General features: G+C 52.8%; 55 protein-coding genes (2 of these 55 cut by a window edge). 26 read left to right on the top strand and 29 right to left on the bottom strand.

Annotation, left to right across the window (positions count from 1 at the left end; genetic code table 11):
• Positions 1-88, top strand: partial view of a glycosyltransferase gene (locus tag Q0721_RS01000; RefSeq protein ID WP_299024390.1) — the 3' portion only. Its footprint begins 1,196 nt before the window's first position; 88 of the gene's 1,284 nt are visible here — the last part of the coding sequence; its start codon lies off the left edge, out of view; its stop codon occupies positions 86-88.
• On the opposite strand, the gene Q0721_RS01005 is transcribed toward Q0721_RS01000, so the two are convergent.
• Positions 85-720 carry a hypothetical protein gene (locus Q0721_RS01005; protein ID WP_299024392.1) on the bottom strand — a complete coding sequence of 212 codons (636 nt, stop codon included), beginning with the start codon at positions 718-720 and terminating at the stop codon, positions 85-87. The two genes, Q0721_RS01000 and Q0721_RS01005, sit on opposite strands and share 4 nt — an antisense overlap.
• 341 nt (positions 721-1,061) lie before the next feature.
• Positions 1,062-1,736 carry an FHA domain-containing protein gene (locus tag Q0721_RS01010; RefSeq protein ID WP_299024394.1) on the bottom strand — a complete coding sequence of 225 codons (675 nt, stop codon included), beginning with the start codon at positions 1,734-1,736 and terminating at the stop codon, positions 1,062-1,064.
• A gap of 166 nt (positions 1,737-1,902) precedes the next feature.
• On the opposite strand from Q0721_RS01010, the gene Q0721_RS01015 reads away from it, so the two are divergent.
• On the top strand, positions 1,903-2,892 hold the full coding sequence (locus Q0721_RS01015; RefSeq protein WP_299024396.1) for a serine/threonine-protein kinase: 990 nt from the start codon (positions 1,903-1,905) through the stop codon (positions 2,890-2,892).
• Here Q0721_RS01015 and Q0721_RS01020 read toward each other — a convergent pair.
• The 3 genes from Q0721_RS01020 to Q0721_RS01030 form a co-directional block, all read right to left on the bottom strand.
• Positions 2,876-5,641: a glycoside hydrolase family 3 N-terminal domain-containing protein gene (locus tag Q0721_RS01020; RefSeq protein WP_299024398.1), complete on the bottom strand. Its 2,766-nt coding sequence runs from the start codon at positions 5,639-5,641 to the stop codon at positions 2,876-2,878. The genes Q0721_RS01015 and Q0721_RS01020 overlap by 17 nt on opposite strands.
• A 110-nt stretch (positions 5,642-5,751) precedes the next feature.
• Positions 5,752-6,546: a glycerophosphodiester phosphodiesterase family protein gene (locus Q0721_RS01025; protein WP_299024400.1), complete on the bottom strand. Its 795-nt coding sequence runs from the start codon at positions 6,544-6,546 to the stop codon at positions 5,752-5,754.
• A gap of 2 nt (positions 6,547-6,548) precedes the next feature.
• Positions 6,549-7,895, bottom strand: a complete 1,347-nt coding sequence (locus Q0721_RS01030) for an AAA family ATPase (protein ID WP_299024402.1) — start codon at positions 7,893-7,895, stop codon at positions 6,549-6,551.
• Positions 7,896-7,996: 101 nt separating this feature from the next.
• Between Q0721_RS01030 and Q0721_RS01035 the strand changes: the two genes are divergently transcribed.
• On the top strand, positions 7,997-8,683 hold the full coding sequence (locus Q0721_RS01035) for a glycosyltransferase family 2 protein (RefSeq protein ID WP_299024404.1): 687 nt from the start codon (positions 7,997-7,999) through the stop codon (positions 8,681-8,683).
• Between the two features lie 2 nt (positions 8,684-8,685).
• Here the strand turns inward: Q0721_RS01035 and recJ are convergent, their stop codons facing one another.
• Positions 8,686-10,380 carry a single-stranded-DNA-specific exonuclease RecJ gene (gene recJ, locus Q0721_RS01040; RefSeq protein ID WP_299024405.1) on the bottom strand — a complete coding sequence of 565 codons (1,695 nt, stop codon included), beginning with the start codon at positions 10,378-10,380 and terminating at the stop codon, positions 8,686-8,688.
• Between the two features lies 1 nt (position 10,381).
• Positions 10,382-11,512 carry an alanine racemase gene (gene alr / locus Q0721_RS01045; protein WP_299024407.1) on the bottom strand — a complete coding sequence of 377 codons (1,131 nt, stop codon included), beginning with the start codon at positions 11,510-11,512 and terminating at the stop codon, positions 10,382-10,384.
• Between the two features lie 274 nt (positions 11,513-11,786).
• Between alr and ablA the strand changes: the two genes are divergently transcribed.
• Together ablA and Q0721_RS01055 are read left to right on the top strand one after the other, a co-directional pair.
• A complete protein-coding gene (ablA, locus tag Q0721_RS01050; protein ID WP_299024409.1) occupies positions 11,787-13,130 on the top strand; it encodes a lysine 2,3-aminomutase in 1,344 nt (447 codons plus the stop codon).
• 33 nt (positions 13,131-13,163) lie between these two features.
• A complete protein-coding gene (locus Q0721_RS01055) occupies positions 13,164-14,129 on the top strand; it encodes an aldo/keto reductase (RefSeq protein ID WP_299024411.1) in 966 nt (321 codons plus the stop codon).
• A 93-nt stretch (positions 14,130-14,222) separates the two neighbouring features.
• On the opposite strand, the gene Q0721_RS01060 is transcribed toward Q0721_RS01055, so the two are convergent.
• Positions 14,223-14,636 (bottom strand): hypothetical protein, encoded by a 414-nt coding sequence (locus tag Q0721_RS01060; protein ID WP_299024413.1) that lies wholly within the window; start codon positions 14,634-14,636, stop codon positions 14,223-14,225.
• 365 nt (positions 14,637-15,001) lie between these two features.
• Here Q0721_RS01060 and Q0721_RS01065 point away from each other — a divergent pair, with 365 nt between their 5' ends.
• The 6 genes from Q0721_RS01065 to Q0721_RS01090 all read left to right on the top strand — a co-directional run bounded on the left by Q0721_RS01065 (position 15,002) and on the right by Q0721_RS01090 (position 21,195).
• The gene (locus tag Q0721_RS01065; RefSeq protein WP_299024415.1) at positions 15,002-16,171 is read left to right on the top strand and encodes an ABC transporter substrate-binding protein; all 1,170 of its coding nucleotides are present in this window, start codon (positions 15,002-15,004) and stop codon (positions 16,169-16,171) included.
• 94 nt (positions 16,172-16,265) lie between these two features.
• Complete coding sequence (locus Q0721_RS01070; RefSeq protein ID WP_299024417.1) at positions 16,266-17,387, top strand: branched-chain amino acid ABC transporter permease; 1,122 nt, start codon at positions 16,266-16,268, stop codon at positions 17,385-17,387.
• A gap of 12 nt (positions 17,388-17,399) precedes the next feature.
• Entirely contained in the window at positions 17,400-18,758 is a 1,359-nt protein-coding gene (locus Q0721_RS01075; RefSeq protein ID WP_299024419.1) for a branched-chain amino acid ABC transporter permease, read from the top strand.
• 12 nt (positions 18,759-18,770) lie between these two features.
• Entirely contained in the window at positions 18,771-19,574 is an 804-nt protein-coding gene (locus Q0721_RS01080) for an ABC transporter ATP-binding protein (protein WP_299024421.1), read from the top strand.
• Positions 19,567-20,271, top strand: a complete 705-nt coding sequence (locus Q0721_RS01085; protein ID WP_366519155.1) for an ABC transporter ATP-binding protein — start codon at positions 19,567-19,569, stop codon at positions 20,269-20,271. Before Q0721_RS01080 ends, Q0721_RS01085 begins: the two co-directional genes overlap by 8 nt.
• A 15-nt stretch (positions 20,272-20,286) precedes the next feature.
• Positions 20,287-21,195: a radical SAM protein gene (locus tag Q0721_RS01090; RefSeq protein WP_299024427.1), complete on the top strand. Its 909-nt coding sequence runs from the start codon at positions 20,287-20,289 to the stop codon at positions 21,193-21,195.
• 7 nt (positions 21,196-21,202) lie between these two features.
• On the opposite strand, the gene glgX is transcribed toward Q0721_RS01090, so the two are convergent.
• Positions 21,203-23,287, bottom strand: coding sequence for a glycogen debranching protein GlgX (gene glgX, locus Q0721_RS01095; protein WP_299024429.1), 2,085 nt, complete (start codon positions 23,285-23,287; stop codon positions 21,203-21,205).
• 71 nt (positions 23,288-23,358) lie between these two features.
• On the opposite strand from glgX, the gene Q0721_RS01100 reads away from it, so the two are divergent.
• The 9 genes from Q0721_RS01100 (at position 23,359) to Q0721_RS01140 (ending at position 32,763) form a co-directional block, all read left to right on the top strand.
• Positions 23,359-24,351 carry an aldo/keto reductase gene (locus Q0721_RS01100; protein WP_299024431.1) on the top strand — a complete coding sequence of 331 codons (993 nt, stop codon included), beginning with the start codon at positions 23,359-23,361 and terminating at the stop codon, positions 24,349-24,351.
• A gap of 89 nt (positions 24,352-24,440) precedes the next feature.
• The gene (locus Q0721_RS01105; RefSeq protein ID WP_299024432.1) at positions 24,441-26,303 is read left to right on the top strand and encodes an HD domain-containing protein; all 1,863 of its coding nucleotides are present in this window, start codon (positions 24,441-24,443) and stop codon (positions 26,301-26,303) included.
• Between the two features lie 64 nt (positions 26,304-26,367).
• The gene (locus Q0721_RS01110; protein WP_299024434.1) at positions 26,368-26,901 is read left to right on the top strand and encodes a peptidylprolyl isomerase; all 534 of its coding nucleotides are present in this window, start codon (positions 26,368-26,370) and stop codon (positions 26,899-26,901) included.
• Between the two features lie 132 nt (positions 26,902-27,033).
• Positions 27,034-27,582 (top strand): dTDP-4-dehydrorhamnose 3,5-epimerase, encoded by a 549-nt coding sequence (gene rfbC / locus Q0721_RS01115; protein WP_299024436.1) that lies wholly within the window; start codon positions 27,034-27,036, stop codon positions 27,580-27,582.
• Positions 27,583-27,597: 15 nt separating this feature from the next.
• The gene (gene rfbB, locus Q0721_RS01120; RefSeq protein ID WP_299024438.1) at positions 27,598-28,683 is read left to right on the top strand and encodes a dTDP-glucose 4,6-dehydratase; all 1,086 of its coding nucleotides are present in this window, start codon (positions 27,598-27,600) and stop codon (positions 28,681-28,683) included.
• Positions 28,680-29,555 (top strand): glucose-1-phosphate thymidylyltransferase RfbA, encoded by an 876-nt coding sequence (rfbA, locus tag Q0721_RS01125; RefSeq protein ID WP_299024439.1) that lies wholly within the window; start codon positions 28,680-28,682, stop codon positions 29,553-29,555. Before rfbB ends, rfbA begins: the two co-directional genes overlap by 4 nt.
• Positions 29,556-29,557: 2 nt before the next feature.
• On the top strand, positions 29,558-30,436 hold the full coding sequence (gene rfbD / locus Q0721_RS01130; RefSeq protein ID WP_299024441.1) for a dTDP-4-dehydrorhamnose reductase: 879 nt from the start codon (positions 29,558-29,560) through the stop codon (positions 30,434-30,436).
• Positions 30,437-30,446: 10 nt separating this feature from the next.
• Entirely contained in the window at positions 30,447-31,262 is an 816-nt protein-coding gene (locus Q0721_RS01135) for a hypothetical protein (RefSeq protein WP_299024443.1), read from the top strand.
• Between the two features lie 40 nt (positions 31,263-31,302).
• Positions 31,303-32,763 carry an O-antigen ligase family protein gene (locus Q0721_RS01140; protein ID WP_299024445.1) on the top strand — a complete coding sequence of 487 codons (1,461 nt, stop codon included), beginning with the start codon at positions 31,303-31,305 and terminating at the stop codon, positions 32,761-32,763.
• Here the strand turns inward: Q0721_RS01140 and Q0721_RS01145 are convergent.
• Genes Q0721_RS01145 through Q0721_RS01195 form a run of 11 tightly spaced genes read right to left on the bottom strand, consistent with a single transcriptional unit; the run spans position 32,658 to position 42,838 of the window.
• Positions 32,658-34,283, bottom strand: a complete 1,626-nt coding sequence (locus tag Q0721_RS01145; RefSeq protein WP_299024447.1) for a hypothetical protein — start codon at positions 34,281-34,283, stop codon at positions 32,658-32,660. The two genes, Q0721_RS01140 and Q0721_RS01145, sit on opposite strands and share 106 nt — an antisense overlap.
• On the bottom strand, positions 34,280-35,440 hold the full coding sequence (locus Q0721_RS01150) for a glycosyltransferase family 4 protein (RefSeq protein WP_299024449.1): 1,161 nt from the start codon (positions 35,438-35,440) through the stop codon (positions 34,280-34,282). The genes Q0721_RS01145 and Q0721_RS01150 overlap by 4 nt, the downstream gene beginning before the upstream one ends.
• Positions 35,421-36,788 carry an oligosaccharide flippase family protein gene (locus Q0721_RS01155; RefSeq protein ID WP_299024451.1) on the bottom strand — a complete coding sequence of 456 codons (1,368 nt, stop codon included), beginning with the start codon at positions 36,786-36,788 and terminating at the stop codon, positions 35,421-35,423. Before Q0721_RS01155 ends, Q0721_RS01150 begins: the two co-directional genes overlap by 20 nt.
• Positions 36,785-37,762 carry a GDP-mannose 4,6-dehydratase gene (locus Q0721_RS01160; protein ID WP_299024455.1) on the bottom strand — a complete coding sequence of 326 codons (978 nt, stop codon included), beginning with the start codon at positions 37,760-37,762 and terminating at the stop codon, positions 36,785-36,787. The genes Q0721_RS01155 and Q0721_RS01160 overlap by 4 nt, the downstream gene beginning before the upstream one ends.
• Entirely contained in the window at positions 37,759-39,081 is a 1,323-nt protein-coding gene (locus Q0721_RS01165; protein ID WP_299024457.1) for a nucleotide sugar dehydrogenase, read from the bottom strand. The genes Q0721_RS01160 and Q0721_RS01165 overlap by 4 nt, the downstream gene beginning before the upstream one ends.
• Before the next feature lie 14 nt (positions 39,082-39,095).
• Positions 39,096-39,749 (bottom strand): uracil-DNA glycosylase, encoded by a 654-nt coding sequence (locus Q0721_RS01170; RefSeq protein WP_299024459.1) that lies wholly within the window; start codon positions 39,747-39,749, stop codon positions 39,096-39,098.
• Complete coding sequence (rimI, locus tag Q0721_RS01175; protein ID WP_299024461.1) at positions 39,746-40,300, bottom strand: ribosomal protein S18-alanine N-acetyltransferase; 555 nt, start codon at positions 40,298-40,300, stop codon at positions 39,746-39,748. The genes Q0721_RS01170 and rimI overlap by 4 nt, the downstream gene beginning before the upstream one ends.
• Positions 40,297-40,962: a tRNA (adenosine(37)-N6)-threonylcarbamoyltransferase complex dimerization subunit type 1 TsaB gene (gene tsaB / locus Q0721_RS01180; RefSeq protein ID WP_299024464.1), complete on the bottom strand. Its 666-nt coding sequence runs from the start codon at positions 40,960-40,962 to the stop codon at positions 40,297-40,299. The genes rimI and tsaB overlap by 4 nt, the downstream gene beginning before the upstream one ends.
• On the bottom strand, positions 40,946-41,458 hold the full coding sequence (tsaE, locus tag Q0721_RS01185) for a tRNA (adenosine(37)-N6)-threonylcarbamoyltransferase complex ATPase subunit type 1 TsaE (RefSeq protein WP_299024466.1): 513 nt from the start codon (positions 41,456-41,458) through the stop codon (positions 40,946-40,948). The genes tsaB and tsaE overlap by 17 nt, the downstream gene beginning before the upstream one ends.
• Before the next feature lie 8 nt (positions 41,459-41,466).
• Complete coding sequence (locus Q0721_RS01190; protein ID WP_299024468.1) at positions 41,467-42,627, bottom strand: glycosyltransferase; 1,161 nt, start codon at positions 42,625-42,627, stop codon at positions 41,467-41,469.
• Positions 42,611-42,838: a DUF951 domain-containing protein gene (locus Q0721_RS01195; protein ID WP_299024470.1), complete on the bottom strand. Its 228-nt coding sequence runs from the start codon at positions 42,836-42,838 to the stop codon at positions 42,611-42,613. Before Q0721_RS01195 ends, Q0721_RS01190 begins: the two co-directional genes overlap by 17 nt.
• A 50-nt stretch (positions 42,839-42,888) precedes the next feature.
• Between Q0721_RS01195 and Q0721_RS01200 the strand changes: the two genes are divergently transcribed.
• Both Q0721_RS01200 and Q0721_RS01205 read left to right on the top strand, forming a co-directional pair.
• Complete coding sequence (locus Q0721_RS01200) at positions 42,889-43,542, top strand: site-2 protease family protein (RefSeq protein WP_299024472.1); 654 nt, start codon at positions 42,889-42,891, stop codon at positions 43,540-43,542.
• Entirely contained in the window at positions 43,539-44,522 is a 984-nt protein-coding gene (locus Q0721_RS01205; RefSeq protein WP_299024474.1) for a prephenate dehydrogenase, read from the top strand. Before Q0721_RS01200 ends, Q0721_RS01205 begins: the two co-directional genes overlap by 4 nt.
• A 10-nt stretch (positions 44,523-44,532) precedes the next feature.
• Here Q0721_RS01205 and Q0721_RS01210 read toward each other — a convergent pair whose 3' ends face one another.
• The 4 genes from Q0721_RS01210 to Q0721_RS01225 all read right to left on the bottom strand — a co-directional run bounded on the left by Q0721_RS01210 (position 44,533) and on the right by Q0721_RS01225 (position 46,762).
• Positions 44,533-44,724, bottom strand: a complete 192-nt coding sequence (locus Q0721_RS01210; RefSeq protein WP_299024476.1) for a ferredoxin — start codon at positions 44,722-44,724, stop codon at positions 44,533-44,535.
• A gap of 66 nt (positions 44,725-44,790) precedes the next feature.
• The gene (gene galK, locus Q0721_RS01215; RefSeq protein WP_299024479.1) at positions 44,791-45,927 is read right to left on the bottom strand and encodes a galactokinase; all 1,137 of its coding nucleotides are present in this window, start codon (positions 45,925-45,927) and stop codon (positions 44,791-44,793) included.
• Positions 45,928-45,947: 20 nt separating this feature from the next.
• Positions 45,948-46,502 (bottom strand): phosphoribosyltransferase family protein, encoded by a 555-nt coding sequence (locus tag Q0721_RS01220; protein WP_299024481.1) that lies wholly within the window; start codon positions 46,500-46,502, stop codon positions 45,948-45,950.
• Between the two features lie 26 nt (positions 46,503-46,528).
• Entirely contained in the window at positions 46,529-46,762 is a 234-nt protein-coding gene (locus Q0721_RS01225; protein ID WP_299024483.1) for a DUF2905 domain-containing protein, read from the bottom strand.
• A gap of 168 nt (positions 46,763-46,930) precedes the next feature.
• On the opposite strand from Q0721_RS01225, the gene Q0721_RS01230 reads away from it, so the two are divergent.
• On the top strand, positions 46,931-48,274 hold the full coding sequence (locus Q0721_RS01230) for a nicotinate phosphoribosyltransferase (RefSeq protein ID WP_299024484.1): 1,344 nt from the start codon (positions 46,931-46,933) through the stop codon (positions 48,272-48,274).
• A gap of 9 nt (positions 48,275-48,283) precedes the next feature.
• Here Q0721_RS01230 and prmA read toward each other — a convergent pair whose 3' ends face one another.
• From prmA to hrcA, 5 genes are all read right to left on the bottom strand, one after another.
• Positions 48,284-49,207: a 50S ribosomal protein L11 methyltransferase gene (gene prmA / locus Q0721_RS01235; protein WP_299024486.1), complete on the bottom strand. Its 924-nt coding sequence runs from the start codon at positions 49,205-49,207 to the stop codon at positions 48,284-48,286.
• On the bottom strand, positions 49,200-50,318 hold the full coding sequence (gene dnaJ, locus Q0721_RS01240; protein WP_299024488.1) for a molecular chaperone DnaJ: 1,119 nt from the start codon (positions 50,316-50,318) through the stop codon (positions 49,200-49,202). Before dnaJ ends, prmA begins: the two co-directional genes overlap by 8 nt.
• Before the next feature lie 83 nt (positions 50,319-50,401).
• Positions 50,402-52,288: a molecular chaperone DnaK gene (gene dnaK / locus Q0721_RS01245; protein ID WP_299024489.1), complete on the bottom strand. Its 1,887-nt coding sequence runs from the start codon at positions 52,286-52,288 to the stop codon at positions 50,402-50,404.
• A gap of 15 nt (positions 52,289-52,303) precedes the next feature.
• Positions 52,304-52,972 (bottom strand): nucleotide exchange factor GrpE, encoded by a 669-nt coding sequence (locus Q0721_RS01250; protein WP_299024491.1) that lies wholly within the window; start codon positions 52,970-52,972, stop codon positions 52,304-52,306.
• Positions 52,959-54,038, bottom strand: coding sequence for a heat-inducible transcriptional repressor HrcA (hrcA, locus tag Q0721_RS01255; protein WP_299024493.1), 1,080 nt, complete (start codon positions 54,036-54,038; stop codon positions 52,959-52,961). The genes Q0721_RS01250 and hrcA overlap by 14 nt, the downstream gene beginning before the upstream one ends.
• A gap of 188 nt (positions 54,039-54,226) precedes the next feature.
• Between hrcA and Q0721_RS01260 the strand changes: the two genes are divergently transcribed.
• The 3 genes in view from Q0721_RS01260 to uppP are tightly spaced (at most 10 nt apart) and all read left to right on the top strand, a layout consistent with a single transcriptional unit that may run on beyond the window.
• Positions 54,227-56,023, top strand: a complete 1,797-nt coding sequence (locus tag Q0721_RS01260; RefSeq protein WP_299024495.1) for an SLC13 family permease — start codon at positions 54,227-54,229, stop codon at positions 56,021-56,023.
• A gap of 7 nt (positions 56,024-56,030) precedes the next feature.
• Positions 56,031-57,149 (top strand): tRNA guanosine(34) transglycosylase Tgt, encoded by a 1,119-nt coding sequence (gene tgt / locus Q0721_RS01265; protein WP_299024497.1) that lies wholly within the window; start codon positions 56,031-56,033, stop codon positions 57,147-57,149.
• Positions 57,150-57,159: 10 nt separating this feature from the next.
• Positions 57,160-57,671, top strand: the 5' portion of a protein-coding gene (uppP, locus tag Q0721_RS01270; protein ID WP_299024499.1) for an undecaprenyl-diphosphatase UppP. Its footprint extends 304 nt past the window's final position; only the first 512 of its 816 coding nucleotides appear in the window; the start codon lies at positions 57,160-57,162; its stop codon lies off the right edge, out of view.

Genomic DNA, 57,671 nt, shown 5'->3' on the forward strand with positions numbered 1-57,671 from the left:
AATTGTCCGGCAAATCGTCCGGCTTTACGAGCGCTTGCTCACCCTTCAGACCGCCCCACCAGGCCTCGTGGCAGCGACTCCCCTCTAAAGGGGTCTACCCAGAAACACCGAGAGCGCTTGCAAGGCCCAGAACCACCCCCACAGCGCAGCCCATAGGCGCTGGGTACGCTCCTTGCTCAGCGTAATCATCCACACCAGAATGAGCACCAACGCTGCCAGGGCCACGTAACCCGAAACTACCAAGGTCGAGTTAAGCAGCGGCCATGCCGGGGCCAGCAGCTGCTGTGAAGTGATCCAAAGCCGCGCAACGGCGGCCAGGAACATGCTGAGAACAAAGAACTTAATCCCGATGGGAAACACCGATTTCCACAGAATAGCGCTGACCAAACCAATGACAACCAAGAGCAAGAGAACAGTAGGTCCCGGTATTTGTGCCCCCCCAATTTTTTCACTAAGTAATATCACAAACCACATCACACTCCCGCCGGCCAGCCCTAGCCAGCCTCGTGCGATTTCCGAGTGGGTCTGCAAGATGGCATGATTAAGCAACACTACTCCCAAACCCAGCAGAGAAACCAAGTAAACCAGCAAGCCTGACATTCCCCAGAATCCTTGTATGGGAGCGGCAAGCATGTGCATCAACAATGTTAGCAACACGAGCGCCGCCATTGGGATCAGGCCATCCCAGAACTTGCTAGAAAGGTCACGAGTTATACCCATCTGGCTTATTCTTAATATCCTGGGTAGGGGCCTTAAGTTTGGGTACACTGTTTGCGCTGAAATTCCAGTGGTAATTGAAGTGGATTCGGCCAGATCAGCAGTAGCCGCTACTCCTTCTCTTTGTTGCTTGGATTTGGGAGTGGCTTTCGCACCTTCTTCGAGAGTTGAGCCTGTGATCTGTGTACTGGACTTTCGATTCTTTCGTTTCACGTTACTCCCACCCCGTATCCCAACATTCGGCAGTTTTGGCAACAACGAACATTCAAATCTCTGTGCTTTATCTTAATCCCCACCGCCTCTCTCGTCAATTCTGCACGCCTAACAGTTACTTTTCAAATTTTTCATGGGTAAGATGGATTGTCCAAGCGGAAACCATAGCCCCGTACGGTTACCAAATAGGGGTACTCATCACTGGCCGCTAAACGATCTCTCAACCGTCGTACCAGGGCATCTAAGGCTTGATCGGATACGCCCAGCGCCTGCTCATTGCCCCACACTGCAGAAATGATCTGCTGTCGTGATACCGCCTCTCCTTGATGCTCATAGAGAAGTTCTAAAAGGCGAAATTGAGGAACAGACAGAGGGGGTAGAACTTCCCGCCCCGCAACCCAAACCCGATGCGACTGCCTGTCTAAAAACAGACGCCGCCGCCAAGGTTCAGGTTCTCTCTCCGCAGGCGTAGGCAACGGCTCTAATAACGGAAGGGTGGCATCGGACGCCAAGAACACAAAGTGTTGCACCAACGCGATTTGGATCAAATCCCCATCCTCTAACCACACCTCTTCTTCAATGCGCTGACCATTGCGAAAGGTTCCGTTCTTGCTCCCCAAGTCCTCAAGAAGCACGCCCTCCTTATCTGGTACCAGACGCGCATGGTAACGCGAAACCTGACGATCTGGGATTACCACTTCACACTGCGCATCACGGCCAATGGTCAATACCCGATCAACAGCCCAGCGCTGCCCATTCAGTGGGCCGGTCTGACCAACAAGTAATGGGAACTCTTTATCTTGCATGTTCCTTAAATTTAGCCTCCCTGGCTCAAAAGTTGCTCCAAACAGTCCGCCGACCCTCAGTTATAATATAACAGAAAATGACTGTGGAAGGTACGCTCTTTTCGGCTGGCATTTACGCCGTTATTCAGATGCCAGCCCCTGTTAGTCATGCCAGGCAATTGTTCCTATGCCCTTGCCCTTAAGATCTGGGAGCATTCTGCGGAATCGTTACCGCATTCGCCGCATCATTGGCCATGGTGGAATGGGGAATATTTACCTGGCCGATGATCTGCGCCTGGAAGGACGTCAATGCGCGCTTAAGGAAGTCGAATACGACCGTTCTCTGCCTCCAGAGTTACTCAAAGAAGCCCGAGAGCAATTCTTCCGTGAGGCTACCGTTCTGGCTCGGCTAGATCACCCCAACCTGCCTAAGGTTTCAGACTTTTTTTCGATTGAAGAGCGCGACTATCTCGTCATGGACTACATTCCAGGCAAGGATCTGCGCACTTTGATGCTGGAAGCCAAAGCCCGGCGCGAGTTCTTGCCTGAAAGCGATGTTTTGAACTGGGCCAATCAACTGGCTGATGCCCTGATTTATTTGCACAGCCAGACTCCTCCCATTCTGCATCGGGATATCAAGCCCAGTAACCTCAAAATCACACCCAGCGGATTACTCAAGTTGGTGGATTTTGGCCTGGTCAAGATGCTAGCTCCTGGGGAGGTCACTATCACGATCTTACAGGGCCAGGGCACTGCCCTCTATACTCCCCTTGAACAATACGGAGGCGATGGCGGGCATACGGATGTGCGCAGTGATATTTATGCTTTTGGCGCTACACTCTACCACTTGCTCACTAACACCCCACCGGCGGATGCCAAAGAACGTTTTCTCAATCCAGATGCCTTGATCCCCCCTCGTCAGATTAATCCTAGCATCAGCCCCCGTACCGAACGAGCCATTCTGTGGGCCATGGGATTACATCCTAGTGAGCGCCCAGAGAGCGTAGAACTATTCCGCCAGAGTCTAATCGGTGAGCGACCAACTTACCCGCGCCCCCTCCCCAAGCAACCCCGATACCCCAAGTGGTACTTTCTGGCGCTCCCTACCGAGCGTTTTCTGCTCTACACTGCCATTGCAATGTCTCTATTGGGACTGATTATCACTCTGATTCGTTGATGCCAAGCCAGTGTTCCAACCAGGTACGCATATGGCCGCCCGCTACCTGCCATAAACGCCCCAGCGCCCAGCCAATACCACACCCAAATAAAATGGCCACTAGAATCCCTGGCAATCCTGCTCGCAAATACCCGTTCCGAGGATCAGGGAGCAAGAGCACTACTATATAGGCAATCATCCCTCCAATAACCGTGAACATGGCTTGCTGGTAGGCCAAACGCATCGCCAGGGCTCTGGCCGCAATTCCTCCAACCCCCAGACCAAGGCCCCAAACCAATACCAACACAATCACCCACAAACCCAAAGGTGGGGAGGCGTGCCGGGGGGCCGCGGGTTCCAATGTAGGAGTCGGGGTGACCTCGACAGGCGTTACGGTCACTTCCGGGGTTTCAGTGGGAATCAAGGTCGGTAGGACAGCCGTGACAGCCGCTTCTTGTCCATCGGTTATATTGATCGTAATAATTTGTGACAACAACGCCGGATCGCTAACAGCACGGATCTCTACTGGACTGGCCTCAGTAATCTTATAGGTGGTCTGCGCTATCCCTCGATTGGTGACCGTCTCGACTTGCTGCTGAATGCGTTTATCCCCAATCCCTGTAGTGATTATAAAGCGCACCACTGTTCCGTCCGGAACAGGATTACGATTATGGTCATAAATCAATCCAGTGCGTATAGAAATGACATCCCCCAATTTAAACGAGGGAGATTCAGTCGTTTGAGGAGCACTTGGGACAACGGTGGCACCTTCACTCCCAAGCGGCTCCACGATAATAGGGATCACCTGTGCTGGGTCTGGTGAGGTTATCGTGATGAGATCGTAGCCTATACCGGGCACAGACACTGGCGATGCCCCCACTGGTACAACCTCCTGGAAAAGCACACGAGCCGCCATATCCAGAAAAGGAGCCGTTTTACTGTACACCGCATAATAAGCAGTCAGCTTACTGATATCAGTGGCATCCAAATAATAGGGGGCATTGAAAGCAAAGACAATAACCCGCTTATTACGGATCAGGTCAGGACGTTCAGCCAGTAAGCGCCGCAAGGCATTGGCTTCTGGGTGCCCGCGACGCGGATTTAGGATGGAGAAAATCACCCATTCGGCTTGGCGAAGGTTGTTATCCAGTGCAACCAATTCCTGAGCCCCGTTAAGATAGGCCGTAAGATCCTGAAACGAATAGGCGGAAAGATAGGCCTCGTTAATCTGACCCCCCGCTTGAGGACCGTAAAGACGCACAATGGCTTTTTTCAACCCATCCACCGTGAAAACCGATTGCTCTGGACAGGTGCTGCACTGGCGAGCGCTCTCCACATCCGTGAAGAAGATCATTCCCTCCCGAGGCGCAGGTGGGCGAGGCAATACCTCGCTCAAATCCGCTGCATCCGGGCTAAGCAAGGTAATGGATTGGCGGGCAACTTCAAAGACTGTGGATTGAGAACGCCCCACTTCATTCAAGGCGATCGCCTCAGGAATGACATCCTCTAGTGCAAACGAGGGGTATAGACGATATTTGAGAGTCAGGATGCGTAACACAGAAGCATCTACTCGTTCAGCAAACGCGGGGTCTTCTAAGTATTTCTGAACAAAAGCATCCAGTGTTTTGGCCATCGAGTCGAATGCATCTGTATCGCCGGATCCCACAAAATTGTTCAGGTACAGCAAGTCATTACCTGCCAGAAAGGCAGTGCGTGCGACCAAACGCGGGTCAAAGTTCTGACCCGTCGGATCAAAAAAGCGTTTGACCGCATTACTACCTAGGTTGTCGCTGATAATCAACCCACCCCCCTGATACCAGGTACCAATCGGTTCTAGTTTGAGCAACTGCTCCAGCGCCGCAGCGTCCAATGAAATCGGCCGTGTGCTAGCACGGATGTTTCCTTGAAATCCCTGATACCGTATGTGCGAGACGAGCACCCCATCGGGCGAAACGGGATCGCCGGGAAGGGTTTGGGTCACCGCAAAGAAAGGCGCCAGTTCAACCTGCTTGAGTTGCTCCAACGATTTCCTGACCGTAGCCACTTCCTCCTCAGGCGAACGATCTGAACTACCCTGCCCAGGAAAATGCTTCGCAATGACCGCAATTCGCCCGTTACTCCCGGCATGCACCCCCCGAATGAACGCCTTTCCCATCTCTCCGACCCAGTACGGATCACCGCCAAACGTGCGCGTTCCCAAATCCTCGCCGCTGATCCCCAGATTCGGTACGTCCAATACATCCAACGAGGGGCCCAGATAGAGATTAAATCCTAGAGCATAGAGTTCCTTCCCCAGAACCTGCCCGACCTGTTCGGCCAGTGCGGGCTTCCAGGTTGCACCAATTGCCATGGCACTGGGCAAAGGGGTCATCCCGTTGAAAATCTGATCATTGGGATATAAATCCCCTTCCTGTGAAATTCCCACAAACAACGGGATATACGTCAAAGCAAGAGGTTGCCCACTTCGGGCATCCACTGAGGGAGACTGAGTGGCATCCCATGCTACCTGCTGGAGATTGCGAATCAAGGCAGCGGTTTGAGCCACCGTGCCTTCGGGTCCAGTGAAATTATCGTTTGCCGCGCTGAGGATCACACCCCCCACATGGTAGCGGGTAATAAGTCTGTAAATGGGCGTATTCGAACCCACCTCACGGCCTTGAAAACTCACCAAAAACAACTGTCCCACCCTTTCCTCGGGCGAAAGGCGAGCCAAAAGCTCGCGGGCGCGTTCCTCAGCATTATTTGAGGGCGTCTGAGCAAAGCTCCGCACAGGTCCCCTCCCCAGAAGAGCAACCAGAATAAGGCCTAACAACCAGAGACGCCCTCCCCTAAAATACCAGACCCAAGATCCGCCTTTAGATGTGATTCGCTTTTTTCGGCTCATGATCTCACAATGGCCTTGTCAGACGGATTAGCCTCAACTTTGACCATTCGAGAACGGATCTGCATAGCCAGGACTGGATCATCCGTGAAAACCCCATCCACCCCCCAACGGAAAAGGGACTCCAAGTCTTCGGCACGGTTGACCGTCCATACGTGAACACGTCGCCCCCGCCGATGCTCATACACAATCCAATCAGGAGTGACATCCACAAGATACGGATGAATAATGCGCGGAGAAATCCAGCGCATCAGATTAGAACGCGCCAACCAGCCCGCACGCCCTTCCAAAGCCAGCAAAGCCACCGGGCATTCTGGAAGCAAGCGGCGTATTCGAATGAGATTCCACGGATTGAATGATGAGAAGAGTACGCGTTGTTCTAAATGATATTCACGTACCAGTTGCGCAACTTTGATGGGCAGCGAATCCAAGGGGGCATTATAGTTGGTCAACTCCACATTGATGAACAAGTTTTGCCCCAATTCTTGGAACACTTCACGTAAAAGCGGGATTTTCTCACCCCGATAAGTTTCTGAAAAGAAGGCCCCTGCATCTAACCTTCTAATTTCATCAAGGCGTAAACAGCGGACTTCGCCATGACCGTTGGTGGTGCGATCCACAGTCATATCGTGGATTACCACCACCTCGCCATCAGCGGTTAATTTAGCATCCAGCTCAATGGCTTCTACCCCTTGCTCAGCAGCCAGGCGAAAGGCTGACATAGTGTTTTCCGGAGCGTATGCCGAGGCTCCACGATGTGCAAAAATGACAGGCTGAGGCAACTTCTCTAGCATGATCACAACTCGACAAAATAGGACTCTGCTGCTCGATCAATTAGTTCGGTACTCATCTCGGGTTCAATGCCCAAGTAACGCGAGATGTCTAGAATCTGATCACACAAATCTCGCGGATGCGAAGCGCGTAACTTGCGGTTGCGTTTGATATAGTGTTCTTGCAACAAATAAGCCAGCCCCTGATCGCTGTATTTAACCCCTTTTTGAGCAGCCACACGGCGGAAGATTTCGCGATACTCCTCATAAGAGGGGTCAGGAATCTCAATCTTGTGGCGTAAGCGCCTCAGGAAAGCTTCATCCACTAAATCTTTCGGGGGAATATTGGTGGAGAAAATGACCAGCACATCAAACGGAATCTCGAACTTTCGTCCAGTGTGCAAGGCCATGTAATCAATGCGATTTTCGAGCGGTACAATCCAGCGGTTCAACAAGTCACGCGGACGTACTAACTGACGCCCAAAATCGTCAATCAACAAAATACCGCCATTCGCCTTAACCTGGAAGGGCGCCTCGTAATACTTTAGTGTATCATCAAAGACCAGATCCAAGCCGGCCAACGTGAGCTCTCCGCCAGTCACAATGAATGGACGACGTATCAGCACCCAGCGAGGGTCACGCCGTGCGCCGGGGCGCAACGCACCAGTGCCCTGAGCGACATTTTCCTCGGATACACGCTGGTGGTTGACCGAGTCGTAGAGCTTGATGACCTGACCATCCACGTAAAGTGCGTACGGAATGTACATGCTCTGCACCTGGATCAGCTCACCAATGGCCCGAGCCACTGAAGTCTTACCGTTACCGGGTGGTCCGTAAAGGAAGATCGAGGTCCCCGAATTGACTGCCGGGCCAATCCGCTGGTAAGTACTTTCAGAGAGAACAAGGTGAGAGAGTACCTGGCGCAAGAGACGGCTGGTCACCTGAAGACGTCCACGGCTTTGCTTGCGGATTGCCTCGTTGTAGGCATTCAAGGGTACCGGCGCGGGACCAGCATATTGACTGCGTTCCAAGGCTTCGCGTGCACGCGCAATGCCAACCCCCGTAATCCCATAAACATAAGCGCCTTCCCCCAATCCCATCTGCGAGGTACGCACCTCGATGCACTTTTCGCGCTTCAACGCATCCAGAATCTGGTCCACTACCCCCGTGAAAGGTAAAGCAATTTCTTCGGCCACCTTAAAGCCACTCATGTAACCTTGAAAATAGAAGATCTTAAGCACCAGGTCCTGGAGCCACAATGGCGAGAGACCGGTCTCTTCAATTCGGCTGATTGGAGGGGGGACAAAGGATGGGGGTTCGAATGGAGGCGTAGAGGGATTATTGGGAATGCCTGTTTTGGGGAAAGTGCTCATCCTTTACAAAACCTCCATAGTGGACAGAATTTCTTTGCCTATGGCTTGATTATAGCACGGGGCGACTTGCACAAATGGCCCGCCTCTTATATAATGCCACCATGATGAAGGTCAGTGTCGTTATTCCGGTTTATAACGAGCGCCAAACCATTCAGCAAATTGTTCAGCGTGTTCTTGATACGGGTCTGGTTGATGAGGTCATCATTGTGGACGATGGATCCACCGATGGAACGCGTGAGATTTTGAAAGAACTGGAAAATCAGCCTTCCATCCGCCTCATCCTGCACCCGGCAAATGCCGGCAAGGGGGCCGCTGTTCGTACCGGTATCCAGAACGCGCGTGGCGATGTCATCATCATCCAGGATGCAGATTTAGAGTATGACCCGCGGGAATATCCAAAACTCCTCCGTCCCATTGAAGAAGGAATCGCGGAAGTGGTTTATGGCTCGCGCTTTTTAGGAGGCGCGCGTCGCCCCATTCTCTTCTGGAATATGGTCGCTAACCGCTTATTGACTTTTATCACCAATGTGCTCTATAACAATATCCTGAGCGACATGGAGACTGGATACAAGGTCTTCAAACGAGAGGTCATCCAAAATATACCCCTGCGCGCACAACGATTTGACTTTGAACCCGAGTTCACCGCCAAGATCCTCAAGCGCCACATTCGGATTTACGAGGTCCCCATTGACTTCAACCCCCGTGATTACTCTGAGGGGAAGAAGATCAAGGCCTGGGATGCTTTTGAAGCCCTCTGGGCACTGATTAAGTATCGCTTTGTAGATTGAATCTACGCCGATGGCCTAAAATCTCGCAGGGTCAGTTGCAAGGTTTCCTGTCCATTATAGCGGTTGACCCCCAGGCTATATACGATGTCTATCCACGGAGTTACCTCATCCAGCCGATTGCCCTGACCAAACGCAATAGCATCATAGATAAAACGCCCATCGCTGAGTTTTAATGAGAGATGCCGTCCTTCAGCCCCTACCTGACGGGCTGAGCGCACCTCCACCCCGCGTGAGATAAACGTGGCCTCTGGGTTACCCAGCCCAAAAGGCTCAAATTGCTGTAAATAACCCAGAAGATCGGGGCGCATTTCTGAAAGTGAGATTTCCAAATCCGCTCGCAATACAGGTAAAAGCTCGCGCTCGCGCAGCGTTTGATCAGCCACTTCCTCCAAACGCCCGATCAACTGCGAGAGCCTTTCGGTGCGCACCGTGAAACCGGCTGCCAGCGCATGCCCGCCGTGCCGATCCAGCAAGTCCGCACATTGGTCTAGGGCCTCGGTGATGTGAAACTCGGGGATACTGCGACACGACGCTTTTGAAAACACTTCTCCCCGCACTCCAACCACCGCTGGGCGATAATAAGCCTCAACCAAGCGCGAAGCCACCAACCCTACCACTCCCTCATTAAAGTTCTCCTCAAAAACTACCAGAAGGGTGCGTGAATGCGGATCGAGGATCATCTCCTCAGCGCGGCGCTGCATTTCCAAGGTTAGACGTTGCCGTTCTCGATTACGGTTATCCAACACCTGAGCCAAGTTCATGCACACCTCAGGTTGCTGGGCAACCAGCAGTTGATAGGCGTCTATAGCGGTCTCCAGACGCCCTGAAGCATTCAAGCGCGGCCCTAGAATAAAACCAATCGCCTCAGCGTTCACACGCGTCAGATCATAACCAGCAGTGCGCGCCAGAGCTACTAGTCCCTTGCGCTTCGCCTGGCGCATTTGAACGATCCCTCGTCGGACCAGGACTCGATTCTCACCCACTAGTGGAACCATATCTGCCACCGTGCCTAGCGCCACTAGATCAAGCCAATTGGCAGGATCAATTCCCGGAACTGGACGCCGCTCCAAAAGCGCTTGCACCAGTTTATACACTAGACCTACCCCTGCCAGGTTTTTTTCGGGATAAGGATCTGCGGAGCGTTTAGGAGATACCACGACTCGCGCGGGGGGCAACTCACTCTTAGGATGATGATGATCGGTCACAATGACGTCTAAACCATGGCGATTAGCATAAGCCACTTCATCAATCGAACGGATCCCACAATCAACGGTCACAATCAAATTGGCCCCATTATTCGCCAGTTCCTTAATAGCGGCAAAATTTAAGCCATATCCTTCATCAAAACGGCTGGGAATATATACCTGGACATCGTTGGCGCCCAAAAATTGAAGCACTTCGTACAAAAGAGCGCTTGCCGTGACGCCATCTACGTCATAATCCCCGTAAATAATGATTCGCTCGTCATGGTCAATTCCCCACAACAATCGTTCAACCGCATCGCCCATATCGCTCAGTAACCAGGGAGTGTGCAACGGCACTTCTCCGCTCAGAAACGCCACGGCTTGTTCGTGGGTCTCGATTCCCCGGTTGTAAAGCAACTGGCGCACTGGGAAAGGATAGGCACTCAGCGCCGCATCAACAGCTAAGGGAAGCCTAGGAAAGAGTTCCCAACGTTTTTCCAATCGAGAGAGCATATTATTCATTCTCCTCGCCATGAGATTCGCTGTAAATGCGCGGCAACCGAGCCATCATGCTGGTCACAACTTCGTAGTTAATTGTCCCCCAACGCTGGGCCACCTCTTCTACGGGAATACACGCTTCTCCCTGGCGTCCAAAAATAACCACCTCGTCCCCTGGTTTGGCCTGAGCCACCCCATCTAGTTGAATCATAATCTGATCCATGCAGGGGGTTCCTAGAACCGGTACTCTTCGCCCACGGACCAAAACCTCATTTCCCAAGACCCGACGTATTCCATCCGCATACCCGGCGGCAACAACACCAATTCGTTCATAGCCGCTGGTTACATAACGATGCCCGTAACCCACCCCACTGCCCGGAGGTAAGGTCTTAAGAGAAACCAGACGGGCCTTCAAGGCCATGGCAGGGCGAAACGAGGCTGGAAGAGGGGTCTCAGGAGAGGGATGTAATCCATACAACGCGATACCTGCCCGTACCAGATCATAGCGTGCCTGGGGAAAATTGAAAATGGCAGCTGAATTACTGGCATGCACCCAACGCGGCCGTAATCCTAAAGCACTCAGAGCTCCCACTACCCCGTCAAAGCGCCGCACTTGCTCCAGGGTTGGGGTGGGGTCGCTTTCATCAGCCCGAGCAAAATGGGTATACAGCCCATCTACTTCTAACCCCCGCAGATCCATCAACCAACGAACAAACTCCACCGCTTCCCCGGAGAGCACGCCTAGTCGGCCCATGCCAGTGTCCACTTTGATATGCACGCGCAATGCCCTCCCCAAGGCTCGTGCACGCGTTGCGTAGGCCTCAGCGGTGATGGGGTCAAACACCGTTAGACAAATGCCTTGGGCAATAGCTTCATCCACCCAGTACGGATTTGTATACCCCAAAACCAAAATCTGGATATCTGGGTCAAATTGACGCACATCGAGCGCTTCCTCAATGCGCGCCACCCCGCACCATGGCGCTCCAACGTGGATCAAGGCAGGAACAACTCCGCTAATGCCATGGCCATAGGCATTCGCCTTGATCACCGCCATCACCGGTCGCTGGCTAATCGTCCTCAGAAGACGATAATTATGCTGAATAGCCCCCAAATCCACTTCCAACCAGGTGGTGAGTACGTCTTCCATAGGGGTATAGTATAAGCATCTCTCACCCACTCGGCAAGACATCGGCTTATGAATAACCCGCTGGGGCAAGTTGTAAATCATCCAGCGCACTGGTTGACCCAGTCTTCTATCGCTCTTAAAATAAAAACCGAGAGATATATGGCATTTTTGCCTGCTGGCTTCTTTCGCCCAGACCATGATCCACCCTCGAGCGGGGGGTGAGATCATTGTGCTGGAGGAAAGTTTTTTATTGCTGTACCCGACCTGGATTTAGAAAGCCCAAGGAGAGTCTCCTATGTTCAATAATCCCTTCCCGTCCAAGCGTGCCCCCGTTTATGCGGATGTACCTGATGAAAAATGGTACGATTGGCGTTGGCAACTCAGCAACCGCCTGAATACGGTTGAGGAGTTTGAACGGGTCCTGAATCTAACCGAAAGCGAACGCAAAGCCCTTAGTCAAAAAGGGCTCTTCCGTGTAGATGTCACCCCTTATTTTGTCTCGCTGATTGACCCCGATGATCCCGAGGATCCCATTCGCAAGCAGGTGATCCCACGTGAGGAAGAGATTGTACCGTTCACCGGCATGATGGAGGACTCGCTGGCTGAGGATCAGCACTCCCCTGTGCCTGGCTTGGTCCACCGCTACCCAGATCGGGTGCTCATGCTCGTCACAACCCAATGCGCTTCTTATTGCCGTTACTGCACCCGCTCGCGTATTGTGGGTGACCCTAGCGCGACCTTTTCTCGCAGTGAATTTGAAATGCAATTAGATTACCTGCGCCATACCCCCCAGGTGCGCGATGTTCTCCTTTCGGGGGGCGACCCTCTGACCCTAGCACCTCGGCTGCTGGAAGAACTGCTCCAAAAACTGCGGGAAATTCCTCACATTGAAATCATTCGCATTGGGACACGCGTGCCGGTTTTCCTGCCTATGCGCATCACCGACGACTTATGTGCCATGCTAGAAAAATATCATCCATTGTGGATGAACATCCACGTCAACCACCCCAATGAAATCACTAAAGAACTGGCCGAGGCATGCGACCGCCTATCCCGGGCTGGCATCCCGCTGGGCAATCAATCGGTACTCCTGGCAGGCATCAATGATTGCGTGCATATCCAGCGCAAACTGGTACAAGACCTAGTTCGCATCCGTGTGCGCCCCTACTACCTGTACCAGTGTGACTTGGTAGAGGGCGCCGGCCATTTCCGCACCCCCGTGGCAAAGGGAATTGAGATTATAGAGGGTTTGCGCGGACACACCTCCGGGTATGCCGTGCCCACCTATGTGGTTGACGCACCGGGGGGCGGGGGTAAAATTCCAGTCATGCCTAATTACCTGATCAGTATGTCCGATCACAAAATTGTGCTGCGCAACTATGAGGGCTACATTACCACCTACGAAGAACCCATCGAGTACAAACCGCACAATCCCAAAACATGCCCTTACTGCCAGAACAAACGCCCAGAACCAGGACAAAAAGGCATTACCGCCTTGCTGGATGGCGAGGAGATGTTTATAAAACCAGAAGGATTTGATCTGCTTCATCGGCGTGGCGGTGGTGTACATCGCCTACGCACCGACCCCTCGAAGTGGAAACCCTTGGGAATCGGCAACGAGGATACAGATCATGCCTAAACCCTTATCTTTTGTACTAACGAGGAGGTAACCATGCATTACCGACGTTTGGGACGCTCTGGATTAAAGGTCAGCGAAATTTCGCTGGGAGCGTGGGTGACCTTTGGCAACCAGATTGATGAAAAAACCGCCATTGACTTGATCCATGCCGCTTATGACCACGGGATCAACTACTTTGACAATGCCGACGTCTATGCGAATGGGCAGGCCGAGATTGTGATGGGTAAGGCCATCAAGGATCTGCCTCGTGAAGCGTTAGTGATCTCCACCAAGGTTTTCTGGCCCACCATGCCCGGGCCGAACGGGCGCGGCCTCTCTCGCAAGCATGTTATGGAATCCATTCATGCATCGTTGCGACGCCTGGGCACCGATTACGTTGACCTGTACTTTTGCCATCGTTACGATCCCGATACGCCACTTGAAGAGGTCGCGCGGGTTATGGACGATCTGGTGCACCAGGGCAAGGTGCTCTATTGGGGCACCTCAGAATGGCGCGGGGCGCAGATCACTCAGGTGTATGGGATCTGCCGGCAATACGGGCTGGTGCCGCCAACAATGGAACAACCTCAATACAACCTGTTGCATCGCCGTCGGGTGGAAGAGGAATTGGCACCAGTATGTCATGAACTGGGTATCGGGCTGACCACCTGGAGTCCACTTGCTTTTGGTATCCTTACTGGCAAATACAACGAGGGCATCCCTGCCGGCAGTCGGGCCTCGCTTCCCGACATGGCCTGGATACGAGACATGCTCACCCCTGACCGTATTGCGAAGGTGCGCCAGCTGACTGACCTAGCAAAGGAACTCGGCATCACGCCAGCACAGCTTGCTATAGCCTGGGTATTACGCCGCAAGGAAGTTTCCAGCGTTATTACGGGGGCTACTCGTCTAGAGCAATTGGATGAAAACCTAGGGGCTGCCGAGGCAGTGGACAAACTTACAGATGACGTGCTAGAACGCATTGACCGCATTGTTGGGGTGCCCAGCGACAACGATTAACCCCCCTATGAACTGTACATTAAAAACGCGGTGAGGCAAATCACCGCGTTTTTAATTGTCATGGCAAGTCCAAGTATTTACTTTCAAGAACACTCAGGCCTCTTTTCGGGCCAAACCGCCCAAAATGACCATCCGCACCTCAGGCAAATCGGTGTACCAGATCAAAAAGGCCGAAAACCCCATCGCAACCACCGTCATCAAGACGTAAGGGACATTGAATACCTGGCTCCCGTCTACATTAACAGTGACACGGGATAGCACTAGCATTAGTCGGCTGATAATATTAAACCCCTGAGAGAACGAAATCAGATACCATGGCCACGCCGCCAAACTGCGCCGCAAGATTTGAATTGCTCCGACCAAAGCCAGCACCGCCAGTACTACCGGCAACCACCATTCCTGCGAGGCGGGATTAAACGAGGTCGGTGGGTATAAGAGCAACGGAATCACCTGAAGAATCAAGAAGGTCGCAATTACACCCGGCTGAAAGAAAACCCTGGGCAACATGCTATCTCTCCTTGAACGATACTCAAAAATTCGGGGGGATCACCGTGCCACGATAATAGTGCACAACCTTGCCTTTGTCAAGCAAAAGCGCTAAAATTTATTTGCTACACTTGATAAATGTCTTCAAACTCTTGACAAAACCCAAAGGCTCACCTATTATTGTGCGCAATTAATCAGAGGCAATTCTCACCCCCTGGTGCGCATCCTCTCATCTCAGCCCTCTTGACGCTCCTAGTTGAAATAGGCGTTGCACCCACACTTCAACCAAAGGAGGTGATAGCATTCAATTCTAGCCCAATCTGATTTTAAACCCCTTTTCCCACTCATTTTGTTTTCCACAACTCTAAAGCCAATAGGAGGAGAATATGCGCTCGGTTAAGTTCCTGTATGTGGTTCTTGCTATGGCAATGATCCTAGCGGCGTGTGCACCCACTGGCGGAGGTGGTGCAGCCCAACCTAAAGAGTTAAAAGTCGCCATTCTCGCACCTCTCTCGGGCCCGGTTCCAACCTTCGGTGTCTCCACCCGCGATGGCGCCCTCATGGCCATTGATGAATGGAACGCCAAGGGCGGTGTTCTGGGCATGAAGATTGTGCCCATCGTTGAGGACAGCCAATGCACTCCTGACCCGGCCGTCAACGCTGCGAATAAAGTCATTGACCAAGATGGCGTGAAGTTCATCATTGGCGAGGTCTGCTCCAAGGCTTCCATCCCGGTGTCGGAGATCGCCAACGCTAAAGGCGTCATCCAAATCAGTCCAACTTCCACCAACGTCAACGTGACGGTCGACAGCCAGGGCAAAGTGAAGCCCTACATCTTCCGCGCCTGCTTCATCGATCCTTTCCAGGGACAGGTTGGAGCAAAATTCGCTTGGGAGAAGCTTGGGGCTAAGAAGGCTTTCATCATGCTAGATCAGGCCAACGACTACGTGAAGGGTCTAGCCGAAGAGTTTGAAAAAGCCTTTACAGCTCTGGGTGGCGAAGTTGTGGGCAAAGCTACTTACACGGCAAAAGATACCGACTTCTCCGCCATTCTAGCCCAGGTGGCCGAAGCCAAACCTGATGTCGTTTACTTGCCCGACTACTATAATGTGGTCAATCTGGTCACCAAACAAGCCAAGGAGAAAGGGATCAACGTGCCCTTTGTCGGCGGCGATGGTTGGGACTCGGCCGATCTTGATCTGGCAGCGGCCGATGGTGGGTACTTCACCAACCACTACTCGCCGGATGATCCTCGCCCCGAAGTACAGAACTTCCGCAAGGCATACGGTGAGAAATATAAAGATGAGAACGGCAACCCCAAAGTACCCGATGCCCTCGCCGCATTGGCTTATGACGCCACCAACTTGCTCTTTGAAGCCATCACGCAGGCCGGCACAACCGATACCGCTAAAGTGAAAGATGCCCTGGAGAAAATCAAGTTTAGCGGCGTCTCGGGTCAGATCACTTTCGATGCGAACCACAACCCGATCAAATCTGCCGTAATCCTTGCCGTCAAGGACGGCGCAGTCAAGTTTGAAACGGTAGTCAATCCGTGAGTCGCACGTCTTGAAACTGTAGCAAAGCAGGGGGGCGCCATTTCCGGGCTGCCCCCCCGCATGCTGCAAGATCGGCATTGGGAGCCCAGAGCCTATGCAAACTGTACAAGTGCCCTCAACTCCGGTTGTTTATCACCGCCAACAACCCTTACTATGGGTTGGTAGGGGTTTCTTTGCCATTTTAGGTCTATTGGTCCTCTACATTCTTGGCACCAACTTGATTAAGAACCCCACTCTTTTCGCCCAAATTTTTATCAGCGGATTGCAATTGGGCTTCGTCTATGCAATGATCGCCCTTGGCTATACCATGGTGTACGGTATTGTCAAATTGATCAATTTTGCCCATGGCGATGTCTTCATGGTCGGAGCTTTCACCAGTTTTTACGCAGTTTCCAAATACCGACTGCATCAGTGGCCCAATACTGTCTTCCCTAACCTAGATCCTGGGATAGGGGTTATTATTGGCGCCATCACTGTCATCTTGCTTTCCATGCTGGTGTGTATGATTTTAGCCATTACCATCGAACGCGTGGCTTATAAGCCACTGCGCGATGCACCCCGGATTTCAGCCCTTATTACCGCCATTGGCGTATCTTTCTTCTTGGAATTTTATGGCGCGTTGAACTTTGTCTTCTCGCCCCGTTTTATCCCCTACGAACGCCCTTTTGAAGTCGTGGCTTGGTATATCAAAGATGGAATTCACCGTGTGCTACCCGGACAACAAGCGCCCGAGAATAGCATCACGTTTTCCAATATTTTTCTCATCATTATTGGCGTTTCCATTCTTATCCAACTCCTTTTGCAATATTTGGTTCGCCGCACCAAAATTGGTATTGCCATGCGTGCCTGTTCCTATGACCGACAAGCCGCACGACTGATGGGCATTGATGTAGACCGTGTTATCTCATTCACCTTTGCCGTAGGAGCCGCCTTTGCTGGGGCCGGTGGTGTCCTTTATGCCATTGCTTACAGCCTTATATGGACCCAACTGGGCATCTTACCCGGCTTGAAAGCCTTCGTTGCTGCTGTGTTGGGAGGGATCGGCAGCATTCCAGGTGCTTTCGTCGGGGCTCTGATCATGGGGCAGGCTGAGGCAATGACCATGGGCTATATTTCTACCCCTATGCGCGACGCGGTGGCCTTCACCATTCTCATCATTGTGCTATTGCTTCGTCCAACTGGCATTTTCGGCGAACCCGAAAAAGAAAAAGCCTAAGGAGAGCCCATCATGGAATTGGGATTTCTACTCGGTTCCTTGCTCAAAATCATTGCCATCATTGCCTATATCTACGGGCTGATGTGGGTGCTTGGCCGTCCCTCGATCTGGGCAAAAATTGCCGGCCTGGTGGGGGCATTTGCAGTGGTACAACTAGCGCTCACCGATATTAATGGTTTTCGTCTTCTCAACAACTTTGACAACGGGTTGCTTTTTCAGGCCTGTGCCATGACCATGGTCGCACTGGGGTTAAACCTGATCTATGGTTTCAACGGCCAATTCAGTTTGGGACAATGGGGCTTCTATGGCATTGGCGCCTATGCTGCGGCTGATATCACTTACCGCTGGATTAATGGCGATGCGCGTGGGCTTTTGGTATTGGGTCTGGGCACTTTACTAGGAACCTTGGTCTTAATAGGCATCAACACATGGTTACAGCGTTTTCGGGGTATCCCAGTGCTTTCCTCATTCACCCTCTACCTGATTGGTGCTCTCATTGCCGGAACTGTAGCCGTCTATCTGGGTAATCAATTAAACCCTCTTATCACCCCATTATTAGGGACAGCGGGCGAGCCCGGTCCCCTCAATACGCCTGCAGTCCAACAGATTATTTACTTCCTCTCAGTTATCCTGGCCGGGATTTTTGCTGCCCAGATCTCATTCCTCTTTGGCTTGCCCGTGCTAACACTAGGGAGCGATTACTTCGGCATCGCCACATTGGGGTTCACCATCGTAGTTAATACCCTCATGGTCAACTCCGATACGATCTTGCCTTTCCCCGAGATGAAAGGGGGACGAGGCATGATTGGCATCCCCAAACTGACCACGTGGTTCTCGGCTTTCTTCTTCATGATGCTGGTTATCATCATTATGCGCAATCTCATTCATTCCAGTACCGGGCGCTCTCTGGTTGCCGTGCGCGAGGACGAGGTTGCGGCTAAAGCCATGGGGATTGACGTCGCTGGAGCAAAGTTATTTGCCTTCGTGGTCGGGAGCTTTTTCGCCGGCTTGGGCGGTGCCGTTTATGCACACTACATTGGCTTCCTCAGTCCAGGAACGTTTGATTTCTTGGCCGGGTTCAACCCCTTGATCATTGTGGTCTTCGGTGGCCTGGGAAGCATGACTGGCACCATCACAGCCACGTTTGGATGGATCTTCTTCCTCGAAGGTATGCTACGTGTGCTCCTTAGCCAAATGGGCACCGAAGCCCCCACCTGGCGCTTTGTGCTTTACCCAATCACCCTACTTCTGCTTATGTTGATCCGCCCTCAGGGGCTGCTCGGTTCTGTGGAATGGGGCTTCCTTAAGGGCCCGCAATTCACCCCTGCCCCACGCTCTCGCCCCGAACCGGCGCACGAGAGTGTTGCTTGAAAGGAGTAGCCCATGGAGATGAAATCCAACGGAAACAAACCCACTGTCCTTGAGATACGCGGTCTCACGAAGTTTTTTGGCGGTTTGGCGGCGGTGCGCAATTTCGACCTGACCCTGAAACAGGGGGAACTGGTTGGGTTGATCGGTCCGAACGGTGCCGGCAAAACTACCGTTTTTAATATGATCACTGGGTTATATGTGCCCACCAGTGGAGAAATTTACTTCAATGGGACAAACGTTGTCGGATTGGAACCCCATGAGATTACCCGCATGGGTATTGCGCGCACCTTCCAGAACATCCGCCTCTTCCCCAACTTAACCGTGCTGGATAATGTGCGTATTGCTTACCATCCCCACTGCGGCTACACCCTGACCGACGGTCTCTTGCGAACCCCGCGCTTCAGCGCGAAGGAAAAGGAACTGACTGAGCAGGCACTTAATTTTTTGAGCATCTTCCAGCTGGATCGCATCTACAACGAAGTCGCCAAGAACCTCCCCTACGGCGAACAGCGCCGGGTTGAAATTGCCCGTGCCTTGGCCTGCAACCCCCAACTTTTGCTCCTAGACGAGCCCGCCGCTGGTATGAACCCGCGCGAGATTATCGAGCTCATGGACCTGATCCACTTCATCCGCGAGCGATTCGATCTGACCATCTTGCTCATCGAACATCAGATGCGCGTGGTCATGGGAATTTGCGAGTGGATCACAGTTATGGATTTTGGACAGGTTATTGCCCGTGGCACCCCCAAGGAAATCCAGGAAAACCCGTTGGTCATCGAGGCCTACTTGGGAAAAGGAGTGACCCATGTTGCTTGAAGTCCATAATCTCAACGTTTACTACGGGGCCATTCACGCCCTCCAGGGCATCTCCTTCCACGTAGAGGAGGGTGAAATCGTTACCCTCATTGGCGCCAATGGCGCTGGTAAATCCACTACCCTGCGCACCATATCCGGTCTTTTGCGCACCCGCACGGGTTATATTCGCTATAAGGGGCGTGACATAACCAACACCCCGGCTCAGGAAATCGTTAAGATGGGGATCAGCCACGTGCCTGAGGGGCGAAAGATCTTTGCTCCTCTTACCGTGCGCGAGAATCTGCTTATGGGTGCCTACACTCGCAACGACCCTAACGAAATTCAACGCACTATGGAGCGGGTCTTTATCTCTTTTCCACGTCTTAAGGAACGCATCAACCAGTTAGGGGGTACCCTTTCAGGCGGCGAGCAGCAAATGCTGGCCATGGGACGAGGTTTAATGAGCCGACCCACCCTGCTGCTCCTCGACGAACCCTCCATGGGGCTAAGCCCTATTCTAGTAGAAGAAATCTTTCGCATCATTCAAGAGATCAACCAACAAGGCACTAGTATTCTCTTGGTAGAACAAAACGCCCACATGGCGCTTTCCATCGCGCACCGGGCTTACGTGCTGGAAACAGGGCGAATTGTGCTTTCAGGCACAGCCAAAGAAGTTGCAGAAAATCCAATGGTCAAAGCCGCTTATCTCGGCGTATGAAACGCTCTTTTGTCTATGGAGTTCCAACCCGCTTATATTAAACTATTGGAGAGCGGCGAACTCAAACGGCGCGTTGAAATTGCTTACACTCATTTAGAAACCTGCGATCTATGTGCTTGGAAATGCGGAGTTAATCGTCGCGCAGGGCAACTAGGTGTCTGCCGCACGGGGGAAAAGGCCAAGGTTAGCAGTTACGGTCCCCATTTTGGAGAGGAGGCCCCCCTACGCGGCTGGCGGGGTTCGGGCACCATCTTCTTCACCCGGTGTAATCTGCGCTGCCAATACTGCCAAAATTACGAAATTAGTCAGACGGATGAAGGGCACGAGGTCGAGCCAGAAGAACTGGCTGAGATCATGCTCCGCTTGCAACGTTTAGGTTGCCATAATATCAACCTAGTCTCACCCAGCCACGTAGTCGCCCAAATCCTAGCCGCCGTGCTGATCGCGGCTCAGGCGGGTTTGCGCCTACCATTAGTTTATAACACGGGCGGCTACGACTCCATGGAAAGCCTGCAACTGCTCGATAGTGTGATTGACATTTACATGCCAGATATGAAATACGCCGATCCCGATATTGCTAAGCGCTTCTCACGCATCCCGAACTACCCTCAAGTCAATCGGGACGCTGTGCGCGAGATGCATCGGCAGGTTGGTGATTTACAAGTGGATGAGAACGGAATTGCTGTGCGCGGTTTGTTGGTACGTCACCTGGTTTTACCCAATAATCTGGCCGGCACCGAGACAATTGTCCAATTCTTGGCCCAGGAAATTTCCCCTCACACGTACCTTAACATCATGGACCAATACTACCCAACCTACCGTGCCCACTTGTATCCCGAAATTAACCGCCGCATTACAGCGGAAGAATTCCGAAAGGCAGTAGAGGCAGCCCATCGTGCGGGATTATACCGACTAGACAAATAAGTTGTCCTTAAGATCCCCCTCGCCGCTGAGGCAGGGCCACTAAGACAAGGCTACTACGCCCCTCCAGAGTGTAGGTCGAAGATAAAATCGGCGGCGCCTGATTGAGTTCACTAATGTCATCAGGGCTTAGCAGACTGGTATCCACCAACCGATGCCAACGTTGACCAGCAGACAACCAGGGAAGTTCAAACGTCAATACCTCCCAATAAGCATTGAAGGCCACATAAACATGCTCTCCCGCTTCGGGCAAGCAGAGTTCCAGCGCTAAAGAACGCGAAATATCACGCCAATCCGGTTGATTACACTTCACCCCATGCCAGGCAATGCGCGGGGTATTTTCGCCCGGTTTACGCGCCCAGAATGACTCCTCACGAAATACATGATAAGACTGCGTAAAAGCCACTAGCATTTGCACAAAACGCCATAATCCACGTTCCTGTTCCAGAAGTTGCCAATCCAACCAGGAGATCTCATTGTTTTGGCAATAAGCATTATTATTTCCGCGCTGAGAGCGTCGCATCTCATCTCCCATCAAAAGCATCGGCGTCCCTTGAGCAATAAGCAACGCGACTAAGAAGTTGCGCATCTGACGCTGGCGCAATTGCTCTACTTGCGGATCGTTACTGGGTCCCTCAACTCCACAATTCCAGGAAAAATTCTCGTTGATGCCATCCAGATTGTCCTGCAAATTGGCCTCGTTGTGTTTTTGGTTATACGAAACTAAATCGTTCAGGGTAAATCCATCATGACAGGTCACAAAGTTAATGCTGCGGTTAGGTTCGCGATCGGGCTGGTGGAATAGATCAGGACTACCAATGAGACGGTTGGCAAAATCCCAAACTGTTCGCTCATCGCCACGCATAAAGCGACGCACGTCATCGCGGAAGCGCGCATTCCACTCCGCCCAGCGGTGTCCAATAAACGTTCCCACCTGATAAAGTCCGGCTGCATCCCAGGCCTCAGCAATGATTTTGGTTCCGGCTAATACGGGGTCAGTCTCGATTTCCCACAAAATTGGTGGATTTCTAAGCAATTGGCCATCTTCATCCCGTGCCATGACCGAAGCCAAGTCAAATCGAAACCCATCCACGTGCATAACCTGCACCCAATAACGCAGAGCATCCAGAATTAACCGTCGCACAATTGAATTGTTAGTATTTAGCGTGTTTCCACAACCACTAAAATTCAGATACCGCGATGGATCGCGAGGATCAAGCATATAGTAAACACTATTCTCCAATCCCTTGAAGCCAAGCACCGGCCCACGATGATCCCCTTCAGCGGTATGATTAAAGACCACATCCAGAATAACCTCAATGCCAGCACGATGCAGCGCCTTGACCATATCCCGGAATTCATCCACTGGGCCAAGGACATCTGTGCGCGAACTATAACCGCGGTGCGGTGCAAAAAACGCTACTGGGCTATAGCCCCAGTAGTTAGTCAACCCCGGAGGGGCGTCTTGTTCGTCAAACTGCTGCACCGGCATTAACTCCACCGCGGTGATCCCTAGTGATCTAAGATAAGGAATTTTTTCGATCAGCCCCGCATACGTTCCGCGTTTCTCTGGCACTACCCCTGAGGATGGGTGGCGGGTAAAACCCCCCACGTGAAGTTCATAGATCACCGTTTGGGCGTAAGGCAATCGCAGGTGTTGGTCCCCCTCCCAATTGTAACCACGCGGGTCCATGACTGCACACTTTAACATATGCCCCCAATCCCCCCCAGGTTGTAATGCGGCCTCACGCCGATAGTTTTCGGTGTTGACAATGACTCGGGCATAAGGATCTATTAGCAGTTTACTCGAGTCAAAGCGATGACCGCGCTCAGGTGCATGGGGGCCAAACACCCGATAAGCATAAATCTGTCCGGAGCCTATTCCATGAACATAAACGTGCCAATAGGCAAACGTGCGATGTTCCTGCGGATCCAATCGAATCACATGGGAGGGCTCAGAGTCCTCAGGATTCTCAAAGAGCAATAACTCAACCGCAGTACTATTCATCGAAAAAAGCGAAAAATTAACCCCGCCATCATGAATGGTAGCCCCCAGGGGATAACTCTGTCCGCGGTGAACTTTGATCTCAGCCATTACCACTCTCCTACTAGAATAAAGAAGGTTAAAATGAAGCAACTATCTACTTGCACATGGGAGTAAAAATCATGGAATATCGCTTTCTGGGCAAAACCGGTATCAAGGTTTCACAGTTGTGTTTCGGTACCATGTCGTTTGGTCACGAAGCCGATGAAGCAACCGCGACCGCCATGTACCACCGTTGTCGAGACGCAGGCATCAACTTTTTCGATTCAGCAAACATTTACGCGGGTGGTCAATCCGAGATTATCCTTGGACGCTTAGTTGCCGGTCATCGCGATGAAGTGATTATAACCAGTAAAGCCTTCTTCCCAGTGGGCAGCGACGTTAACGCCCGCGGTGCTTCCCGCCGTCACTTGAAACTCTCAGTAGAAGCCAGCCTTAGGCGACTTAACACAGATTATATTGACATTTTCTATGTTCATCATTTTGACGATTTCACCGATCTAGAGGAGACCCTGCGCGGCTTAGAAGATCTAGTGCGTCAGGGCAAAATTCTTTACCCTGCTGTCAGCAACTTTGCTGCCTGGCAAATTGAGAAAGCCCTGGGTATCGCCTGGCGCCATGGCTGGACACCCCTTGCCTGCATTCAACCCATGTACAATCTGGTCAAGCGCCAGGCGGAAGTTGAAATTCTCCCCATGGCGCAAGCGGAAGGGCTGGGAGTTGTGCCCTATAGCCCACTCGGTGGTGGCCTGTTGAGCGGGAAATACGGCGTCAATCGCCAACCTGAAAAAGGTCGGCTGGTTGAGAACACCATGTATCGAACCCGCTATGGCGAGCCCTGGATGTACGAGGTGGCCGAACGATTTACTCGGTTCGCCCAAGAACACGGTTATGAACCAACCCCTTTGGCCATTGCGTGGGTCGCTAGCCACCCAGCCGTGACCGCCCCAATTATCGGCGCTCGAAACCCAGAGCAACTGGAAGGGGCTCTGAAAGCTCTGGAAATCCACATGACTCCCGATTTGCGCGAAAAGATTTCATTGCTCTCCCCAACACCGCCCCCAGCAACTGACCGTTCGGAGGAACGCACCCCCTATAGCATGGTATCGCGTTAGCCTACGGAGCCGCTGATTGGATCCTAGCATAATGGTTTCAAAAGCATTAAAATAAACTAACTTTGTTAAGAAAGCGTGCAAAGTAAAGAATGGCAAAAGTAACTGTAACACTGGTTAGAGAAGTGCGTCCTCGCCTGGAAGATGAGTTCAATCCGGGCGAATTCATCCCCCGTACCCCGGCAATTACTGAGGCCTACGAATGGGGACGTGAATTACATAAGGGGCAATATCGCCTAAATGGGGAACCCTACTTTGAAACCCACTGCGTGTGGGTCGGGGCATTTCTGGATAAACTCATTGGCCGCGAAGCCTGGACCATCGCCGGCTTGCTTCATGATGCGGTTGAAGACCAAGGCGAAACCCTAGAAGCCATTCGAGCTCGCTTCCCCGGCCCACTTGGCGAGGAAGTCGCTTACATTGTTGACGGGGTCACGAAGATCAGTTCTCCGCGCGATGGACGAACTCGCGAAATTGAAACGTTGCGCAAATTGGCTCAATTTCGTGATCCCGGCGTCTATCTGGTCAAACTGGCGGACAAAAGCCATAATTTGCTAACCCTCCAGTATATGCCGGAGCACAAGCGCCAGCAAAAGGCCCTGGAAGTCATCCGTGCTTACGGCAAACTAGCAGGCATATTGAACTGCTACCGTTGGCGACGCTGGCTTGAAGATCTGGCTTTTCCCTACGCGGATCCGGAAACTTACGCCTTCGTCAAAGAAAAAATAGACGCTGACCCCCGCCTTGATCTTTCTTTCATCCATCCCATGATGGAGCAATTAGGTAATCTGATGGAAGAGAGTGGGATCAGTGGCAGCGTGGAGCTTACCGTCAATGGCTATTGGCAAACCTGGCAGAAATTGCGCCGTCTGGCACGTGCGCGCCGCGCCTCGATGGATTCTTTTGCGGCAGTCAATGACTTGGTTTCTTTTCGGATGGTAGTGGACAGCGAGGACGAAACCCAGTGCTACGCCCTGCTCCCTAAGGTCAATCGGTTCCTTGGCCCTTACTTAGACCAGAATCGTTTCGATGACTACATCGCCTGCCCTCAGAACGGCTATCGTGCCCTACAGGTTACCGCCTGGCTGCCAGATTTAGGGGCTATTGAGGTTGCGATCGCCACGCGTGAAATGGAAGGCGAAAATCACTGGGGAGTCGTTTACGCGCTAAAGCAAGGGAAGGATATCAGTCACTACCGCCCAATCGAAATCTTTACCCCTAGCGGGAGTGCTCGCTTCCTGCCTGAGGGTTCTACCGTCTTGGACGCCATTGCCTCCATTCAGCAAGAGTTCCTTCTAGATAAAATTAGTGCCGTGAGGGTAAACGGCAACCTAGCACGGCTATCCGACCATATTCAACCCGGTGATATCGTGGAGGTGATTACGGGAAATAACCGCCTGGCGCCCTCAGAGGAATGGTTGGCATTCAGCAACCCATCAACAGCGCGCTTGCTACGAGGGGTCTTAGTCACAGAAGCGCTCAAGCGTAGCGCCGAGAAAGGGCGTCAGATTGCCAAGCAATTGCTCAAAGAGCGGGGGTTGCTGGCACTTGAAGACGTTCAGGCCCTAGAACCCACGCGAGTAGATAACCTTCTAGAGCAACTAGCCTGCGCAAGCCTGGAAGATTTTTATGCGGCTTTAGGCAGTGGTGCCATCCGCCAGCAGGAAGTTTCTCAAACCCTGGATAGGGTCGGTATTACCAATGAAACCCTCCGCTGGACAACCATTCAGATGCTAGGCAGTGCCCGCGCCAACCGTCCTGGGACGCTGGCCCGCCTGGCAAGTCTGGTTTCACAAGCCGGCGGGAATATCCTGCGTTCGGTCAACAACACTTTGTCAGACGGTCGCTTTTCGCTACGGTTGGTAGTAAGCAACCTATCGCCTGAGCAACGCGAATCTCTCTATCAGGCATATATCCACTGCGGGGTTGAATTAGAATTCATTGAGATTACCTAGGTTATGGTATAATTTGTAAAATTCGTGCCCCATAAATGCATGAAATCTAGAACGGAGTAAAAAGTTGAATCCTTTAGCAAAACCCACCCAAATTGCCGACGACGTTGTGGTATCACTGGCGTATACGCTCAGCGTCAACGGTACTGTTGTAGACTCTTCCGACGAGTCAAACCCGGTTGTCTTCCTACAGGGTTACGGCAATATCATCCCCGGCCTTGAACGCGAACTTTACGGTTTGCACATCGGCGATGAGAAACACATTGTTATCCAACCCCGCGATGGGTATGGTGAAATTGATCCCGACGCCGTCATGCGCATCCCCAAAGAGGAATTTCCTCCCCAGATCCCATTGGTCACAGGCGTGGAACTAGAAGTGCGCGATATGGAAGGGAACATCCTGCATGCTACCATCGTAGGAGTTGATGAAGAGGCCGTCACTCTTGACTTCAACCATCCCCTGGCTGGTCAGGAACTGGTCTTTGATGTCAAGGTTGTTGATCTGCGTCAAGCCACCGAAGACGAGCTGCGCCATGGACACGTTCACGAAGAGGGCATGGAAGAAGAGGAAGAGTTCCTCCCCGGCGACGAGGAGGAATAATCCCCACCTGCTTGCCAACCCAGGCTGCTGCGGCATACCCGCAGCAGTTTTTAATTTTGTTACCCCGAGTCCCTATGGGGGGTTCTGGTATAATCCAATCGCAGAGAATCTCAGTCTCACGAATCCCATCATATGCGCTTCTTGCCCACTTCAATCCCCGATGTCATTCTAATCGAACCCCAGGTGTTCAGTGACTCGCGTGGTTTCTTTATGGAGGTCTTCCAGGCCCGCAAGTTTGCCGAGGCAGGCTTGCCCGTCCATTTTGTCCAGGATAATCACTCTGGTTCTCACCGTGGTATTCTGCGCGGCCTGCATTATCAGATTCAGAACCCACAAGGCAAACTGGTGAGAGCCATTTTTGGGGCCATTTTTGATGTAGCAGTGGACTTGCGAAGAAGTTCTCCCACTTTTGGAAGGTGGGTAGGCGTGATCCTTTCAGCAGAAAACCACCTTCAACTCTGGATCCCCCCAGGTTTTGCACATGGGTTTTATGTGCTGAGTGAGTGGGCTGAGGTTCACTACAAGACAACTGACTTTTATAATCCCCGTGGAGAACGTACTCTCCGCTGGGATGATCCTCAAATCGGGATTGAGTGGCCTCTGGTTAACCACCAGCCTCCTCTGCTTTCCGAGAAAGACGCCCAGGGCAAGTGCCTTTTTGAAGCCGATTTATTTGATTAAATCTGTGGAGCGCCTATGCAACGCGTATTGATCACAGGTGGTGCAGGGTTCATCGGGTCCAATTTTGTGCGCTATCTCCTCCAGCGTGAGCCTGAAGTACTGGTCATTAACCTCGACCTCCTTACTTACGCGGGTAGCTTAGAAAATCTACGTCATTTACCTGATGAACACAGACACATCTTCATCCGTGGCGATATCTGTGATGGCGATTTGGTCTATCGTCTGTTTGTTCAGTATGAAATTGACACAGTGGTGCATTTTGCAGCCGAGTCCCATGTAGATCGTTCCATCATTGGCCCTGCCCAATTTATCCAGACCAATATTGTGGGCACGTTCACTCTGCTTGAAGCGGCACGAAAGGCCTGGATAGAGGATAAGATGGTGCCCCTTGAGCAATGCCATTTTCATCATGTCTCCACGGATGAAGTGTTTGGCTCACTTAAACCTCATGAACCGCCCTTTCGCGAAACCAATCCCTACGCGCCAAACTCCCCATATGCGGCCTCCAAAGCAGCTAGCGATCACTTGGTACGCGCCTATGCCCATACCTACGGATTACCAATAACTATCACCAACTGCTCCAACAATTACGGGCCTTACCAATTTCCTGAAAAACTTATCCCTCTAGTGATTTTAAACGCGCTACAAGGGAAACCCCTGCCCATCTACGGAGATGGACAGCAGATTCGGGATTGGTTGTATGTGGAAGATCACTGTGAGGCGATCCTGCGGGTTTTAAAGCAGGGCCGCTTGGGTGAAACCTATAATATAGGCGGTAACAACCAACCCACCAACCTCTACATCGTACATACCCTCTGCGATCTACTTGATGAGTTCCGCTCCGAATCACCTCACCGCCCGCATCGCAACCTGATTCGCTTTGTCGCCGATCGGCCTGGACATGACCGGCGCTACGCGATGGATATCAGCAAGATTCGAGAGGAACTCGGATGGCAACCACGTGAGACCCTGGAAAGCGGCCTGCGCAAGACTGTTCTATGGTACCTGAATAATTTGGAGTGGGTGTCGTCTATCCTAAAACGCCCTGACTTCCAAGCCTGGCTGGAAAATAACTACGCCTCAAGAGGAGTTCAATCATGAAAGGAATTATCCTGGCAGGCGGCAAGGGCACCCGCCTCTACCCAATCACTCGGGCGATCAGCAAACAAATTCTGCCTGTTTACAACAAGCCAATGATTTACTATCCTCTCTCCATGCTGATGCTAGCCGGGATTCGTGATATTCTCATCATCAGCACCCCTCAGGACCTTCCCCTCTTCGAGCGGTTGCTTGGTAAAGGCCATCAATGGGGGCTGCACTTTCAATACGCAGAGCAACCTGAGCCCCGCGGTCTGGCCGAGGCGTTTCTTATCGGGCGCCAGTTTATTGCGGGGGAACCTTGCGCGCTCATCCTTGGCGATAACATCTTCTACGGGCGCGGGTTGGCGCGCCTGCTTCAGAACGCGGCCCAGGTGCAAGAGGGGGCTGTCATCTTTGCTTACCCGGTCAACGATCCTACCCGTTATGGGGTCGTTGAAATTGGCCCCGATGGACGTGCTCTAAGCATTGAAGAAAAGCCCAAGAAACCCCGTTCAAACCTCGCCGTTCCAGGCATTTACTTCTACGATCATCATGTGGTTGATTACGCGGAGACGTTAAGCCCCTCTCAACGGGGGGAACTGGAAATCACGGATTTGAACCGGATTTACCTTGAGAAAGGCCAACTTAAGGTTGAGATCCTGGGGCGCGGGATCGCCTGGCTGGATGCAGGCACCCATGAAGCCCTCCTCCAGGCCAGCAACTTCGTTCAGACCGTTGAAGAGCGACAAGGCTTGATGATCTCTTGCCCCGAAGAGATCGCCTATCGGATGGGATATATTACTGCTGAACAACTCCGTGAGCAGGCCCTCAGCATGGCAAACAACGGGTACGGGGCCTATCTGCTTCGACTGCTTGAGGAAACCCCCTGGTAAACATGCGTATCTTACTCCTTGGTCACCTCGGGCAATTGGGTTGGGAAGCCCGGCGTTCCCTGGCTTGCCTGGGTGAGATTATTGCTTTGGATTACCCTCAGATTGATTTGAGTCAGCCTCAAACCCTGCCACCGCTCATCCGCGAGATAAGACCTCATATCATTTATAACGCTACGGCTTACACCGCGGTTGATAAAGCCGAACAGGAGCGTCACTTGGCTGAGCAAATCAATGCTGTGGCACCTGGCGTGCTTGCCGAGTGCGCTCGCGAGATCCGCGCCGTCCTGATTCATTTTTCTACAGATTACGTCTTCGACGGTAACAAAGGCACTCCCTACACCGAAACTGACCCACCCAATCCCCTCAACGTTTATGGAAAAACAAAATGGCAGGGTGAGCAAGCCGTTCAGGCAGTAGATGACGTTTATCTAATCTTCCGAACGAGCTGGGTTTACAGCCTACGCCGGGATAGTTTTGTCACAAAGGTGCTGGAATGGAGTCGCAAACAAGAAGTGCTGCGCGTGGTGGATGATCAGATTGGAAACCCCACCTGGGCGCGGATGTTAGCCGAGGTGACAGCCAACCTCTTATCTTGCCATCGTGATGACCCTTATACCCAATTGCACGAAAAACGCGGGCTTTATCATCTGGCCGGCAAGGGCTGGGCCAGCCGGTTCGAGTGGGCGCAGGCAATCCTGGCTTTGGATTCAGAACACGAACAACAAGCCACCCGGCAACTTTTGCCCGCTCGCACGAAGGAGTTCCCGACCCCTGCCCGACGGCCTCTCTTTTCTGCCCTAGATTGTACCCGCTTTGAACAGACCTTCAACCTAAGCCTGCCACCTTGGCGCGAGGCGCTTGCTCTGGCCATGCAACGTTGAGGTATTGGGAATGCATGTAACCCCCGACCCCACCCCTGTTCTTTCCACTCAGGCTGAACTCCAGCGCGTACTTCGCTGGTGGTGGGTGATTGTGCTGGCTGCCCTTCTGGGAGCCTTTGGCGGCTGGTTGGCCCACGCTATTAAGCCTCCCATCTACGAAGCCCAAGCCGTTTTCAGTGCCACCATTGATTACACACGCACCGGACTGATGACCCAATTTGAGCAGGATCAAGCCCTCAACGCCGTAGGCCATCTTATTGCCTCCAATGAAGTGATTGAACGAGTCATTAACCAATTACAAGGGGAAGGATCCACACTAACCATAGCGGACCTCCGGCGCATGGGCACTGTAGAGCGCCAGGTAGATGCCTTTGTTCTTCGGTTGCGCACCTCAGACCCACAGGAAGCAGCCCGCCTGGCCAATCTATGGGCGGGTGAAGCAGATGCAGTTCTTGCCGATGCTCAAACCCACGCATTGAAGGCTGCCAGTCTTGCCCAATATATGCGGTCGATTGAAACGTGCCTCCAACGCGCTGTGATGGTGGCACCTGCCACGGCACTTTGCCCCCAACAATCTCTCGAGGACCTGCAGGCTCTTCTGGCCACCGTTGGCCAGCAATTCCAAACTGAGCGCCAGGCCAGCCGTAATCTTTTCCCGGGGTTGTCCATTCAATGGGTTGAGTCGGCTTCTCCCCCGACCCAACCCGTTCAGTACGGGCGCAATGATCTGATGCTGGTTGGTGCATTGATTGGCTGGGTACTCGGTCTGGTATTGGTGGAGACCCTGCCTTTTTTCCGTCGTTTCAATTATAAAGATGCAAATTAAGCGCTGGTATCGAGATCTCCAATATATACTCTGGGGAGGCGTGGGACTTCTGCTACCCCTCACCAGTTTTCCCCTGATTGCTCAGCGCTTCAACATCCACTCAGTTGCCCCAGCCGCTGCTCTCCCACTGGTTGGTTTGCTCTTACTGTGGTATCTGCCTTATCTCATCTCGTCAGTAGGATACTTGCCACATCAGGCAATTCCATTATTTGTCTTTGCCACAATCGCCGTACTGTCTTCACTACTATCTTTCTTTATCCCCTTCCCGCCTTTCCGCTCGCCCGACATATGGAGCAACATCCGTGAAGGTCTGCTGACCCTGGGAATAGGGGGAGCCTTCTATATGTTGACTGCCACCTGGATCCAGTCATCCAAGCGCCTTGAGTTTGTTCTACGCCTCCTACACCTCGGCGGGATTATTGTCATCTTCTGGTCATTCTGGCAAGCCTTTGTCTGGTACACTCGCCAGGGGTATCCGACCTGGATGTTCGTCCTTCAATCCCATCTCACTTCTAATGGACGTCTCTTTGATCAACGTGTCACTGGATTGGCTTTTGAACCCTCATGGCTGGCCCATCAATTAAATTTGCTTTACCTACCCCTCTGGCTAGCCGCAACCCTCCAACGCGCTTCAGTTTTTCGCTTTCGCGTCCTTGGTCTCAGCCTAGAAAATCTCTGCCTTCTGGGGGGCGGAGCCGTGTTGTTCCTCTCCTTTTCTCGGGTGGGATGGCTGGCCTTTCTGTGCACACTGGCTTACCTGATTTTGCGGGCCAACCTGGCCCTAATCCGCTGGTTGCAAGCTCAGATTCAGAAGCGCTTGCGGTTGAGTTTGGCCCGTTGGATGATAAAGCTTGCCGTTCCATCAGGATTGGCTTTGGCCTTGGTCACGGCTTATGCAAGCCTTTTCTTGGGCGCCGGCTTTGTCCTCAGTCGCCTGGATCCGCGTATGCGCGATCTCTTCCGCTTCGAATTTGTACGTACAGAAGGGTGGGTCGGATACGCCAACCGTCTGGTCTTTGCCGAACGATTGGTTTACTGGCAAACCGGCTACCGCATCTTTGCGGATTACCCATGGCTGGGCGTTGGACTAGGTAATGCGGGTTACTTCTTCCCCCAAAAGATGGTGGCCTTCGGCTGGGCACTCACTGAAGTTCAGGACTTGATGTTCCGCAATTCTTTTATTCCCAATACCAAAAGCTTGTGGGTACGCCTGCTGACCGAGACTGGAATCCTCGGTTTTGTTACCTTCCTAACTTGGCTCTACGTGCTTTGGGCAACAGCACGCTCACTAGAACACGCCCCTGACCCCCACCAGCGAACCATCGGTTGGGCTACCTCATTGGGGTTGATTGCATTGCTGGTTGAGGGATTCAGTGTAGATACTTTCGCATTGCCTTATTTCTGGACTCTCTTCGGGCTGGCTACCGCTTCCACGTCCTTGCCACTTTCACCCATACATGCGCCCGCCCCGTTGGAACGAAAGACGCCGCGGGAAGCTTGATGCCGATCCCACAGCCATCCGCCCATCAGAATCAGCCCTGCTCCTACTACGATCCCTCCAATCATAATCCAGAAGGGCAAGCGGGGAAGGATGCGATAAGTGCGGCTAACGTACCACTCTGTAAAGAAAGCCAATCCCACTCCCTCCACAGCGAACCAGCGCCATAACCAAGGATCACGTGCCTCACGGGCCAGGTGGTAAGCCCAGGCAACCAATAGAGCCAGCACAGGGAGCAACATTGTGCGGTAGCGCGGATTGTCCCATAAATCCCCTCCTGCCCGGAGGGAGGCCAGGATCATCCACCCCCAAGCCACCCCGATCAACCAGAGCAGCATCAACCGCCAGGAGCGTTCTCGCGGATGCCGTAATGCCCAGGGTGCATAAAAAAGCACAGGTAAAATTGCATACCAACCCAAAGCCCTCAAAGTGCTAATGGCGTTCCAAATTGGTAATGAAGGATCAAAGACGGCAGCGGGCAAAACTGGTTGAAACAAGCCATAGGTGACAATGAAGGGCAATTCAAGCGAGGAAGGCAGTTCTCCAAGCAGTTTCTGAACCCAACCAGAACCTCGTTGGGTGAGATAAGCATCCCATGCGGCCACACGTTGCAACCACCCTCCAAAGGCCACCAGCCCCAGCAATCCCAAAACGGCAATACTTATACCCACCCATTGCCAGCGCCGCTCAATTTTGATTTGGCTCAGGTAATAGAATAAGCCACCGCTAAGAACCACAAACAGCCAAACGCTTGCTGCCAGCCAGGAAAAGAGCAACATCAGAGCAAATGCTATTCCCCCCCATCTCAGTCGTGCTTTCAGAGTTGCAGGCTCGCGCTCCCAAAGCGCCCACAGGATGACCGCCCCTAGGGCAATCAAAAAGGGATCACGCATTTGAGAGGCGCCTAAAAAAACTGCCTCCGGATAAAAGGCCAATATCGCAATTGCCACACAGCGGGCCCCTTTGAAGGGAGCGCGATTTAGTACATGCGCCAGGAAAGGCATCCCAGCCGCACCCGCCCAAGCGGTTAGGATCAGAATGAGCCAGGGACGATGTTGATCAGGACTCAAGTAGCGATAAACTAATGCGCTGAGCGCTAACATTCCCCCATACTGGTCTGAGACATAGCGCCCCCCTAAAGCCGAGATAACCGGTGCAGATGAAATCGCCACCTCCCAAGCCTGCTGGTCACGCTTGAATGCATCGTAATAAAGATAACCTCGGTTTTGCTGGGGAGTGTCATAACCCCATTCTGGCAACGCTAGGGATAGGCCCAATCCCAAAACTAGGCGCAACAGGAACGCCCCACCCATCATCCAACCCAACCATCGCTCGTGTCCACCCCACCACCATAAGCCAAACAACCCCCCAAACGCTAAAGCCAACAACACCCCCACAGCAATCACACCTTGAGAGGTTGCTCCCCCTTCCATCAAGTGCGTAATCGCGACCGCCAATCCTAACACCAAGCCGACCGCAGCCAACAGCACGTAGAGGGATAGGGATGTCTTTAGGGTTTTCACCGCTCACCTACCTCCAAGGGATTGGCTCGATCTGAATTCCATCCAGCAAGAATGCGTTGCGCCCGAGCTACCCAGGTATAGTGAGCCGCATCCGCACGCGCCTGCTCCCCAAGTTCTCGGCATACCTCCGGGTGGGCAGCTAGTTCATCCAAGGCCTGCTCCCAGGCATTTATCTCCTCGGGGGGACAAAAACGGGCATTCTTCTCGTTCAACACCTCGTGCAACACAGGCAGATCACTGCTTAGGATCGCCCTCCCACACGCCAAATATTCAAACATCTTCATCGGGCTACAGATGTCGGCAGAATTTCCCCCACTGCTCCCAGCCACCGCGCGCTCATAAGGCATTAACAACACTTCGCCAGCAGCTTGATAAAGAGGCAGAAGGCGGTTTTCCACAAAACCGGTCAGGATCACATTTTGGAGTCTATGCTCAGCCACGGTATTTCGCCAGTAAGTCACAGCCTCCTCTCGTCCGCCCACCCAGAGAAACTGAATATGAGGCAGACGGCAAGCCATCTCAAGAAGCAAGCCCATGCCTCTTCCAGGGTAAAAGTGTCCGCTGTACACGGCGGTAAAGCGTTCCGCCAAACCCAACAAACGGCGCGCCTCAGATGGGGTGGGTAGATCCCGATAACGCTCCAAATCCACCCCATTAGGCGCAATGACCACTTGTGTTTCTGGGATAACCATCCCCCATTCCTCACGCAAGACCCGATAAAGGGCCTGTGTAATTACCGCAAACCGCTTTTCGCCCTTTACTCGAACAATCCAGCGGAGCAAGCGTGGGCCGATCTTTCCACTCGGACGATCATGAATCTCCAGCACCAAAGGAAGCCTGGCTTGTAATGCCAGGAGGCCCACTTGAGGCATCCAGGTGTAAACTAGGTCAGGCGACCAAGCCATCACCTGTAGCCAGGCTTTCGCCACAAAGTCATAACGTCTAAGCACCGGAAAAGATGCCACCCAGTTGATTTCAAACCTATCGCGCAGACCATAATGAGCCGCCAACTGGGACCAAGCAACTTGTGTTTTTCCCGGTACCCACAGCCTGACCGTATGCCCTAGCTGTACCAATGCTTGGCACATTTTCATAACCTGGATGCTATTAGCCGTGCTGGAAGGGATTTGAGAGGTGCTAAGACACGCGATCCGCATCCGTGGCTCCACAACTAACTTGCTCCGCGTGCAAGAGTTCTTGATGACCTCGCCAGATGATTATGGCGACCGAGAGAATGAAATAACTGCTCAGCAGTAGCGCCAGTCCAAAAACCCCTAACGATCTAACAAGGACAAACATTAATGCCGTCTTTAGGCCCCCAACAAGCAGCGTGATAATCAAGGGATCATTGGGTTTTCCCAATGCCAGCAATAGTGGACGATTCCAATAGAGTATGTTCGCAAAGCCATACCCAACCAAAAGCACCAGGATGAGAGGAAAGGCTGGCAAATAAGCCCCCCCTTTGAACCAGGCCAAGAACCACGGTCCCAATAGGATCAATCCGGCCCCCATGACCACTGTCCAAGCCAAGGCCATCAGGCTGGTGCGCCGCAACAATAAACGCAAGGTTTTCCATGAGCGTTGGGCCACTGACCGTGTGATTTCCGGATAAGTCGTCTGGATAAAAGGGAGAATGGGCAACATCAATACATTCATGAGAGCCAGAGCAAATTTATAATAACCCGCCTCCAAACTACTCAGAAAGAACCCCGCCCACAGTACCTCGCTGTCACGGATCAACATGTTGACAGTGCCGCTCAGATTCGTGCTAATGGCAAATCGTCCTAATGCAGCCTTTTCCGGCACGCGGCGTAAGGGAGCCTGCCACCAATCAGATCCAAGTACACGCTTCGCCGACTGCCATCCCAACCCCATTATGGACAATCCAAACACTAACTTGCCCATTAAGTAGGCCAGCATTACCTCAAACACACCCCAATGCATAAAATAGGCAAGAGTGATCCCAGCCGCGGTGACTACATTCTGTGCCAGCGTAATTGTGGCCTGCTCACGAAAGCGTCCTGCAATTTGAAGCATGGCCGTGGAGGTCTCGGTGAAAAGGTTGCCTAGCAGTGCCAGGCCATAAAGGGGAATCCAGGGCAACGCTCCCGGATCTTTAATAATCCATTGGATGGCCAAAGGAGAGAGATAGACAAGCAATAAAAAAGCACTGATGGAAGTAATTCCTTCGGTGAAAGCCGCTAGTTTTACCACTCCCGCAGCCAAGTCTTTCCGCTCCTGGCTGAGATACTGATTCACATACTTAATAACCGGTTCCCCCATCCGAAACGAGAGCAGGCGATTAACGTTAGAGGCAAAGGCAATAACCAACCCCAAAACGCCATATTGGGTTGGGCCTAATAAGTAGGCTGCCAACAGGCCTTGATAAAGGCTCAGACCTAGGCTAAGTGTATTACCGCTGAAAAGATACGCCGTGTTACGCACAACTTGGCGCAACAGCCGGTCTTCCCTCCAGTTAGCCCACAGGTAGGCAACTCGCTTCATACCGTTTGAATCTGGCTGGCCCAGGCCCGTTCCGCTAGGTACCATTGAACCAGGTGCTGAAGACCTTCCTCCAAAGTGGTTTGGGGGGCCCACCCCAAAAGCGTGCGCGCTTTAGTAATATCAGCCCACGTCGCAGGCATATCTACTACCTGGGGAGGGTGATACTCAATCTGCGCCGAGCGCCCTAACGCCCTCTCCAAAATGCGAATCGCTTCCATCATAGTATGGGGATGATCGCTCCCTAGATTGATCACTTCAAACCCCATCGGTTTCAACCCCAAAAGGGTGCCGCGAGCAATATCATCCACATAGGTAAAGTCGCGCGAGAAACTACCATCCCCATACAGGTGCAAGGGATGCCCCTCAGCAATCCACTGGCAGAAGCGAAATAGGCTCATATCCGGGCGCCCCGCCGGACCATAAACCGTAAAATAACGGAAGACAGTCACATCCAGGCCATATAAGTGATGATAGGTGTAGCAAAGCGTTTCAGCAGCCTTCTTGCTCGCTGCATACGGCGATAAGGGATGGCTGGTATCAGCATCCTCACGGAAAGGCATCGGATTTAGAGTCCCGTACAGGCTCGAGGTCGAGGCCAGGACAAATTTCGTCACCCCGAACTGACGACTAGCTTCGAGCAAGTTTAACGTCCCAGTAACGTTAGTCTCAAAGTAAACCCACGGGTTGAGAACACTATAAGGTACACCGGCACGCGCGGCCAGATTAATCACAGCTTCAAATGGAGCAAAACGGGCAAACAGCTGGCCAACGGCTTCCCGATCCCGGATGTCCAGATAGACAAAGTGAAAATTAGGCCGACTTTTCAGATGCTCGAGCCGCCAATGCTTTAAGCGAACATCGTAGGCATCGTTGAGGTTATCTACCCCAACCACCTCCGCCCCGTCTTCAAGCAAGAAATGCCCCACCCTGGCACCTATGAAACCGGCCGCCCCAGTCAGCAAATAGCGCTTCATAAGCGAACCACCTTAGGGTTGTTGCGTCCAAGTTTGCCCAAAGCATTGCGTGTGTCCACAATCAACCGGGCAGCCTCAAGGATGGCGGGGTAGTCATAACGGCTGTGATTGGTAATGATCACCACACAATCCGCCGCTTGTACAGCCTCCATAACGTCGGGTACCGACTGCATGCTGAGTTCGTCCTGATGGATGACCGGAATGTAAGGGTCGTGATAAGACACAATGGCCCCCTTCTCACGTAGGAGGTGAATCACATCCAGAGCAGGTGATTCACGTAGGTCGTCAATATCCGCCTTATAAGCCACCCCCAGGATCAGGATTTGGCTTCCATTAACTGGTTTACCCTGTTGATTGAGAGCATCCTGAACCTTGCCCACTACAAAGCGAGGCATATTTGTGTTAATTTCTGAGGCAAGGTCAATAAACCGCGCCGTGTATTTCACCGAGCGCAACTTCCATGAAAGATATAATGGATCAATGGGGATACAATGGCCACCCAATCCAGGCCCAGGGGTGAACTTCATAAAGCCAAAGGGCTTGGTTGCGGCTGCTTCGATCACTTCCCAAACATCAATTTTGAGGCGATCGCACATGATCGCTAGTTCATTGACCAGCCCAATGTTAATCATACGAAAAGTGTTCTCCAGCAGTTTGGTCATCTCGGCCACTTCAGTCGAAGAAACCGGCACCACTGTTTGAATGGCCTGTTGATACCAGGCTGTAGAGACCTCACAACAGGCAGGGGTGATGCCACCGATAACCTTGGGGGTATTATAGGTGGTCCAATCCTTCCGTCCTGGGTCAACGCGCTCAGGCGAAAATGCCAAAAAGAACTCCTTCCCCACCTGCAAGCCGCTCCGCTCCGTCAAGATAGGCAAGACCAATTCACGGGTTGTCCCCGGATAAGTGCTGGACTCCAACACTACCACCATGCCGGGATGAAGATGCGGCGCCAGGCTCTCCGCAGCGCTGACAATATACGAGAGATCAGGGTCACCCGTTTTACGCAAAGGGGTTGGCACACAAATCGAAACGGCATCAATGTCTTTAAGAACGGCGTAATCCGTTGTGCCTCGCAATTGTCCCTGACTAACCAATTTGCGCACTTGCTCGGACGAAACATCCAAGATATAACTCTCGCCCCGATTCAAGGCCTCCATCTTTGAAGCAATTGGGTCAATGCCGGTCACATCAAAGCCGGCTTCCGCAAAGACAACTGCCAGCGGCAGACCCACATACCCCATGCCCACCACAGCCACTCGCGCTTTGCGGGTGGTCAGTTTTTCCAATAATTCACCACGATAATCTCGTTCCATGCACTTTCCCCTTTTCAAAACAGACTAAGTTGAGTTGGGTGTTCGTCCTGATCAGCAGGCGGTTCCGATGCTGGGGCTTCTTCTGCCAGGGTCTGGTCGGGTTGGCCCTGTCGTGCCATTTCCAAGTAGGACGGCAGACGACTAAAATCTTCAATCACCGTGGCCTTCAGTGAGGGCTGGTGTAGAGCCGCTGCTGGGTGGTACATAGGAACAATTAAGCGGCCGTTAACCCACAGGGCCTTGCCGTGCACCTCACTAATGCGCGCGTTTGGGAGGAATTTAGCCATTGAAAACCGCCCCAAGGTAACAATGACTCGAGGGTTAATCGCCTGCAATTGACGTTCCAGATAAGCATCACAAGCGGCCAATTCCTCTGGCTGTGGATCTCGATTCCCCGGTGGGCGGCACTTTACAACATTGGTAATAAACACATCTTCACGCTTCAGACCCGCTTTCTGCAGCAATTCATCCAGGAATTTTCCCGCCGGACCCACGAACGGCCGTCCCTGCTCGTTTTCGTAGAACCCCGGCCCCTCACCGATGAACATAATCTCGGCCTCCGGACGCCCCTCGCCAGGAACAGCATGTTTACGCGAGTAATGGAGGATACATTTTGTACAAACCGAAACCTCAGCAGCAATTTGTTTTAGGACGGTTTCTGGATTCAAGGCTGACCTCCTGTCAAGGTTGGACTGCCTGGTGAACTCTCTTCCCGAGAAAGACGCTCTACTAACGCTACGTCGAGGTGCTCAAGATTCATGATCAGCGCATCTTCGTGGTTATCCCGATAATACCCCGGACGTACAGAAATCACCTCAAAGCCTAGTTTACGATAAAGGGATTGCGCCGGGAGATTAGAGCGGCGCACCTCCAAGGTAAAACGCTGTGCCCCCATCCGGTGCATCTCAAGCAGGGCCTGGGCTAAAAGGCGTTGCCCAATGCCGTATCCTCGGAACTGAGGGTGAACAGCAAAGGTGGCAATATGTGCCTCGTCAATGATGAGCCAAACCACAATCATGCCCACAATCTCATACCGTCCTTGCTCGTTCTGCCACTCCGCCACCCAAAGATGCGCTGAAGGATTCGCCTCTATCTCAAACCGATATGAACTCTCCGGCCAGGGCAAGGCAAATGAGGCTACGTCAATTTCGTGCACGCGAGGAATATCTTCTACCCGCATACGCCGAATCCAAACCCCGCGCAAAGTCACTGCCCTCATGTGGGGACTCCTTCTACCTGATGAAGGTAAAGGGGCGCAAGAGTATTGACATCATCCACAACGCCGGCTTTCCAGCGTTTCCAGGCCAATTCAGCCAGAAATGCCGGATGACGCAAAGAGTGAGCCGGTGAAACCAGGGTGATATGGTGCTGGCGGGCCAGTTGCTGACGCTCCTGGGCACTCAATTCACCACATATCACAACCGGCTCTTGGAGCGACTCCACCAGAACCCTAAGCGTAACCACGCGCAGACGATTCTCAGCCTGCCAAGATCCTGCTGTAAAACGATAATTCTCTACCGCCAAACGTCCACGACCGGCCTGCAATACAGCAATCAAAGGGCGCTCGTCTGGTGGCAATCCATAGGCGAGAACATCCAGGGTTGGCACTCCTATCACAGGTAATTTCTCGGCCAAAGCAATTCCTTTGACAACCGCCAGTCCAATTCTTAGGCCAGTAAAAGAGCCTGGGCCCAAGGCAACCCCTAAGGCTTGAATCTGCTTAATAGACACCTGTGTCCGGGTTAACATCCATTCAATGGCGGGGGCCAATTCCACCGTTTGGTGGCCCTGGCTCAACCACGTATGCTCAGCCACCACGACGTTCCCATCGTAGAGCGCCAGCCCCACCCATTGCGTGCTGGTATCAACGGCCAACAGCATGAGCCACTCCCAGAACCTGCTGGCGCAATCGCTGCACCAAGTACCGGTATCGTGCTCCGATTGGATTGAAAAGCAAGCCACGTTGCTCTTCAGAAATCCAGGTCAATGTCACCCACAATCGCTCGGGAGGAAGGATGGGATCAATCCGTTCTGGCCACTCGATCACTAGCGCCCCTTCACTAAGCAAAGCGTCAATATCGAGATCAATGGCTTCCTCAAGAGAGTTCAGGCGATAGGCATCCAAGTGAAAAAGCATGCGTCCTTCAGGCCGACGGTAAACATTAATCAGCACAAAGGTAGGACTAGAAACCGGATCAAGCGAGCCCCACCCACGGGCAATCCCTTGTACCAAGGTGGTCTTGCCAGTGCCTAAGTCTCCTTGCAAGCAAACCACATCCCCAGGACGCATGAGAGCGCCAAGACGCATTCCCAAACGGCGCGTTTGCTCAGGGCTACGACTAAAAAGTTCCAGTGTATGCGCATCCAGGATCGGCATATTTCAAATTATACCTGTGTTCGCATACGCGTTTCATAAGAGCGCCCTGCCCATGTCACTAACACACGGGCAATCTCCCGGGCGGCCTGTGGTCGAGCCAAACGCCGCGCGTTCTCCGCCACTCGATGTCGTTCCTCAGGATGCTCCAGCCAAAGCCTCAGGGTAGAAACCACGTGTTCGGGCTCCGGCGCCCAAACCCCTGCTTGTTCACTGATCACATAATCAACGTTTCCATCCTCCTGTCCAGGCATGCGACTATAGAGGATAATGGGAAGTCCCACAATGAACGCCTCACTAATCGTACCCGGCCCCGCTTTTGTGATGAGAATGTCTGCCGCGCGCATGAAATTGTGCATTTCGCGCACAAAGCCATAGATGAAAGCAGGATGCTTCCAAGCGACCTGTTCTAACCGATTCTGGAGAGTTTGATTACGTCCACACACCACAACCAACGTTGCTCCGAGATCCGCTTCATTGATTGCCATTGCAACAGACTCAAGTGGCCCCATTCCTTCCCCTCCCCCAACCAGAAGGATGACTGGATGATTGAATGGCCATCCCAGACGACGCCGAATCCCTTCGACTGACTCGCTAATAGAATTAAAACGCTCCGCGACTGGTAGCCCAATGACTTGCAGACGGTCTGCCGGTACACCTACTGCCAGCCCCCGCTCGCGGGCTGCTTCTGTAGGCACAATGATCAAATCAGGTGAACCACAATACCAAGCAGTGTGAGTGGAAACCAGATCGGTGACTACAGTGATGTAGGGGAGTGAGAATCGACGAGCTGCTCGTGAAATTGGGTCGTTGAAAAGCGGATGAACGGAGACCACTAAATCACAGGGATGCTCCACCAACAGGCGTTCCGCTGAGCGTCGTACATAGGGCCACAGGGCGTTAAAGACAAAACGGGTGCGCCGCCGGCCATCGCTTAGACGGTAGCCCAGTTGCCACACTTCGGGCATACGCGAGAGCACTGGATAAGCCTCCGGGGCAAGGTCAAACGGTGGAGGAGCATACTCTCGAAAAATATCCACCATTTCAACCGTGACCCGATCGCCTACCTCAAGGTTCAGAGCTTCGATGATCGCTTCAGCAGCACTTCGATGCCCTCCACCTGTGTCTGAAAAAAGGAAAAGAATATGCGGGCGATCAGATTGGGGTTTCATGATTCTCCCGAGGTAAAATGGCCTTGAGTCGGCGAGCCAGTTCGCGTCTGGGCAAAAGCACCCGACGACTACATTTCAAGCATTCCAGTCCAATATCTGCCCCCAAGCGCACCACGCGCCAAGTGTAATTTCCGCATGGGTGGGGCTTACGCAGGCGCACAATGTCACCCAGTTGCAAATCCGTCAACATCAATCGGATTATACCACCCATGTTATAATCCCTAGCACAAAGCCTACCACTCTATTGCTCCAAGGGTTTGAATGCTCAATCTTGACCCCGCTACTCTAATCACCCGCATTATCACCCTCATCATTGCCTTTACCGTTCATGAATTCGCCCACGCATGGACGGCAACGCGCTTTGGAGATAATACCCCGCGGCTAAACGGGCGCCTCACGCTTAACCCCCTGGTTCACCTCGATCCCTTAGGATCATTAATGCTCCTACTCGCAGGGTTCGGATGGGCCAGACCCGTGCCTGTCAACCCTTATCTTCTAGGACGTCGTTCGTCCAGCGCTCTTATGTGGGTGTCTTTGGCTGGCCCGCTTTCCAATTTGCTCCTTGCTGCCCTGGCCGCTATTCCACTCCGCTTGGGATGGATCCCTTATCTCTGGGGGAGCACTAACTCCTGGTTGCCCTCGCCTGGGCAGTTTCTGGTGGGGTTCATCTGGATCAATCTGATCCTATGTCTGTTCAATCTGATCCCCATCGCCCCTCTAGATGGGGACAAAATCCTGGAATACTTTGCTCCCCCCTCCATTGCCCGCATTCTGGAGACCATTCGTCCCATGGGTCCTCTATTGCTTATGATCGTCGTGTTTGTCTTACCCAGCATAGGAATTGATGTTCTTGGCTTCATACTTTACCCAGCCTTGCAGAATCTACTTTTGCTCCTTTTGGGAGGCTCGTTATGACCATCCGAATGACAATTATTGGCCTAGGCCAAATTGGCACCTCGATTGGATTGGCGCTCAAAGACAATCCTTACCAAATTGTGCGCATTGGCAACGACTCTGATCCTCACCTTGAGCAGAAAGCGCTCAAAATGGGAGCATTGGATGAGACCATTCACAATCTGCACACCGCCGTCAGCGATGCTGATATTATTGTGCTCGCCACCCCCATGGACGAAGTGAGAGAAACGCTGGCGACGATTGTCCCCGATTTAAAACCTGGCGCGGTCGTGCTGGATACCTCTCCTTTGAAAACCCTGATCACCCAATGGGTCAAAGATTTGCTTCCGGCTGAACGATATGTGGTCTCGTTTGCACCTAGCCTTAACCCCGAGTACCTCTACCCCTTTGCCCCCACCCCCGAGACCGCGCGCCCCGACCTCTTCAAGGGTGGTGTGTTTGTCATTACCAGCCCACCTCATACCCACGGAGATGCCCTTAAACTGGCCAGCGATCTGGCCGTGCTATTAGGGGCAAAACCCTATTTTGCTGATCCCTATGAAGCCGATGGTCTAATGGCTGCAATACACGGCCTCCCCCAGCTCAGCGCTGCCGCCTTAATTACGACCATTACTCGCCAACCAGGTTGGCGTGAAGCGCGCAAATTGGCCGGACGAACCTTCGTTGAAGCCACTGAGCCAATCACCCACCTAGATGACCATACCCACCTAGGCGAATCTATCTTGCTTAACCGCGAAAACCTTTTGCGCCTCCTGGATGATTACATTGCAGTCCTTCAGGAAGTGCGAATTTACTTGGAAACCGCAGATCGTGAACGCCTCGCCAGCCTACTAAAAGAGGCTTCCCAGGCACGTTCTCAATGGTGGCAAGAGCGTCAAAAAGGGGATTGGGACGCTACGCCCTCTGCCGAGATCCCGAGTAGCGGACAGTTTTTTGCGCGAATGTTTGGGCTGGGTGGTAAACCTACCAAGAAAAGCTAAGGCGTGAACGTCAATCAATAACGCGGATAGCGTTCTCGGGACACTCTTCTGCTGCCTGATAGATCAAATCCCGCAAATGCCACGGGATAAGTTCCATCTTCACCCGAGCAACCATTGAGCCATCCAGGCTGAAAACCTCAGGGGCAATAGTTTCACAGAAACCGCATCGGATACAACGCTGCTCATCCATAGTGACTTTCATGGGATCCGCCCGAAAGCTGGAATTCTCCGAAGAGAAGGATAACTGATGGTTTTGAGACGCTTGCTGCTAATTCACACGCTGAGCGTGGGCACCAACACTAGCCAGGCAGATGTATACCTCAGCGGTGAGTCCTATCTCGCGTTGGTAAGCCTCCTTGAGATTACGCACAAAAGGTTCTACCCATTCGCGCTGCACGAGATTGATGGTGCACCCGCCAAAACCAGCCCCTGTTAGGCGCGCGCCCCAACACCCAGGTTGGCGGGCAGCAAAATCCACTAGAAAGTCCAATTCCGGCGTACTTACCTCATAAAGATCGCGTAATGAGCGGTGCCCCTGAAGCATCAATTGGCCAAATAAAACGATATCTGCCCGCTTTAACGCCTCAACCGCGCGCTCAACGCGGGCGATTTCCTCAACCACGTGTTGCGCGCGACGACGAACGACCTCAGGCAAGAAATGAGCCAGACGAGAGAAATCCTCAACACGCACATCGCGCAAGGCCTGAATACCGGGCAGGTAGGGCCTCAGGCGCTCAACAGCTTCTTCACAGGCGGCACGCCGTTCGTTATAGGCCGAAGCCGCCAATGATCGTCGCACTCCCGAATCAGCAATGACCAGCATCACATCCCCCGGCAATGGAACGGCTTCGTAGGTGAGAGCCCGCACATCAAAACACAACGCATGTCCTGCAATGCCGTGTACCGAAGCAAATTGATCCATAAGCCCACAGTTAACGCCTACATAAGCATTCTCTGCATATTGACACAATCGGGCTAGATCCAAACGGCTAATTGTCCAGCCTCCCATTGCCTGCCAGAGGCTGGCAAAGGCCACCTCCACAGCGGCCGAGGATGAAAGCCCTGCCCCAATAGGGATATCCGAGGTATAAGTCGCTTCAAGCCCTTCTACCGGATAACCAGATCGAAGCAACGCCCAAGCTACTCCAGCGGGGTAAAGCGCCCAGGCCGGTAAAGGGTTCCCTTCCCTGTCACAACGAGCATTGAGTGCATCTAAAGAGAGGGAAAGCTCAACTTGTTGGGAAAAATCCAGCGCGTGCAACAACGCGCGCGGTTCCGCGAGCCGGCGAGCATGAATCTTAACCCGCCGATCTACCGCCGCAGGCAGAACAATCCCCTGGTTGTAATCCACATGCTCACCCAGTAGATTGACTCGCCCTGGCGCCGTTGCAAAGAAGCGCTCCATGTTCCCCCTCGCGGTTTGTCTTAATCTGTAAAGAGAGGCAGATGGTGAAGAGCCACAATCTCCCTCCAGCGTTCACGATCACCTTCTGTACAAATGGCGGCTTCCACAGCTACTTCCGCACCCGCTTGCATCATCAGGGTCCGCATTCCTTCCAGAGTAGAGCCGGTGCTTACGACATCATCCAACAGCAGCACCCGACGGCCTTGCAGCATGGCGCGGTCCTTCTCATCGAGATAGAGCGTTTGGGGCTTTCCCGTAGTAATCGAAACAGTTTCCGAATGGAGCGCCTCCCCCATATAGAACTTATAGCTCTTACGTAACACGATGTAAGGTTTGTTCAGTTCTAATGAAAGTGCGTGTGCCAGCGGGATACTTTTCGACTCCGCCGTAACAATTACATCAAAGGAGTAATCCCTAAGACGCTCGCTTAACGCTTTGGCACTAGCCTGTACTAAAGCCGTATCCCCCAAAATATTGAGGATGGCGATCTTCAATCCCGGCTTCACCTCAAAAAGCGGCAAATCGCGCTTCAGACCGGCCAATTCAACGGTATATACGGGTCGCGAATACGCCATGTTTATTTTTCTCTCCTCGTTCAAATTTAGCGATTAAGTAGACGAACGATAATATTCAGCGCTACTGTTAAGACCAAGCTGAGTACCACCGAAGCCAACAAGGGGAAAATGCAGGTAAAACCTGAGGTCTCAATTTTGATCGTTCCAGGCAGATTCGAGAGGGACGGGACTTTGGCCAATCCCCAGACAATCCCCCCAATAACGATAAGCATCACGCCAGCCAGCACCAGGAATCGCCCCAGGAATTCCAAACCCTGCATAGACTTACCTCCTCACGGGCTGTATTTTACCGCAAATTCACCGATATATCGGTAAACGCCGGTTTTATAATCTGGTCAACTTGACCCAGCTTTTAAGCCGGCATATAATGAATTAGTGTAAATCATACACTTAACAAAATCGCACTGGAGCCCAAGGAGATAGCCGCCATGAGCATCTTTGATGGTCAACGTCTCACAAATGCCACATTTAAATTAGATATTGAGCGAATGCGCCGTGGTTGGTACACGGATAAATATTTTGTCAATATTGCTTACATGCTTACACGCCTCTCTGAAATGGGCTACACCTATCAAGGGAAAGCCCATCGCCTTCCTGAGGGCCTCAACCCCGAAGGTGTAAAGTGCGGGGATATTGAGGTAGAGATGCAGTGGTTCACCCGCCGCGCCGGACGCACGATCGTCGTCGGGGTGGACAAGGCCTTAACGATGCTCCGTCACTGTACGGGCTACTGGGAAGGTGACCAATTTGTCAATACGGCCGATCAACTTGAAGTATGGGCAGTGCATGATGGCGCTGTAGTCCATGGTAATGGTGACCCAATGAATGCCCAGCCTGTCATGCGCGTGCGAGGCCGTTACCGCGATTTCGCCATTCTGGAAACCCCCACCCTGGGGATCCTCACTCGCGCTAGCCGAATCGCAACGAATGTGTACGAAACCCTGATCGCTGCACGCGGTAAACCGGTGCTCTTCTTCCCCGCCCGTTTTGACTTGCACGAGGTGCAAGCCGCAGACGGTTATGCCTATCAGATTGCCGTCCAACGTTACAACATGGATTACGGTAGCACTTTGGGGCCTTTTGTATCTACCGATGCTCAAGGGGACTGGTGGGGCGGCTCGGGTGGGGGGACCGTTGCTCACGCTGCGATCGCCTCATTCCTCGGGGATACCGCCGAAGCCATGCTGGCTTTTGCGCAAGTATTGCCGGTTAATATCCCCCGCATTGCCTTGGTGGACTTCAACAACGATTGTGTCACTGATTCCCTTGCGGTCTGCCAAGCCATGTTTGAACGCTACTACCATCTGATGGAACAGGGTAATGAGCAGGAAGCTCGCCGCTATATCTTATACGGTGTACGCCTGGATACGAGTGGCAACTTGCGCGATCGCAGCGTGCCCCCTTTGGGAGACCCTAATCTGGATCTGGGAGTGACTCCGCGCCTGGTCTTCAACGTACGTCAGGCTCTAGACACCCAGTGGGAAAATTGGGATATCCCCCCCAAATGGCGCGAAGAAGCCCGAAAATACTGCCAACGGGTGAAAATTGTGGTTTCTGGGGGTTTTAACCCGGAAAAAATCACCCGCTTTGAGAAGCTCCACGTGCCGGTGGATATCTACGCAGTAGGGTCAGCCCTATTTGATAACCACGGCCCTACCGTCACCGACTTTACTGCTGATGTAGTGCGAGTAAAAGTGCACGGCCAATGGGTTGATATGGCCAAGGTGGGGCGGCGTCCCTTGGATAACCCCGATATGGAACGGGTGTGGTAAAAACTGGGTTTAGGAATGCTTGCGTAAAGCCAGAGCGGCCCAATCTCCACTGGTGCGCTGCTCCAGAGGAGAGAGCCCTCTGGCAATAGCGTCCTGCTCAATTGCTGGTGCCTGCTCCTGAAGCAGCCCCGAAAGGATCAGCACGCCCTCTGGTGTTAGCAAATCAGTCAGCCCTGTCTCAAGCAAGGCCTTGATGACTGGTGCCAGAATATTTGCCATCACCAGGGGGGCCTGTCGAATACGAAAACGCCCCTGTAAAATTTCGCGCACTGAGCCTTGCCCTACTTCGATTTGCTCAGCCACATCGTTCAAACGGGCATTTTCATTGGTAGCCCGCACCGAAGCCGGATCAATATCCACCGCGAGGGCTTGACGCGCTCCCAACTTGACGGCAGCAATGGAAAGGATGCCCGAGCCACACCCTACATCAATTACCTCTTGGCCAGGTTGCACATAGCGCTCCAGGAGTTCCAGGGAGAGCTGAGTGCTTGGATGAGTTCCAGTGCCAAAGGCCATGCTCGGATCAATCCGCACAACGACCCGTTCGGCCACCTCGACTTCCGCCCAGGATGGCGCTACTAACAACCGCTTGCCGATGGGCAGGGGGTGATAATGCTGCTTCCAAGCCGCCATCCAGTCCTGATCTTCAATCCAGCGATAAATCGGGGCGGGTAAGGGTTGAATCTGGCTTAAGTGCCAAAGCGCCTCTTCCAGGCGCTGTCGCGTTTCCTCAAGCATTTCATCAGCCACTAGGTAACCGAATACCCGCACTGGTCCAATCGGTTGGCCCTCAATTTCATAGGCATCGTAAGAGACCGCCTGTTCCATCGCCACCCCGCCTTGGACTGTAAAGCGTGCCAGCACCTCGGCCACAACTTCCGCCAATTCCTCATCCACCGTCAGCGACACTTCTAACCAGCGCGGTTCAGCCACCCAAAACCTCCTTCAAGAGATCAAGGAAAGATTTCTCTTGAGGGTGCGGTTCTGCTCCCATTGTCTTGGCCAACTTCTCGAACAATTCCCGCTGTTCGGCGGTCAGGCGGGTGGGGATTTCTATGTTGACAATCACAAGCTGATCCCCGCGGCCATTTCCGCGTAGATGGGGTACGCCTTTCCCTTTCAGGCGGAAGACCTTACCAGGCTGAGTTCCCGGCGGAATGGTCAGTTTGGCTTTTCCATCTACAGTGGGCACCTCAATCTCGGCCCCAAGCACCGCTTGGGGAATACTGATATTGAGATCCAGCAAAATATCATCATCCTTGCGCCGGAAGTACTTATGCTCCCTAACGCGAATCTCGATGTAAAGGTTGCCGTTGGGTCCCCCATAAACACCTGGCTGCCCCTCACCGGCCAGGCGAATTTGGGTACCGTTGTCCACCCCCGCTGGGATGCGCACGGTTTTGCGGAGAGTACGTCGCTCAAGCCCGCGCCCCCGGCACTGGTGGCAAGGCGTTTGAATAACCTCACCACTCCCATTACAGGTAGGGCAGGTAATGACCTGTACTAGAGACCCCAGGAAGGTCTGGCGAGTCTGGCGAACTTCCCCTCTCCCACCACAGGTGGGGCAACGCATGGGCGAGGTGCCGGGTTCCGCCCCACTCCCATGGCACACGCTACACGTCTCATCCCGAGTAATTTCGATCTCTTTTTCAGTGCCAAAAATGGCCTCCTCAAATTCAAGCCAAAGTGTAGTATGCAAATCGGCGCCACGCCGGGGTGTACGACGCTGACGGCGCGCACTACCTCCCATGCCAAAACCGAAGAACTCTTCAAAGAGATCCGCAAAATCAATGGTAGTGAAGTCAGGCATGCCACCCATGCCGCTTACTCCGGCATGGCCATAACGATCATAGGCAGCCCGCTTTTCAGGGTCAGACAGCACACTGTAGGCTTCGTTAATTTCTTTGAAGATAGTTTCAGCGTCTGGCGACTTATTGACATCAGGATGATACTTGCGCGCCAGACTACGAAACGCTGCTTTGATCTCATCCAGGGTTGCGTTCCGGCTAACGCCTAATACCTCGTAATAATCGCGCGGAGCCATATTTATCTATCTCACCCGACAAAAGAGATCTTCACACTTCTGAGGTGTGAAGAACTGTCCACTTGGCATGCAGCAAAGTTTGTTCACGGCTCTTTGAACTCACCTTCAATCACCTCCCCATCATCAGAGGAAGAAGAGGTCGAGGTACCGCCTGACGTTGCTTCTTCTGCCGATTGGTACATGGTGCTGCCAATGCGCTGAAGAACTTGACTAAGCGCATCATTAGCCTCACGAATGCTGGTGATATCCTGCCCTTGCATGACCTCACGCAAGTGAGCAATGGCAGATTCCACGTGTTGTTTATCCGCATCCGAAATACGCCCGCTGTGTTCGCGCAAGAGCTTCTCGGCAGCATAAATCATGTTATCCGCCTGATTGCGTACCTCAACTAACTCTTTGCGGCGACGATCAGCTTCGGCATTGGCCTCAGCCTCTTTGCGCATGCGCTCAATTTCCTCCTCAGTTAACCCAGATGAGGCCTGAATCGTAATATGCCGACTGCGTCCGGTGGCTTTATCCTGAGCCGTCACAGTCAGGATACCGTTGGCGTCAATGTTAAAACGCACCTCAATCTGGGGCACCCCGCGAGGCGCTGGTGGAATACCATCGAGGATGAACCGACCCAGCGACTTGTTATCAGCAGCCATGGGCCGTTCGCCTTGAACCACGTGGATCTCCACCTGGGTTTGGTTATCGGTTGCGGTGGTGAAAATCTGACTCTTACTGGTGGGAATAGCCGAATTACGCTCTACGATTGGGGTTGCCACCCCACCCAGTGTTTCCACCGAAAGCGTCAAGGGGGTTACATCCACTAGCACTACGTCCCGTACTTCACCGCCTAGTACGGCCGCCTGGATGGCCGCACCGATGGCCACCACTTCATCGGGGTTAACGCCCTTATGGGGCTCCTTGCCAAAGAGTCGGCGTACCGCCTCTTGCACAGCTGGCATGCGGGTCATGCCACCCACCAGGACCACTTCATTAACATCCGAGGGTTGCAAAGCCGCATCACCCAAAGCCCGCTTCACTGGTTCGATTGTGCGTTCAATGAGATCGGCGGTTAACTGCTCCAGTTTTGCCCGGGTGATGGTCTTCACCAAGTGCTTGGGGCCGGTGGAGTCGGCAGTGATATAGGGCAAGTTGATTTCGGTCTGCAACATGGTTGAAAGTTCGATCTTCGCCTTTTCAGCCGCTTCCTTGAGCCGTTGCAGGGCCTGCCGATCCTGGCGCAAATCAACCCCCGTCTCACTTTTGAATTCTTCGATCAGATAATCCATCAGACGTTGATCAAAATCATCCCCACCTAAGAAGGTGTCACCACTCGTGGATTTGACTTGGAAAACACCCTCACCAACATCCAAAATGGAAATATCGAAAGTCCCGCCACCCAAATCGTAAACCGCAATTACCTCGTTCTTCTTTTTGTCCAAACCATAAGCCAGAGAGGAAGCCGTAGGTTCATTAATAATGCGCAAGACTTCTAGGCCGGCGATCTTGCCAGCATCTTTAGTGGCATTGCGCTGAGCATCATTGAAATAGGCCGGTACAGTTATAACTGCTTGTGTCACGGGCTCGCCCAGATAGGCTTCTGCATCCGCCTTGAGTTTGGCCAGGATCATAGCCGAGATCTCCGGTGGAGAGTACTCCCGTCCATCTAGAACCACCCGAGCGTCCCCATTGGGAGCCTTAGTAATCTTGTAAGGAACTCGGCTGATCGTGCGCTGTACCTCGGGATCGTCGTACTTGCGACCCATCAGACGCTTGATCGAAAAGATGGTATTTTCTGGGTTAATAATGGCCTGATTGCGAGCTGCTCGCCCAACCAAGCGCTCGTGATTTTTGTTCACGGCCACAACGGACGGAACCAGACGTTCTCCCTCAGCCGAGGGAATGACCACTGGCTCACCACCGATCATGACGGCTACTACAGAATTAGTAGTTCCTAAATCTATGCCAACAATTTTGCCCATGGTTGATTAATCCTCCTAGCGTGCAACTCTCACCAGCGCTGGTCTTAGCACACGATCGCCGATGGTATAGCCCTGCTGAACCACTTCAATGATTTGACCGCTTTCATGATCGGGGCTCTCTTCGTGCGAGATGGCCTCATGCAAGTTGGGATCAAACATCGCCCCTTCGGCTGGAATACGCTTAACGCCCTCTGCCTCAAGGATGCCCATCAGTTTCTTGTAGATAAGTTCAATGCCCTCCAGCCATTGGGCATCTACATTGGCAGGGCGATTTTTCAAGGCTCGCTCCAAATCGTCCACGATAACTAGGTACTTCTTAAGAATGGCAGCCGCAATGGTCTCTGCTAGTTGACTCTGCTCACGTTCAATACGCTTCTTGTAGTTGATAAAATCAGCTCGCTCGCGCTGCCAGCCCTCAAAATACGCTTTCTCTGACTGCTGAGCGCGCTCCAGTTCTTGCTTCAAAGCCTCATATTCACTCAATGGTATTGTGGTCATAGGTTCACTAATCACTCCCGTTGTTCCTTCTTCTGGCTCAGCTGCTAGGGCAGCCGCCTCATCAATAGGCGGAACAGAGGTGGCTTCAGCCCCGCCTTCCGCTGAGGCTGGCGGCGCAGCCGCGGCCTGTTGTTCCTCTTCAGAGGTAAGGGATACCGCCTTAGGCTCACGCTCATCCTTCTTCATGGTTCACCTCTCCATCCGATTTTATCGCCGAATCATCCATTAGAGTTTCGGACACCAGATCGCTCAATAAACTAGACATAAAACGAACGATCGAAATGGCACGACCATAGGACATCCGCATCGGCCCCAAGATCCCCAGCGTTCCCACGACCAACCCTGGCGCCCCATAGCTTCCTAATACCATGGAACATTGCCGTAGCTCCTCCCAGGTTCCCTCTCCACCTATCAGCACCTGGACGCCCCCAGGAGCGTGGGCAAGGACCGTTCGGGCCAGCAAATCTTGCAGCAATGTGGGCTCCTCAAGCAACTTAAGCGCTCGGCGCGCTTCATCGGATGTGGTAAACTCGGGTTCGGAGAGAACATTTGTAAGTCCATCTAAATAAATCTCGCCGGCCACCACGGAATCAACCTGCTCCATCTCCTCCAAAACCCACTCGAGCACGTCCGCCTCCAGACCCTCTACCAGAGAGCGCAAGGCGCGAATTTGCTCAGCGTCTTTACCATAGTACAGGGTAGTTATGCGATGAGCCGCTTGTGAAAGTTGGTCCTGGCCGACTGGCTCGTTCAAGATCAAAATGCGTTGATGGATTTCGCCTCCCACCATCACCAGCACCATCAAGACTTGGCGCCCACGGGTTGCAATCAATTCCAGGTGTTTCAAGCGTGCTTTCTCAGGATGAGGCGCGGTCACCAACGAGGCCGCACGAGATTGATGCGCCAGAACGGAGGCGGCTAGGCGCATCCACTGTTCAACATCATGGCGCATCTGGTAGAACTGATGGCTGATCATGCGCCGGGTGGAATCGGGCAACTCAGTCGCCTGAATGAGGCGGCTGACGAAATAGCGATACCCCTCCTCCGTTGGCACACGCCCGGCGGAGGTGTGTGGTTGGCGTAAATACCCACGCTCAGTGAGCACAGCCAATTCGTTACGCACAGTAGCCGAGGACATATCCAAGTTATACCGCGCCACCAAATGCTGCGAACCCACCGGCGTGGCCGTACGAATGTATTCGTGAATAACCAGGGTCAGAATAAACTTCTGACGCTCGGTAAGATCGTTCATCCCTGTTTCCACCTATAATTAGCACTCTCACCGCGAGAGTGCTAAATAGCCTACTGTGTTTCATCATACCATGCCTAAATGAGAAACGTCAAGTCGAACCCAAAATTCTTATAAAACGCTAATAGAGACCTGCGCCCACCTCGTTTTTTTCCATTTGCTCAGGTTTGGGCTATAATCCTGTCAGACATATGAACCTATCCTCCCTCGTAGTCTTGGGTATTACCCTTATCGTTGGCGGTTTATTGGTCTCGGAACGCTTGCGCCCCGACCTTATTGCATTAATGGTTATGGTCGTTCTTGGTTTGAGCGGATTAGTGCCCTCGCGCGAGGTGTTTTCTGGCTTTAGTTCTTCTGCAGTAATCACTATTCTGGGTATTTCAATCATCTCCACCGGCCTGCAACAAACCGGCGTCACCCTCCGCCTCGGGCAATTCATGCGCCGATTAGGACATCAATCAGAGGCCAGCCTGGTACTGGCGGTAACCCTGGTCTCAGCCAGTCTTTCTCTTTTCATGAATAACATTGCTGCGGTTGGAGTATTGCTCCCGGCAGTTATGAGTGTGGCCCGCCAGTCCAACACCCCTCCTTCTAAACTGCTCATCCCTTTGGCTTATGGCACCATTTTGGGAGGCATGGCCACCCTGCTCACCACTTCGAATATCATTGCCAGTGGAGCCCTACGTGAAGCCGGGTTACAGCCCTTCGGCCTGCTCGACTTTCTCCCTATTGGAGGGCCAATTGTCCTAATAGGAAGCCTCTATCTAGCTTTCGTGGGACGGCGTTGGTTACCCCAGGAAGGCTCTGCACTTACTCCCCGAAGCATCTCCCAGTTAAGCGCCGAACTGGCCAATCTCTACCACTTGCATGAGCACCTGGAGACGCTAGAAATCCTGCCTCTCTCTCCACTCGCAAATCGTTCCATAGTGGAAAGTGACCTGGCCAACCGCATAGGACTTACTATTATCGGGGTGCTGTCTAACGGAGAGCTAAAACCCGCCCCACCCAAATCCTATGTGCTTTCCCCAGGTGATCGTCTACTGGTTGAAGGCCATTGTGATCCGGCCACATTGGAAACCCTTGGCTTACGCCGAAGCCCTGTTACACCGCCCGCCTCCATGTTAATTAACGAAAGCGTCCGCCTAGCCGAGGTCGTCATCACACCACGCTCCTCTCTCATTGGGCGGACACTAAAGGACACCCATTTCCGCGAAAAATATAGTTTAAATGTCATTAGCATATGGCGCGAAGGTCGCCCCTTGCATGCCGACCTGGGAAATATCCCGCTTGCGGTTGGCGACGCCCTCTTGGTACAGGGCCCAGCTGACCGCATCCGCATGCTACGCGAGGATACCGACCTAATCCTCTTAGAGGAAGATCCTGACGCGGTACTTAGACCTCATAAGTACCCTCTAGCGTTCTGGATCACATTACTAACCCTGGGAATCGCTGCTCTGGGCGTCCTTCCCGTTGCGGAGGTTGTCTTGGCTGGGGCCACTTTGTTGCTTGTAACTCACTGTCTGAGCATGGATGAGGCCTACCGCAACATCGAGTGGAAAGCCCTGTTCTTAATAGCCGGAATGTGGCCGCTCAGCATCGCCATCCGCACGTCGGGGCTCTCCGATTTTGTTGCTATGCACATGATAGATCTAGTGGGTCAAAGCGCATCTATACTGGTAGCCCTCACCCTTATTTTACTGGCATTAGGATTTACCCAATTATTAGGAGGGCAAGTAGCCGCCTTGGTGCTGGCCCCTCTGGCCCTCTCTACCGCTGCTCAGACTGGTCTGGATGCCCGGGGGCTAATGATGGCAGTAGCCCTGGGCTGTTCTTTGGCCTTCCCGACCCCCTTTGGTCACCCGGTTAACATCATGGTCATGAGTTCGGGAGGATACACTTTCAAAGATTACGTGAAAATCGGCACACCACTCACCCTGCTAGTCCTGTTGATGATCCTCGTAGGGCTAAAACTCTTCTGGGGAATATAACGTCATCATGAGCACCACACCTTTCACTTTTGAACTCATTGCCCGCCAAGGTCGGGCACGTGCCGGGATCATCCATACCCCGCACGGTCCCATCCCCACCCCTATCTTTGCCCCAGTTGGCACCCAAGCCACCGTCAAAGCGGTTACCCCGGCCCAATTGGAGGAGCACGGGGTGACGCTGGTGCTCTCTAATACCTACCACCTTTTCTTACGCCCAGGGGCTGATCTGGTAGCGGAACTCGGGGGACTTCATCGCTTCATGAATTGGCCACACCCCATCCTAACCGACTCTGGTGGCTTTCAGGTCTTCTCGCTTAGCGAGAACCGCCGCGTGGATGAGGATGGGGTTACCTTTCGTAGCCACATTGATGGCTCCCTCCATCGGTTAACCCCTGAAATTGCCATCGAAGTTCAGGAAAAGTTGGGGGCGGATATCATCATGGCTTTCGATGAATGCGCCCCCCCACATGACCGAGCCTATAACGAGCAGGCTTTGGAACGGACTCATCGTTGGGCGGAACGCTGCTTAAAGGCAAAAACCCGCTCTGATCAAGCCCTTTTTGGGATTGTGCAGGGTGGCGTCTTTCTGGACTTGCGCGAGCAATCAGCGCGCTTTTTGACCAATCTAGATTTTCCCGGCTACGCCATTGGGGGACTGTCAGTGGGCGAGACAAAAACCGAAATGCATACCGTGCTCGAACTGGTAGACGGTCTCTTGCCCGAAGACAAACCTCGCTACCTGATGGGTGTGGGCACTCCTCAGGACATCATCAATGGTATCCTGCGCGGAGTGGATATGTTCGATTGTGTGCTGCCGACCCGGCTGGCCCGTCACCACGCAGCAATGACCCGCACCGGGCGCCTAAACATGATGAACGCGGCTTATGCCCGCGACCCTCGTCCAATTGACCCTGAGTGCACCTGCTATACCTGCCGTCACTTCTCACGCGCTTATCTACGCCACCTGATCGTGGCCCACGAGATGCTCGCCGCCACTTTGCTTTCAATCCACAACATTGCCACCCTCATCAACCTGGTAGCCGAAGCGCGTAACGCAATTCTGGCGGGAAGATTTGAGCAATTCACCGCGACGTTCTTTGCAGCCCAGGAGACCCTTCAATCATGAGGCATATGAAATGACCATCACACAGGCTTTCGTTTTAGGCATCATTCAAGGTATCACCGAATTCCTGCCAATTTCTAGTTCAGCCCATCTGGTTATCGTACCGTATCTGCTGGGTTGGCACTTCCCTGCTGATCAGGTTTTCCCCTTTGATGTCCTGGTACAGATTGGCACGTTGGTCGCTGTGATCCTCTATTTCTGGGCCGACTTATGGCACATCCTCACCATTTGGGTCAAGGACATGCTGGCACGGACACCTTTTGCTCACTTCGAATCACGGCTGGGTTGGTTGCTTTTACTCTCAACACTGCCAGGGGGCATTGGGGGAATCTTGTTGAAAGACGCAGTCGAGAGCGCCTTCTTGCGTCCCGATGTGACAGCATTCTTCCTCTTCGGTACCGCCTTATTCCTTTTCACCGCTGAAAGATATGGACGGCGTAACCGCACCCTCGCCGATCTAAATTGGAAGGACGCGCTCTGGATCGGCGTTGCCCAGGTTCTGGCGCTCTTCCCAGGAATTTCGCG

Source organism: uncultured Thermanaerothrix sp., assembly GCF_938028735.1.
Taxonomy (GTDB): domain Bacteria; phylum Chloroflexota; class Anaerolineae; order Anaerolineales; family Anaerolineaceae; genus Thermanaerothrix.

Coding starts and splice junctions, on each gene's coding strand:
- Q0721_RS01005 (WP_299024392.1), bottom strand. CDS start 720: ATGGGTATAACTCGTGACCTTTCTAGCAAGTTCTGGGATGGCCTGATC.
- Q0721_RS01010 (WP_299024394.1), bottom strand. CDS start 1,736: ATGCAAGATAAAGAGTTCCCATTACTTGTTGGTCAGACCGGCCCACTG.
- Q0721_RS01015 (WP_299024396.1), top strand. CDS start 1,903: ATGCCCTTGCCCTTAAGATCTGGGAGCATTCTGCGGAATCGTTACCGC.
- Q0721_RS01025 (WP_299024400.1), bottom strand. CDS start 6,546: ATGCTAGAGAAGTTGCCTCAGCCTGTCATTTTTGCACATCGTGGAGCC.
- Q0721_RS01030 (WP_299024402.1), bottom strand. CDS start 7,895: ATGAGCACTTTCCCCAAAACAGGCATTCCCAATAATCCCTCTACGCCT.
- Q0721_RS01035 (WP_299024404.1), top strand. CDS start 7,997: ATGATGAAGGTCAGTGTCGTTATTCCGGTTTATAACGAGCGCCAAACC.
- recJ (WP_299024405.1), bottom strand. CDS start 10,380: ATGCTCTCTCGATTGGAAAAACGTTGGGAACTCTTTCCTAGGCTTCCC.
- alr (WP_299024407.1), bottom strand. CDS start 11,512: ATGGAAGACGTACTCACCACCTGGTTGGAAGTGGATTTGGGGGCTATT.
- ablA (WP_299024409.1), top strand. CDS start 11,787: ATGTTCAATAATCCCTTCCCGTCCAAGCGTGCCCCCGTTTATGCGGAT.
- Q0721_RS01055 (WP_299024411.1), top strand. CDS start 13,164: ATGCATTACCGACGTTTGGGACGCTCTGGATTAAAGGTCAGCGAAATT.
- Q0721_RS01060 (WP_299024413.1), bottom strand. CDS start 14,636: ATGTTGCCCAGGGTTTTCTTTCAGCCGGGTGTAATTGCGACCTTCTTG.
- Q0721_RS01065 (WP_299024415.1), top strand. CDS start 15,002: ATGCGCTCGGTTAAGTTCCTGTATGTGGTTCTTGCTATGGCAATGATC.
- Q0721_RS01070 (WP_299024417.1), top strand. CDS start 16,266: ATGCAAACTGTACAAGTGCCCTCAACTCCGGTTGTTTATCACCGCCAA.
- Q0721_RS01075 (WP_299024419.1), top strand. CDS start 17,400: ATGGAATTGGGATTTCTACTCGGTTCCTTGCTCAAAATCATTGCCATC.
- Q0721_RS01080 (WP_299024421.1), top strand. CDS start 18,771: ATGGAGATGAAATCCAACGGAAACAAACCCACTGTCCTTGAGATACGC.
- Q0721_RS01090 (WP_299024427.1), top strand. CDS start 20,287: ATGGAGTTCCAACCCGCTTATATTAAACTATTGGAGAGCGGCGAACTC.
- glgX (WP_299024429.1), bottom strand. CDS start 23,287: ATGGCTGAGATCAAAGTTCACCGCGGACAGAGTTATCCCCTGGGGGCT.
- Q0721_RS01100 (WP_299024431.1), top strand. CDS start 23,359: ATGGAATATCGCTTTCTGGGCAAAACCGGTATCAAGGTTTCACAGTTG.
- Q0721_RS01105 (WP_299024432.1), top strand. CDS start 24,441: ATGGCAAAAGTAACTGTAACACTGGTTAGAGAAGTGCGTCCTCGCCTG.
- rfbC (WP_299024436.1), top strand. CDS start 27,034: ATGCGCTTCTTGCCCACTTCAATCCCCGATGTCATTCTAATCGAACCC.
- rfbB (WP_299024438.1), top strand. CDS start 27,598: ATGCAACGCGTATTGATCACAGGTGGTGCAGGGTTCATCGGGTCCAAT.
- rfbA (WP_299024439.1), top strand. CDS start 28,680: ATGAAAGGAATTATCCTGGCAGGCGGCAAGGGCACCCGCCTCTACCCA.
- rfbD (WP_299024441.1), top strand. CDS start 29,558: ATGCGTATCTTACTCCTTGGTCACCTCGGGCAATTGGGTTGGGAAGCC.
- Q0721_RS01135 (WP_299024443.1), top strand. CDS start 30,447: ATGCATGTAACCCCCGACCCCACCCCTGTTCTTTCCACTCAGGCTGAA.
- Q0721_RS01150 (WP_299024449.1), bottom strand. CDS start 35,440: ATGCGGATCGCGTGTCTTAGCACCTCTCAAATCCCTTCCAGCACGGCT.
- Q0721_RS01155 (WP_299024451.1), bottom strand. CDS start 36,788: ATGAAGCGAGTTGCCTACCTGTGGGCTAACTGGAGGGAAGACCGGCTG.
- Q0721_RS01160 (WP_299024455.1), bottom strand. CDS start 37,762: ATGAAGCGCTATTTGCTGACTGGGGCGGCCGGTTTCATAGGTGCCAGG.
- Q0721_RS01165 (WP_299024457.1), bottom strand. CDS start 39,081: ATGGAACGAGATTATCGTGGTGAATTATTGGAAAAACTGACCACCCGC.
- rimI (WP_299024461.1), bottom strand. CDS start 40,300: ATGAGGGCAGTGACTTTGCGCGGGGTTTGGATTCGGCGTATGCGGGTA.
- tsaB (WP_299024464.1), bottom strand. CDS start 40,962: ATGCTGTTGGCCGTTGATACCAGCACGCAATGGGTGGGGCTGGCGCTC.
- tsaE (WP_299024466.1), bottom strand. CDS start 41,458: ATGCCGATCCTGGATGCGCATACACTGGAACTTTTTAGTCGTAGCCCT.
- Q0721_RS01190 (WP_299024468.1), bottom strand. CDS start 42,627: ATGAAACCCCAATCTGATCGCCCGCATATTCTTTTCCTTTTTTCAGAC.
- Q0721_RS01195 (WP_299024470.1), bottom strand. CDS start 42,838: ATGGGTGGTATAATCCGATTGATGTTGACGGATTTGCAACTGGGTGAC.
- Q0721_RS01200 (WP_299024472.1), top strand. CDS start 42,889: ATGCTCAATCTTGACCCCGCTACTCTAATCACCCGCATTATCACCCTC.
- Q0721_RS01205 (WP_299024474.1), top strand. CDS start 43,539: ATGACCATCCGAATGACAATTATTGGCCTAGGCCAAATTGGCACCTCG.
- Q0721_RS01210 (WP_299024476.1), bottom strand. CDS start 44,724: ATGAAAGTCACTATGGATGAGCAGCGTTGTATCCGATGCGGTTTCTGT.
- galK (WP_299024479.1), bottom strand. CDS start 45,927: ATGGAGCGCTTCTTTGCAACGGCGCCAGGGCGAGTCAATCTACTGGGT.
- Q0721_RS01220 (WP_299024481.1), bottom strand. CDS start 46,502: ATGGCGTATTCGCGACCCGTATATACCGTTGAATTGGCCGGTCTGAAG.
- Q0721_RS01225 (WP_299024483.1), bottom strand. CDS start 46,762: ATGCAGGGTTTGGAATTCCTGGGGCGATTCCTGGTGCTGGCTGGCGTG.
- Q0721_RS01230 (WP_299024484.1), top strand. CDS start 46,931: ATGAGCATCTTTGATGGTCAACGTCTCACAAATGCCACATTTAAATTA.
- dnaJ (WP_299024488.1), bottom strand. CDS start 50,318: ATGGCTCCGCGCGATTATTACGAGGTATTAGGCGTTAGCCGGAACGCA.
- dnaK (WP_299024489.1), bottom strand. CDS start 52,288: ATGGGCAAAATTGTTGGCATAGATTTAGGAACTACTAATTCTGTAGTA.
- Q0721_RS01250 (WP_299024491.1), bottom strand. CDS start 52,972: ATGAAGAAGGATGAGCGTGAGCCTAAGGCGGTATCCCTTACCTCTGAA.
- hrcA (WP_299024493.1), bottom strand. CDS start 54,038: ATGAACGATCTTACCGAGCGTCAGAAGTTTATTCTGACCCTGGTTATT.
- Q0721_RS01260 (WP_299024495.1), top strand. CDS start 54,227: ATGAACCTATCCTCCCTCGTAGTCTTGGGTATTACCCTTATCGTTGGC.
- tgt (WP_299024497.1), top strand. CDS start 56,031: ATGAGCACCACACCTTTCACTTTTGAACTCATTGCCCGCCAAGGTCGG.